Genomic DNA, 56,830 nt, shown 5'->3' with positions numbered 1-56,830 from the left:
GGGGGCCGGGGCGGAGGTGACATTGGCCGTGCGGTTGTGGTGAGGGACGACGACGGCTCCGCCCGACAGCCGCCGGTCCATCAGGCAACCGGCCCGGTGGGTGGGACCGGGCCGACGGGGGCCGGATACCGTTCCCGCCATGAAGATCGTCATCTGGTCGGCTCTCTCGCTGTTCCTCATCGTCTGCGCCATGGGCGGCTTGCTCAGCGCCGCAAACGGTCACAACGCCCCAGACGTTATCCGTGGCCTGGTCGTCAGCGCCTTGTTCTCTTGGGGGGCTTGGGTCAGTTGGAAGAAGGCATCTCGCCCCCGGATGCCAGGAATGACCTCTACCTACGAACCGCGCCAGAGACCGTGGCGCCGACGCTGACTCCGCTGCCGGACACCACTCCGAACCTGCCGACACCCGCCAGACCGACGACACTCGAAAAGTGTCCGTCTCCTCCGGGCCCCGTGCGCCTGGTGGTCGCCGTTGGTCGTCCTAAGGGCTTACGGGAGGCTCGGAGATCCGTCGCGCCCATTCCTCGATGACCTGCGGGACGACACCTTGAGCGTCCTCGTCCCGTAGTGCTTCGACAAGTGCTCGATGCACTACGGCATACGGCTGTCCAGAGTGCGAGGCGCGGGTCCGGTCGACCGCCCGCTCGATCTTCGCGAGGTGGGCCGCCACGAGTGGCATCGCCTTCTCGTACTCGCTGGGATCTGTGGCCACGGGATCAATCGATCAAGGCGGCGCGCCGAGGTCAAGGCCAAAGGTCGGCCATCGGCTCGTGGTTCGTCGGCGTCCCGGGTGACGCGCTGGACGACGCGGAGCAGACCGCTGAAGCGATGGCACACCAGGGCGAACGCATCTTCAGCGTCCTCCTCGGCGGACACGGCCATCTACATCGCTCTGGGCGGCAGTCCCCACCTGGCAGAAGGCAGCCACGAGCGCGTGGGCCGTCAGGGCTTACGGTGACGTCCTCGGCCGGGCCCGAGGCCAGGGTGGGCGGGCCGGCCGTCCGGCTCGTTCTCGGGCGCGGGGGTGGCCAGGTGACCGAGGAACTCTCGGGCGGCATCCGCGTTCGAGGCGACGCCGACGGTCACCCATGCGTGCCCGTCCCATTCGAGCAGGGCACGCGGGGCATCGGGGGCAACGTGCGAGGCGCGGGCTCCGTCGGCGAGGGGAACGGCGCGGCGTGTGCCGGTCATCTCCCGTTCCGCCGCCCGACGTCGGTCTCTTCGGGCAACCCACTCGTGCAGGGACTCCTCTTCCGCCATCGCCCGCGCCCTCCTGGTGCTCGTTGCCGTCAGACCTTGGACCAGGTCACGGTCTGTCCGTCAGGGGTGACGGTCACCTCGAAGCGATCGAGTCCGGGAGCGCCGTCAGCACGCCATTGGGTCACAGTCTCCTCGATGTCGTCCCACAGGCGCACGGGGCCGCCCTGCCGTACGGTCCAACCGGCACCGTCCTGGACGAGAGCGGCCCAGGCGCCCGCGCCGACGTCGACCAGCAGGTGTTCGGTTCGGCCGTCCAGGTCGAGGCTGAGACGCTGCGCGCGGGGTGCCGCGAGTTGAGCGACGAAGCGCGTGTCCCAGTCGTCCAGGCAGTCAGCGGCGAGCGGAGTCGCGCGTTCGTCGTCGCTGTCGTCCAGATCCGGCAGCAGGCCCAGCGGGGGTGGGAGCTGGGGCCGGGCGATCATGAAGGAGATGTGGCCGTCGAGGAGTCGACCGCGGGCGGTGCCGTCCTCATCCACGGTGAGGCGGGCGAGTTCGGAGGAGTGGAGCCAGCCTCCGAGGGTGGCGAGGATGATCCCGCCGGGCCGGGTCTGCTCCACCCACGCATACGGCAGCTCCGTGACGCCGCATGTGGCGATCACCCGGTCGTACGGGGCACCGTCCGGATGACCGGCCAGCCCGTCGCCCACCACCAGAAGCGGTGCGAACCCGGCGTGCCCCAATGGGACACGCGCACGGGCGGAGACCTCCGGGTCGACCTCCATGGACGTCACGAGGTCGTCCCCGATCCGGTGACAGAGAAGGCCGGTGGAGTAGCCGGTGCCGGTTCCGATCTCCAGCACGCTGTGCCCGTCTTCGACCTGGAGGTCTTCAAGCATGCGAACGACGAGGCCGGGCAGGGTGCTGGATGACGTGGGTTCACGCAGGATCTCCCCGTGGATGTCGCGAGGTGCGATGGTTCCGGCGATCTGGGTGACGAGGGAGTCATCGTCGTAGCAGCGACCGAGCCATCGGGAGGCATCGGGAAGAACGGGTCGCCAGGCGGTCCGCCCCGGGCCCTCGACGCGTTCGAAGAAACCGCCGCGCAGGAACTCGTGCCGGGGCACGGCCTCGACGGCGGCTCGCCACAGATCGGTACGCATCTGACCGCTCGCGGCCAAGCGTTCGGCGAGCGCGAGACGGAGCCCCTTGTCGTCGGTCACGTCGTGGTCTTCCTCTCCAGGAGGTCTGCCAGGGCCGCGCACATCGGCAGACCCGTCTCGGCTTCCAGCCAGTACCACTGGCCGGAGGGGTTGCACTCAAGGAACCACCATTGCCCGTCTTCGGCCACACAGAAGTCGAAAGCCCCGAAGACGAGCCCGAAGTGGTCCAAGTAGTGGCGGAGAGCCGGCACGATTCCGCGCGGCGGCTCCGCAGGGCTGTAGGCCAGTCGGTCGTAGTCGGTGCGCCAGTCCAAGAGGTCCGAGTCGATCCGGACGCAGAACACTTGATCACCGATGACGGTCACCCGTACGTCGGCGGTCTTGGGGATACGTCTCTGGAACAGGTGGGCCGTGCCCGCCACACCGTCGTCGACGTCCGCTGCGGACACCTCGGCGACCTTCACGACGTTCGAGACGCCATCGACTCGGTAGACAGGGTTGTGCAGCGGCTTGTAGATGACCGAGCCGTGCCGCGCGATGAAGGCCCGAGTGGCTTCGGGGCTGGAGGTGACGAGCGTGGGCGGCACCAGGAAGCCGGCCTCCACGGCTGCGGCCAGACCGGACGGTTTGAACTCCGCGTCTCCGATGCGGTGGGGATGGTTGACGTAGAGGCAGCCAGGCAGTGATGCCAGCACTCCGCCGAGCCCGTATCGGGCCTGGGTGATGGCGAACCGCGCGTCCTGCTCGTCGAGGTGCAGGAAGGCGAACCCGGTCGGCCGACGGTAGAAGAGGGCACGGATGTTGGCCAGGTCGGCGGTGCGGGACGGGGTGAGGAGACGGCCCTGGATGCCGTGCGGGGTGATCTCCGCCTCCACCGACAGTGATGCGGGAAAGTCCCCCGAGTCGAGCCGCACGACAGGGATGTCCCGGTCGTGCAGCTCGCGGATCACCACGTCGGCGGTGGGGTCGTGCAGGCTGGTGACGACCAGCACCGGACGCGGGTCATTCACTGGTCGCTGTCACTCCCGGTATCGGTGTCCGTGGCGCCCTGGTTCTGCCCGTCGGGGCTGGTGCCGGTGGAGGGGCTGGTGCCGGTGCTGGTGCCGTGGCCCGGCATCTCCATGACCTGGTCGGCCGCGTCGAAGAACACGGCGGTCTGGGTGGCCGGGTCCAGACGGACGGTCGTGTACGCGGGGGCCATGGTGGGGTAGGGCGCCATGCGGCCGACTCCCCATGGCGGCGGGGTGATGGTTCCCTGCGGGACCGCCGTGCTCGTGGGCAGACGGTCGGAGTGGACGAACATGCTTCTCCTCTGTGTCGCGGGTAGCACCCGCCTGGGGTGGTCCTGGACCTTGCTTCTGTCGTCGAGGCCCGAAAGGGCCGGGCCCCAGCGCCATTTCCGCCCGCCCCGTGGTGCTCGGTCGGACGGAGATGGCTGCCTGCCCAACGGCCGGGACCGAACCAGCAACCGGGCCGCCGGGCAAGGGCCTTGGGACAGCACCGCCGAGACCCGACGGCGGGCCGGGGTCGCGATTGATTGCGTCTCGGTCGGATGAGCAGACCGAGAAGGAGGCCGTAGGCGTCATCTCCACGGCGCGAGGACGCCTGCGGCCCCGACGCCCGGAAAGCTAGGCGCGTCCCACGATGTGCGCCATCCCAGGCGAGACCTGAACCGACTGACGGCAGTCCGGTGCGGATGGACGAGGTACCTCGCCGTCCAGGGCTCGACAGAGAGCGGCATGCAGGTGTTCCGCCTCGGCGAGGGTGAGGTTCAGTTCGGCGTCCGTGGCGTGGCCGTCGGTGAGGAACAGACGCAGGGGGACAGCGAGGTGATTGTCGTCGGTGCGGCGTACGGGGCGGCCTGGCGGGCGTTGGATGGTCCAGGTCATGGCGTCGTCCTTCCGGTGCGGGCGAGGCGGTACGTGCCCCACAGTTGGCGTCCGGCCTCGCAGCCGTCCTGGGCCTTGGGGGTGCCCTTGCAGCCGTCGGCGCACTTGCGGGTGTGCTCGAACCACAGCCGGTAGGCGCGCAGCATGGGCATCCCGGAGCGGGAAGCGGTGGGCCGCTCGTTCTGAACGTTGTTCATCGGTATGCCTCCTCGGCGACCCGCGCTGCGGCTCGTGCGCGTTGGCGTACTTCGGGTGGGAGGAGATAGATGCCCACGAGGGTGCTGGTGATCTCGTCGGCTGTGATGGCGGGGAGATGCCTGGGCGACCTTCGGCACGAACCGCGGCGGCGGCGAGCGCTCGCGAGGATCGCGGCCCACATCTCGGGAGATGGCTGGGGCACGGGCGGCCTCTGGACAGGTTCCGAAGCCGCGGCACAGGCAGTGCTGCTGGTTTCCGGTGGGCTGAAGAGCATCGCCCTCACCCAAGCAAGTACTCGTGCCACAAGGTGCATCGTCGGGTCTCCTCGTTGGACGGCCATGCCTCTGGCCATGTAGGCGCTCGCCAGGGAACTTGCTTGCCGGGTGCGGCTCACCGCACCGCCATCCAGGCAATCAGCAGACGAAAGGCGACTGCGATGCCGGAGTGATGCAAGAACGATGAAATTCGACTTGGAGAGGGTGAACTCACGACAAGGGCGGGGCACATTCGACATGTGAGCAGTACTGTCGCCGAATTCGTCATGTTGGACATCGTCCGGAGCCGGTATGGCTGATCGCCACAAGATCCCGAACCCTCAACTGCGCACGGTGCGCGAGGGTGATTTTCAGATGTCCCGCCAGGAGTTCGCACAGATGGTCGTGGCCACTGGCGAGGAGATGGGGGAGGTCGTCGCCTGCAGTTCACGTCTGGTGGCCGCGTGGGAGGACGGCGAGGTCCGACTGCCACGGGGTGTCTACCGACGCATCCTCACTCGGCTCACCGGACGCACCATGCGGGAGTTGGGCTTTGACCTCGACACCTCGGCACAGCGCGTCGCATCCCCTGTAGCCGTCCGAGGGCGCGTACGGATAAATCCGGTCGACCGCCGCGCATTCCTCACCGACAGCGTCGGCGCGGCGCTGACGTTACTCCCTCTCGTCCTGACGGAGAGCACCGAGAAACCGCCGGGAAGGGTCGGGGAAAGTGACGTCCAGCGCCTGCACCGAACAGTCGGCACGATCTACGCGCACGACCACGATCACGGTTCCTCCGCCCTACTGCGCAGCGACGCGGGTGCAGCACTGGACACGGCATACGACTGGTTGCAGAGCGGATCATTCACCGAGACGACCGGGCGGAGGTTGCGCTCGACCACCGGACATTTGTCCATCGCCGCCGGGTGGCTCAGCTACGACTCCGGCCACGCCGCCGACGCCCGCTCGCTCTACAGCGAAGCCCTGGCAGCGGCGAGGTTGGCAGATGACCCTGGGCTGGAAGGACATGCGTTCGGTTGTCTCTCCCTGCTCGCCAAGGCCAGCGGGCGGCCCAGAGAAGCCGTATCCGCCGCTCAAGGGGCACAGAACGCGGTCCACACCTACGGCTCCGCCCGGATGCTCAGCCTGTTCTCGATGCGCGAGGCGGGTGGTTGGGCCTTGCTCGGCGACGCCGAAGCGACGGATCGGGCCATCGTCCGCGCCCACGATCTCTACGCCGAGGGACCTGCCGAGGCGGACCCGGACTGGCTGGAGTTCTACACCCCAGCCGAACTCGCCGGACTGGAGGCACTTGCCCGCGCCGACCTCAATCAGCACGAAAGGGCCGCCGCCGGAGCTGAACAGGCCGTCATGCTGCATGGTGACCGGTTCACCCGGAACAAGGCCTTGTACACAGCAGACATCGCGATCCAACATGCAGTAAGCGACCGCCCAGAACCAGAAGCCGCCGCCGAAGCCGCCCAACGGGTTCTCACCTATGTGCCCCAGGTGCGTTCCGACCGCCTACTCCAGCAGTTGCAGAACGTGGAGAGCGCACTCCAGCGGCACGCGCGGCTCCCTGCGATCGCCGACTGGCTGGAGGAGTACCGAACCATCGTCCGCACTGGCTGAGGAGTACACGGTGACCACCCCGAGCACCCGCGCCGATATCGTCATCCGGGCCTACGGACCCGGCCGCGTCCCGCCGCTCATGGACGTCGTCGCCGACATCTGGGCCGACGCGCACCCGGAGTTGGTCGGCAAGGCAGGGGCCCAGAAGCTCGGCCTGTCCGTGCCCGCGCTTCGGCGTCAGCTCTCCGGGCATCTCAGACGTCCGGGCTTCACCCTGGTCGTCGCGTACGCCGCCGGTACGGCGGTCGGGTTCGGGTACGGCTTCCCGTGCGACGCGGCGTACTGGTTCGGCGACGACCTGGTCGCGCAGGTGCCCGAGGGGGCCCGGACCGAGCGGCTGATGGGTCTGTGTGAACTCGCCGTACGTCCGCCCTGGCAGTCCCGGGGCATCGGATCGCACCTCCACGCCGAACTCCTCAAGGCCATCGCCCCGGTCTGGTCGTCCCTCCTCGCCCTGCCCTCCAACCGACGTGGACAGGACCTGTACGCCCGACTCGGTTACGAGTACGCGGGCGCGTACCGCAACACGCCCGACGGCCCCGAGTTCGACCTGCTGCTCCTGCGGGTGGGGGCGCGGTCCGGGTGATGGCCGGCTGCTCCGCGGGCCGCCGGGGTCAGGGGTTCTCCCAGGCCGCCGGCTCCGCCGCCAGGTTCTTCACCGGCTCGGGAAGGGCGCCGGCCGCGATGTCGGCCACCGTGACGCCCTCCAGGATGCGCCGGACGTTGGCCCGCAGGGCGATCCACAGCGGCAGCAGCGGTTCGGCGGAACCGGTGTAGGTCAGGCCGGTGGGGCGCTCGCCGCGCACCGACACGATCGGGCCGTCGACGGCCCGGATCACGTCGGCGACGGTGATGGCGGCGGGCTCGCGTGCCAGCCGGTACCCGCCGCTGCCGCCCCGTCTGCTGGTGACCAGGCCGCCCCGCCGCAGATCGCCGAGGATGCCCTCCAGGAACTTGTGCGGGATCTCCTGGACGGTCGCGATGACCTCCGCCTTCACCGGCCCGCCGTCCTGCCGTACGGCGACTTCCAGTACCGCGCGTACGGCGTAGTCAGCCCGTGCCGAGATCCTCATGGCCCCATTGTCGGCCACACCGGACCTCCGGCCGACCCGCGCCCGGCAGCGGGCAGCCGCCCCCGGGCTCTCAGCCGAGCCGGATCACGTTCCACGACAGCGGCTCCAGGACCACGCTCAGCACGCCGTCCCGGACCACCGCTCCCTCCGCCCCCCGCGGAGCGACCCGCTCGGGCTCGTCGAGGGTGTTGCGGGCGTCCGGGTCGGCGTCGGCGAGGACGCTGTGCTCGACGACACGCGTCAGGTCCATCCCGTTCAGGGCGACTTCGAGCGGCAGGGACTCCGACCGGCCGCGGTTGACCGCGAACACCGTCACCGAACCGTCCTCGGCCCGCACCGCCGTGGCGTGCAGCAGATCCGCCGCGCCGTACTTCTTCGTGTCGTACGTCGGCGAGTCGACCCGGACGTCGAGGACCTCGCCGCGGCCGTACTTCGATGCCTGGGCGAACGGGAAGAAGGTGGTCTGGCGCCAGGCGGGGCCGCCCGGTTCGGTCAGGATCGGGGCGATCACGTTCACCAGCTGGGCGAGGCAGGCGACGGTGACACGGTCGGCGTGCCGGAGGAGGGCGATGAGGAGGGAGCCGAAGACGACCGCGTCGGTGACGCTGTAGTTGTCCTCCAGGAGGCGGGGGGCCTCCGCCCAGTCCCGTGCGCCGGAGTCCTCGATCTCGTGCCACTTCGAGATGTACCAGACGTTCCACTCGTCGAAGGAGAGGTTGATCTTCTTCTTCGACTTGAGCTTCGCGCCGATGTGGTCGGCGGTGGCGACCACGTTCTCGATGAAGGACTCCATGTCGACGGCGGAGGCCAGGAAGGAGTCGAGGTCGCCGTCCTCGGGCTGGTAGTAGGCGTGCAGGGAGATGTGGTCGACGAGGTCGTACGTCTCCTCCAGGACCGTCGCCTCCCACGCGGCGAACGTCGGCATGGACTGGCTGGAGGAGCCGCAGGCGACGAGTTCGACGTCCGGGTCGATCTGGCGCATCGCGCGGGCCGTCTCGGCGGCGATCCGGCCGTACTCGGTGGCCGTCTTGTGGCCGGTCTGCCAGGGGCCGTCCATCTCGTTGCCCAGGCACCAGAGCCTGATGCCGAAGGGGTCCTTGTCGCCGTGCGCGACGCGGAGGTCGGAGAGGGCGGTGCCGGCCGGGTGGTTGGCGTACTCCTGGAGCTCCAGGGCCTCGGCGACACCGCGGGTGCCGAGGTTGAGGGCCATCATGGGCTCGGCCTGGGGGCCGACCTTCTTCAGGAAGGCGATGTACTCCGAGAGGCCGAAGCGGTTGGTCTCGGTGGAGCGCCAGGCGAGGTCGAGGCGGCGGGGGCGGTCCTCGACGGGACCGACGGAGTCCTCCCACTTGTAGCCGGAGACGAAGTTGCCGCCGGGGTAGCGGATCGTGGTCACACCCAGCTCCCGGACCAGCTCCAGTACGTCGGTGCGCAGGCCCGCCTCGTCCGCGGTGGGGTGGTCCGGTTCGAAGATGCCGGTGTAGACGCAGCGGCCGAGGTGCTCGACGAAGGAGCCGTAGAGCCGGGGGTCGACCTCGCCGACCTTGAACGCGGGGTCGAGGGTGAAGCGGGCGGTGCGGGTCATTCGGGGCGGCCCCTTCGTTGTTCGGTATTGCGGATGCTGATCGTTGAGCCGAACGGGACGCTATGGTCGATGTCGGGGCGAGTCAATGGGGGGGCAGGGCCGGGAGGGGCATCTCGCCGTCCACGGGGTGCCGGCGGCGGGTGGCGGGCGACGGACGGCGGGTGACGGGTGACGGGTGACGGGTGACGCAACCATCGTTGGTCAGAATTCAACGATCGTTGGATTCCCGTGGTCTCGGCGTCCGCGGGCACGTAGGGTCGGCCCGTGCCCGCCCTGCCAGACACCCTTGCCGAGACCCTGACCCTCCTCGACGCCCGTATCGCCGTGGGCGGAGGTGACCGCGACCGGCTGCTCGACGTACCGGCGCTGGCGCGGCGCACCGGCCTCGCCGAGGACGTGGTCAGGGCGTTGCTCGACGGGGACGAGCCCGTGGCCGACCGGGTCGACGACCGGGTGCGCGGGCGGTTGCGCGCCCTGCACGAGGCGTATGCCGCGCGGAGCGGCAAGCGGCCCGGTGAGGTCTGCCGGGAGGTCGCGGAGCGGCTCTCCATCAGCCCCGAGTGGGCCCGGCAGTTGCTGCTCGGCCGCAAGACGCCGAACGTGGCCGACCTGACCGAACTCGCGGAGTTCTTCGGCGCCCGGGAGGGGGTCCGGTTCTTCACCGACCCGGCCCCGTCCGTGCTGAACCGGGAACTCGGCCGTCTGCTCGGGAGACTTGAGGGCGGCAGCGACGGCGACGGGCCGCTGGTCGAGTTCGCCACCCGGCACGGGGTGGTCACGCTCGCGCTGCGCGGCCACCGGCTGACTCCGCGCAAGCAGGAGGCTCTCGCCGTCATGCTCGAAGGGCTGCTCGGCGTCGACGACGAGGAGGCGCGCCGATGAGCCGCGCCGAGGGCCCGGGCCGGGGCGCGCACACGGAGGCCGGCCGGAACGGCGGGGCCGCCGCGACGCACGGGACAGCCGCGACGCGCGGAACAGCCGGGGCGCGGGGGTTCTCCGCTCTGCGCGGGGCCCTCGGCAGGGCGCGGGCCGCGCTGCTGCCCTCGCGGTCCGGCACCGAGATGCGGAAGCTGACCTCGGGGCTCGGCAAGGCGGTCCGGGGGCGGCTCGACGGGCCCGTCGGCGTACAGGAGTTGGGCGCGGCGCTGTGCGCGGAGATGAGCGCGCGGCGGGGCGGGCGGCCGGTGAAGCTGCGGTTCGAACGGTTCCCGGACGGCATAGGGGTGACCGGACTGTGGATGGAGTTCCCCGACTTCGATCTGGTGATCGTCGAGGAGCGCGCCGAGACCGTGCAGCAACTGGTCATCCTGGGACACGAGTTGTGGCACATGCACGCCGGGCACTGTCATCACCCGCTGCCGGGCCCGGACACCGCGCTCGCGCTCTGCGGTGAGACGGGCGGGCCGGACGCGCCGAGCGGGTCCGCGTTGCCGTCGCTCTCCCCCGAGTTGTCGGCGGCACTCGGCCAGGGAGGGACCCCCATCGCCGCGCGCCACGGCTCCCACGAGTCGGAGGAGCAGGAGGCCGAGGACTTCGGGCACCGGCTCGCCACCGCGTTCCGTTCCTGGGTGGACACCGGACAGGACGGCCCGGCCGGAACGGCGGACCGGGGCGGCCCGGCCGACCCCGTCGGGCAGGCCCTCCAGGCGACCCTGGGCTATCGCAGGCACCGCAGGTGAGGGAGACGGGCGTGCCGGCGGCGACCGGGGCACTCGGCTCCACCGGTCCCGCCGACTTCTTCGGTGACCTGTACATCTCGTTCTGGATCCCCACGGCCGTCCTGACCGCCGCGCTGCTGATCAAGCTGCCCGGCATCGTGAAGCTGTGGCGGGACTCCCTGCTGCGGGCGGTGGGCGGGCTGCTGCTGCTCGCCGCCTGCGTCTTCGTGTTCGCGGTGCCGTCGGTCATCGCCTGGACCAACCAGGTGGTGGGGGTGCCGAACATCGCCGCGCCCTGGGTGTACTCGCTGATCACCGCGTTCTGCGCGTGCTGTCTGCTGCTGATCGTCGCCTGGCGCAACGGCCCGGCCGACCGCTCACCGGCGACCCGTCGGCTCATGCGCTGGGTCGCCGCCGTCTACACGGCGGTGATCGTCGTCCTGTGGGTGCTGTTCGCGCTCGCGGACGTCCCCCGCGAGCGGCTGCGCGACCTCGACACGTACTACGCGACCACGCCCTTCATGCGCGAGGAGATCCTGCTCTACCTCGGCGCGCACACGGCGGCCTGTGCGATCACCTACCGGCTGATCCGCAACTGGGTCCGCGCGGACGGCCTCGACCGGTGGCTGCGCGCCGGACTGCGGGCGCTGGGGCTGGGCTGTGCGCTCAACCTGGTGTTCGACGCCGCGAAGTTCACGGCGGTGGTCGCCCGCTGGACCGGGCACGACCTGGACTGGCTGAGCACGCACGTGGCGCCGCCGGTCGCCGCCCTGGCCGCCATCTGCATCGCGGTGGGGTTCATCGTTCCGCACGGCGGCCAGTATCTGCGGGACCGCTGGCGGGTGCGGGCCGTCCACCGGCGGCTGCGGCCGCTGTACCTGCTGACCCGGACGGTCGACGACTCCCGGGTGCCCTTCGCGCTGCGGGCCACCCCGGAGCTGCGCCTGACCCGCCGGGAGACGTTCATCCGGGACGCCCTGCTCCGGCTGACCCGCCACCTCGACGACGACCTGCGGCGCCGGGCGTACGACGCCGCGCTGGACCTCGGGCACGAGCCCGGCCGGGCCAGGGCCCTCGCCGCCGCCGTGACGGTCCAGGACGCGGTGGCCGCACGGAGGCGGTCGCCCGGCGGCACGGCGACGGCCACGCTCACGTCGGGCCCGCTCGTCTTCCCCACCCCCACGGCGGGTGCGGACGGCCCGGCGGGAGCGGGGGACGCCCAGGGTGCGCCCGGCCGGGCGGCCTTCCCGGAGATCACCGTCGCGACGGACTTCACCGATCTGCTGCAGGACATCGAGGCCGTGTCCCGGGTGCTGCGCGAGCCCGCCGAGATCGAGGCGGTACGGTCGCTCGCCGCCACCAAGGCCCCCGCCTCCACCGCCTCCACCACCGACGCGGAGAGCGGTACGCCCGTACGCGAGTGACGGCACGCCCGAGCACGGAGGGCGGGTCGGCCGGACGCGGGGGACGGCGTGGCCGCCCGCCTCACGGCGGGCGGCCACCCGGTGCCGTTTCCTTCGGGATCAGCCCGCGAACGCCGGCTGGGCCAGGCCCTTGCCCGCGCCCGGGACGACCAGCAGGGAGCCGGACAGGGGATGCGGGGTGTCCGTGCCCGTACGGGCCGTCGTGATGTAGAGGTCGGTGAGGTCCGGGCCGCCGAAGGCGCAGGCGGTGGGGCGCGGGGTGGGCAGGGGGACCACGCGGTCCAGGGTGCCGTCCGGGGTGTAGCGGCGGACGGCGCCGCCCTCCCAGAGGGCGACCCAGACGCAGCCCTCGGCGTCGACGGTGAGGCCGTCGGGGAAGCCGCCGCCGTCCTCGATCGTCACGAAGGGGCGCCGGTTCACGGGGAGCCGGCCCTCCGCCGCACCTGTGTCCGCGTAGTCGAAGACGTCGATGCGGCAGGTCGGCGAGTCGATGTAGTACATCAGCCGTCCGTCCGGGCTCCAGCCGGTGCCGTTGCTGACGGCGACGTCGTCGAGGACGGTCGTGGTGAGCCCGTCGGCCGTGAAGCGGGCCAGGGTGCCGCCGCCCGGGGCCTCGTCGTAGCGCATGGTGCCGGCGAAGAGGGAGCCGTCGGGTGCCACGGCGGCGTCGTTGGCGCGACGGCCCGGCACCGGCTCGTGGTGCAGCCAGCGGAACGTGCCGTCGGGGTCGGTGAGGCCGACGCCGTCACGGAGGTTCAGGACGAGGCCGCCGCCGGCGCGGGGCTTCACCGCGCCGACGTGCTGCTCGGTCACGAGGACCGTGCGGCGGCCCGAGGCCGGGTCGTACGTGTACACGCGCGACCCGAGGATGTCGATCCAGATCAGCCGCTGGGCTTCGGCGTCCCAGGTGGGGCCCTCGCCGAGGGCCGCGTACTCCCGTACGGCGATCTCGTAGCCCGTGTGCGCGCTCATGCCACGCTCCGGTGGCCGAGACGCTCGGACAGTTCCGCGGCGCCCTTGGCGGCGAGCTGTTCCAGCTCGATCCGGCGCTCCTCGCTCCAGCGGATCATGGGCACGGAGATGGAGATCGCGGCGACGACCCTGCCGGTGCGGTCGCGGACCGGCGCGGCGACGCAGGAGACGTCCGGGTTGGACTCGCGGTTCTCCACGGCGAGACCCCGCTCACGGATCCGGGCCAGGGTCTCGCGCAGGACGGCCGGGTCGGTGATGCTGTTGGGGGTCATGGCGACCAGGTCGGCGTCGTCCGGGACACGGGCGTTCAGCTCGGCCTCGGGAAGGGAGGCGAGGAGCATCTTGCCGACGGAGGTGCAGTGCGCCGGGAGGCGGCGGCCCGCGGCGGAGACCATGCGGACGGCGTGCGTGGAGTCGACCTTGGCGATGTAGATGACGTCCGTGTACTCCAGGATCGCCACGTGCACCGTCTCGTCGCAGGTCTCGGCGACGGACCTGGCCACCTGCTGGCCCTCGGCGGCGAGGTCCAGCTGCTCGGCGTAACGGCTGCCGAGCTGGTACGGGCGGACTCCGAGGCGGTAGCGTCCCGGCTGCCCCTGGACCTGGACGATGTATCCCCGGGCGGCGAGCGTGGTGACCAGCTCGTGCACGGTGGTGCGGGGCAGCTGGAGCCTGCGCACGATGTCGGGGGCGGAGAGTGTGCCGTCCCCGTCCAGGAAGAGCTCCAATATGTCGAGCGCCCGGGTCACGGCAGGTACGAGGCGTCCCACGGCCGGCCCCCTCCCTCTGTCTGTCGGTTCTGACTGCGGCGGTGTTCGAAATTTCAACGGTCGATCGGCATGACGAACACAGGCTAGTCATAGTGCGTTGACCGGGCAATAACCGCGGACGATCGAGCGGGGGATGACCGTGGGGTGCGTGGTCGGGTGCGTGGTCGGGTGCCGGTGTGTGGGGGCTGGTCGCGCAGTTCCCCGCGCCCCTAAAAGCATCAGGCCCCTGCGGGCCTGAAAGCGACGGCCCTCCGGGCCTGAAAAGCACGGGGCGCAGCCCCTGCTTTTCAGGGGCGCGGGGAACTGCGCGAGAAGCCCCACCGAACCCGCACCCGCCGACGAAACCCGCACCCCCGAGCTACTGGGCGCCCTCGTCACCGCCGCCCGCGCGGATCCCCCAGCTCCCCCCGCAACCGCTGCGCCCGAAGCACCAGCTCCAGCTCGAACCGGCGGTCGGGATCGTCGATCTCGTCACCCCAGAGTTCCCGGATCTGACGCAGGCGATAGCGGACAGTTTGCGGGTGCACACCCAGACGGGCGGCGATCTCGGGGGCGCCACCCCGGGTCTCCAGCCACGCGAGCAGCGTCTCCGCCAGCCGCCGGCCGTGCGTGGGCCCGGAGTGGGCCAGCGGCGCGAGGCAGCGCAGGGCGAGGTCGTCGATCAGTTCCTCGGGCTGGAGGAGCACGAGGGCCTCGGTGTGCTCGGTGCAGTGCAGCACCTCGCCGCCGGGAAGCAGCCGGCGCTCCATGAGGCGTACGGCCGCCTCCGCCCAGCGCAGCGACTTCGCCGCGTCGGCCAGCGGCACCGGCGGTCCGATCGCGCCCGACCAGCCGGTCAGGGCGCGGTGGAGGAGTTCGGGGCGGCCCGCCGCGTCGGGTTCGGGGACGACCATGCGGGGCTGCTCGTACTCCATGTCCAGCAGGACGCCCTGGCCGACGGCCGGGGCCATGGCCTCGCGGGCCGGCCGTAACAGGACTCCGACGGCGACCTTCTCCGGGAGGGTCCAGCCGATCCGGGCCGCGCGTTCGGTGAGCGCGTCCGCGGGGTCGCCCCGGTGGTGCTCGGCGAGCAGGAGTTCCATCAGCCGGCGTTGCAGTCGCAGACGCTCACCGGCCTGCCGGGCCGCCGCCTCCGCGTAGCCGCGCACCGACTGGTCCACCAGACCGTCCAGATACTCGTATCCGGCGTCGACCAGCTCGTACATCGCGGGCGGCGGGATCTCCACGCGCTGGCCGATCTCCGCGAAACGGCGCCAGGCCAGGCGGACGCCGAGGCGGTAGATCGCCTGCAGCGAATCCAGGCTGCGGCCGTTCAGGCCCTCGCCGCGGCCGAACTCCTGGAAGACGCCGGGAGGCACCCGCGGGCGGCCCTCGGCGGTCTCCAGGTGCTGGACGAAGACCTCGATCGCGCGGCGGATGCCGATGAGGGCCATCGGCTCGCCGGACTCGTCGAGGACGACGGGCAGATGGGGGTACTCGCGCCGGATCTCGCGCAGGATCTCCTCGGCGAGGGCGGGGGCCTCGGCCATGGCGATCGCGGCGAACTCGCGCACCTGCAGTCGCGGCACGTCGTGCCAGGCGGAGCGGACGGTGACGGTACCCGGTCCTCCGGTCACCCCTCAGCGCTCCTGACCGGCGTTCTCGTAGGTGATGAGCGGGGTGTTCGGCTGGTCCGGAGTGGCGTCGAGCAGGGCGACGACACCGAACGCGGCCCCCGCGGCGAGAGCGGCGGCGGCCACCATGGTCAGTGCGGCGGCGAGCAGTCTGGACATCGCAGGGGCAGCCTCTCGGTCGACAGGTCGTCCCCACCCAGGGCACCCCGCGGACTCAGTGTCAGCAATGCATTGACACTGCGTCAAGACTCCGCCTACGGTTCCCGGCCCATACACAGCCCCCACACCCAGCCCCCGTCCGCACGCGCACATTCCCCAGGCGTCGCACCTCCCGCACGCCTACCCGAGCCGCACCTCCCAACGCCGACTGGAGTGCCCGGATGCGCCGTACAGCCTCACCACTCTCACTGGTCCTGCTGGGCCTCGGCACGTTCCTGCTGGTCCTCGCGCCCCTGCTCGCGTGGTACGTGGCGCCGAGGGCCGCCGTGAACCCGATCGACATCGACACGACCGCCGTCTACTCCGGCACCGGCAGCGTCTTCGACGTGGAGCAGGTGAAGACCGTGCCGGGCCAGGAGATCACCGTCACCCAGCGGGTACGCGGCGATGTGGCCGAAAGCGAGCGCAGCGGGGCCGCCGTGTGGGACGTGATCACCTCGGTCGACACCGAGAAGACGCTGCCGGCGGCCGACCCGCACGACGCGCTGGACTTCTCCCCGCACCGCTGGGTCAGCGACCGCAGGACCAACCGGCCCGTGCACTGCTGCGACGAGAAGCCGTACATCGAGGGCGAGGCGTACCTGAAGTTCCCCTTCGACGTGCAGAAGCGCTCCTACCGCTGGTGGGACAACACGCTCGGCGCGACGGTGACGCTCCACTACGAGGGCCGCAAGAAGATCCGGGGCTACGAGGGGCTGCGGTTCACGGCGAAGGTTCCGGCCACGAGGACCGGCACCCGGCTGGTGCCCGGCGCCCTGGTCGACGAGCCGGCCCGGCCGCAGGTGCTCGCCGAGGAGTGGTACGCCAACCACGGTCTCGAACTGGTCGTCGATCAGAGCACGGGGCGTGTGCTGTACGCGCAGACCGGGCCGCGGCGGACGCTGCGGGCGCCGGGCGGCACCGAGGACGCGGCGGTGCTGCTCGACAGCCGGAAGCTCGCGTTCACCCCGGCGACGCAGAAGTTCGCGGTGGACCAGGCGGAGAAGGACAGCGGACTGCTGCGGCTGGTGGGGCTGACGGTGCCGATCGGCGCCACTGTGGTCGGTTTCGTCCTCGCCGTGGCCGGTGCCCTACTGGTCGCACGGGGCAGGCGGCGCCCCGAAACGCCCGAGTCGTCCCAGCAGGAGATCACGATGTGACAGGGCGTCAGTTGAATAAACCCCGAAAATTGTCACGCCGGTGAGTAGCAGCTTCGAACCGCTGGGCGAAAACTGTCCACCCCACCTGAGCACAGCCCACCCACACCTCGCCCACAGCGACTCCGGACACCTGCAGGTACTCCCGACCCCCGTACGTCCGAGCACCTCCGAGGCACGCGCACCCCGCACGACCCACCCGGACCCCCCGCCCCACCGGAACATCCCCCACGGCGAACGTCCTTCTCCCCGCTGAGTTCCGCACCCCGAGACGAGTTGGAGCACCCATGCCCCAGCACGTGCCGTTCTCGCTGGTCGAGGTGTTTCCGCACCTCGACCGGCACCGGTCGGCAAGCCCCCCACAGCCGCGCCGGATCGTCTTTCTCGCCCGCCGTGACCTCGGTAATCCGGCGGCGGGGGGCTCCGAGCTCCTCGTCGACCGGCTCGCCGACGGCCTGACCCGGCTCGGTCACCAGGTCACCCTGCTGTGCGGCGGCCCGGCGGCCTACCGCGACTACCGGGTCGTGTCGGCCGGCGGCGACCTGAGCCACCATCTGCGCGCCAGATCGGCGTTCGCCCGCCAGGTCGGCGACTGCGATCTGCTGGTCGAGGTGTGCAACGGCATGCCCTACCTCGCCCCGCTCTGGCACCCCGGCCCGACGATGTGCCTGGTCAACCATGTGCACACGGATCTGTGGCAGTTGCGGTTCGGCGGCCCGCTGGCGCCGGCCGCACGGCTCGGCCGCCGCCTCGAACACTGGTCGCTGACGGCCGCGCAGCGCCGGAACCTGCTGGTCGCCGTCTCCTCGTCGACGGCGACCGCGCTCCGCTCGCTCGGTGTGGAACGGGACCGGATACGGGTCGTGCACAACGGGGTCGAGGAGCCGGGGCCGCGCGCCGAACGGTCGGCCGAGCCGCTGTTCGTGGCGGTGGGCCGGCTGGTCGAGTACAAGCGGATCGATCTGCTGCTGCGGCTGTGGGAACGGGTGCGGCCGGTCACGGGCGGACGGCTCGTGATCGTCGGTGACGGACCCGAACGGGAGCGGCTGCGGGCGATGGCCGGGGCCGGGGTCGAGTTCGCCGGGCACGTGTCCGAGCAGGAGAAGCACCGGCTGCTGTGCGCGGCCTGGCTGCTGCTGCACCCCTCGGCCGTGGAGGGGTGGGGGCTGGTCGTCACGGAGGCGGCCGTACGGGAGACGCCGTCGGTGGCCTTCGACGTGCCCGGGCTGCGGGACTCCGTCGTGGACGGGGAGACGGGCGTGCTGGCCCGGGGGGAGTCCTCCTTCGCCGCGGCGTGGTGCGCGCTGGCGCTGTCGACCGACCGGCGGGTGCTGATGGGGAAGGCCGCGCGGGAGCGCGCCGCGCACTACCGGTGGGATCGCACGGTGCGGCAGTTCAGGGCGGTGGCCTCCGAGGCGGTGAGGGGTTGGACTCCGTGAAGGCGGGGCCGAGCGCCAAATGGGGTGCCGCCAGGGTGCGTTGGCGCGTGCGGGTGCATCGTGGCCTGTCGCGCCCACGCGGCGGAGCCGCCCCTGTCACAGCCCCGCGCCCCTTGAGTGGACCGGCGGCTTTCAAGGACCCCTCGTTTCGGCGGTCGCTCGCCCTCTTCCGGGCCTTCATGCGGGAGCAGGACGATCCCGCATACTGCTACGCGCTGCTGGCCCGTGACGCCGTCGACCAGGTCGAGGCGTACGGGGGCAGGCCGGTGAACGGACTCACCGTCGTCGATGTCGGCGGTGGCAGCGGGTACTTCACCGAGGAATTCCGGCGGCGGGGCGCCCAGGCGTACCTCTTCGAGCCGGATCTGCGGGAGCTGGGGACGAAGCCACCCGACGGGGCCGTGGTCGCCGACGGGTACCTCCTCCCCCTGGCCGACGGGGTCGCGGACGTCACGTTCACCTCCAACGTGCTGGAGCACGTCGCCGATCCGCCGACGTTCCTCAGCGAACTCGCGCGGGTCACCCGGCCCGGCGGGCTGATCTACGTGTCGTTCACGAACTGGCTCTCCCCCTGGGGCGGGCACGAATGGGCGCCCTGGCACTACCTGGGAGCCGGACGGGCGCGGGCCCGCTACCGGCGCCGTACCGGCAGGGACGCCAAGCACACCCTCGGCGAGAACCTCTTCGCCGTGCACATCGGACGCACTCTGCGGCAGGTGCGCGGCCGGGACGACGTGACGGTCGTGTCGGCGCGCTCCCGCTACTGGCCGTTTCTCGCGGAGACCGTCGTGAAGGCGCCGGGACTGCGTGAGTTCGCCACCTGGAACCTCCTCCTCATCCTCCGGCGGTGTCCACCATGACGAGCACGGTCCAGGCTCCACCCCCCGCGCCGGTGCGGCCCGCGGGCACGACCGAGGGACCCCCCGAGGGCCCTCGGTCGCGGCGCTGGCTGCTGGGATTCTGGGCCGTGGTGTTCGTCCTGCTGGTCGCGGCGCAGCCGGGGCGGCAGACCTTCGACACCAAGCTCGGGGTCACCGTCGATCCCTGGCAGTTCGTCTCCGACCTCGGCCAGCTGTGGCACGACCGGGGCGGGTTCGGCGGCATCCAGGACCAGTACGTCGGCTATCTGTGGCCGATGCTGCCGTACTACGGGCTGACCGATCTGGTCGGGCTGCCGGTGTGGCTGGCGGAGCGGCTGTGGCTGTCGCTGATCGTGTCGGTGGCCTTCTGGGGCGCGCTGCGGCTGGCCGAACGGCTGGGGGTCGGAAGCTCCGCGTCGAGGCTGCTCGCCGCCGGCGCCTACGCGCTGTGGCCCGTGTTCACGACGGTCGTGGGGTCGACCTCGGCCGCCGCGCTGCCGGGGGCGTTCCTGCCGTGGGTGCTGCTGCCGCTGACGAACGAGCGGTACAGCGCCCGGGTGGCGGCCCTGCGGTCGGCGCTCGTCATCCCCTTCATGGGCGGGGTCAACGCCTCCGCGACCCTGGCCTCGCTGCTGCCGGTCGGGCTGTATCTGCTCACCCGGACGCCCGGGCCCCGGCAGCGCGGGCTGATCGCCTGGTGGGTCCCGGGAGTGCTGCTGGCGACCGCCTGGTGGGTGGTCCCGCTGCTGCTGCTCGGCTTCTACGGGGAGAACTTCCTTCCCTACGTGGAGAGTTCACAGACCACCACCGCCACGATGTCCGCCACCGAGGCACTGCGCGGTGCCGGGAACTGGGTGGGCTATCTGCACTTCGGTGAGCCCTGGCTGCCGGCCGGCTGGTCCGTCGCCGCGTCGGTCGTCGTGATCCTGTCGTCGGCGCTCGCGGCGGGGCTGGGCCTGGCCGGACTGGCGCGGCGGGACATGCCCGAGCGCCGGTGGCTGGTGCTGACCGTGCTGGTGGTCGCGCTGTTCACCCTGGCCGGGTACGGCGGCGCGTTCGGGGCGCCCTTCCACGGGGTGGTCCAGGACTGGCTGAACGGGGGGCTGGTGCCCTTCCGGAACATCTACAAGTTCCAGACGGGGCTAGCGCTGGCGCTCGTCCTCGGGCTCGCGCACCTGGTGGGCGTGGCCGCGCAGGCGCGGGGTGCCCGGCGGGTGCGGGGGCGGCGGTTCGCCCCGCTGGCCGCGGCCGTCCTCGTCGTACCCGGGCTGCTGTGGCCGTATCTCAACGGGTCGGTGCTGCAGCCGGGTTCGTTCAGGAAGCTGCCCACGTACTGGCAGGCGACGGCGGACTGGCTGGAGAAGTACTCGCCGGACTCCCGCGCCCTGGTCGTGCCGGCCACCGCGCACGGCATGTACACCTGGGGCACCACCGTCGACCAGCCCCTGGACGTCCTCGCCGACTCCCGCTGGGCGCAGCGCGACTACGTCCCCTTCGGGACCCCCGGCAACCGGCGCGCGATGGACGCCGTCGAGCAGGCGCTGCTCACGGGCGGTGAAGTGCCGGGACTCGGCGACTACCTGAGCCGGGCGGGCCTCTACTACGTCGTCGTCCGCAACGACCTCGACCCCGACCAGATCGGCGCGGTGCCGACCACGACCGTGAAGCGGACCCTGGAGCAGTCCGGGTACGAGCGGGTGACCGGGCTCGGTCCGGTGATGACCGGCGGACGGATCGCCGAGAACACCCCGCTGCAGGTCGAAGGGTTGTACGCGCGGCAGCGGGCCGTGGAGATCTACCGCCCGGCCCAGGACGTGCCGCGCCCCGGGCAGGCCGGGCTGAAGGCGATCGCCGACACGGCCGTCGTCTCCGGCGGCCCCGAGTCGCTGCTGCCGCTGGCCGCCGACCCGGAGCTGCGCGACCGGGCCACCGTGCTGACCGGCGACAACCACCCCGGGCTCGGCACCCCGGCCGTGCAGGTGGTCGGTGACGGGCTGCGCCGGGCGGACACCCGCTTCGGCCTGGTCAACGCCAACACGTCGTACACGTACACGGCGGACGAGCGGAACCCGAGCGGGAGCGTGCAGGACCCCGGGGCGAAGCCGAAGCAGATCCTGCCGGTGTCGGGCCTGGACCACCAGACGGTGGCCGAGCTGCGTGGTGCCAAGGCGGTGACCGCCTCGACCAGCGGCAACTGGCTGTTCCACCTGCCGCAGTACGACCCGGTGAACGCCTTCGACGGCGACCGGAACACCGCCTGGGCGGAGGGCGCGCCCGGCTCGGCGGACGGGCAGTGGCTGCGGATCGACTTCGACGGCGGCCAGGACGTCCCGTCGACCTTCGAGGTCACCCCGCTGCCGCAGGACGGCGTACGGTCGGCGCCGACCCGGATCAGGGTGGAGACCGAGCGGGGCTCCCGCTCCACGAACCTCCAGGCCGACGGCTCGACGCAGACCGTCCGTGCCGCCCCCGGCGACACGAAATGGCTGAAGATCACAATCCTCGACTCGGCGGAGCGGCACACCGGCCTCGTCGGCGCCGGCTTCTCCGAGATCGACCTGCCCGGCGTCAAGGTCACCCGGATGCTGCGGCTGCCGACGGACGCCCAGGGCCCCGACACCACGGCCGCCTCGGCCGAGGTGGTCTCGCTGTCCCGCGCGGCCGACCCGACCGGCCTCTCCCCCACGGGCACGGAGCCGGGGCTGCACCGCACCTTCGGCACCGCCACGGCGGGGACGTACGAGGTGAGGGCGACGGCCGTGCCCGTGCCGGGCGACGCGCTCGACAAGCTGCTGTACGAGGTCGCCCCCGAGCAGCAGACCCAGATCCGGGCGAGCGCCGAGTCCACGGCCTCCCTCGGGGCCGGGCTCTCGCCGCGCAACCTGACCGACGGCGACCTGACCACGGCGTGGATCGCGGGCGACGACCCCACGATCCACCTCGCCTGGGCCGACAAGTGGCCGGTCGGCTCGCTGGTCCTGGCCCCGGCGGGCGGCCTGTCGGCCCGGCCCACCCAGGTCGAGATCAGCTCCCCGGACGGTGCCGCCGTCGCCGGTGTCGACGAGAACGGCTGGGTCCGCTTCGACCCGATCACCACCGACCGGCTCGACATCACCGTCACCGAGACGGCCCCGCTGACCCTCCACAACCCGGTCGCCGACGAGGACCTGCAGCTCCCGGTCGGCCTGACGGAGGCGTACATCCCGGCCCTCGACCAGTTCCGCACCCCGCAGCCCGCCCCAACCAGGGACTTCGAGCTGCCGTGCGGCAAGGGCCCCACGGTCGAGGTCGACGGAACGCTGTACGAGACGAGCGCCCGGGGCACGGTCCAGGACCTGACGGAGCGGCGGCCGGTCGATCTGACGCTCTGCCAGAACGGCAAGGCGGGCGGCGCGCTGGAACTCGGCGCGGACGACCGCCACACCTTCGAGTCCGAGGACACGGGCGCCCTGGCGGTCGCCACCGCGACCCTCACCCGCGGCTCGATCGCCGAACCCGCGGTCAGCGGGCGGGAGTTGGGCATACGTGACTGGCTCGGCGACCGCCGGGAGGTCACCGTCGGCGACGGCGCGGCCTCCTATCTGACCACCTACGAGAACTTCAACGAGGGCTGGAAGGCCACCCTGGGCGGCCGTGAGCTGACCCCCGTGCGGCTCGACGGCTGGCAGCAGGGCTGGCGCGTCCCCGGTGGCGCGGGCGGCACGGTCAAGCTGTCCTACGAGCCGTCCGTGACGTACGAGGCCGGACTGATCGGTGCCGGGGTGGGCCTCGCCGCCCTGATCGGGCTGGCCCTGTGGCGCCGCCGGGAGGCCAACCCCGACGCGCCGCAGCCGGCGCCGCCCGGCCCCGGCCTCTGGCTCGGCGTGGTCGCCCTCACCCTCGTCGGCATCGTCGTCGCGGGCTTCCTCGCCCTCCTCGTCCCGCTGCTGGCCATGCTCGCCCGCAGGAGGCACAGCCTGCTCGTGCCGATCGCCTTCCTCGCCCTGGCGGGCGCGGGGGTCGCCGCCGCCCTCGGGGCGGGAGAGCCGGTCGCGGCGGGCGGGGGCGCGTTCGGCCATGTCGCCCAACTCCTCGCCCTGACCGGACTGTTCGCCGCACTGGTGACCCTGGGGGACGCGGTGGAGGGCGCCCCGGACCGGCCCGGCACCACACGGCGGTTCGCGGTCCCGCCGGGGGCGCCCACGGAACCGTTGCCGCAGCGCAGGCGGGTGGACGCGACACCGAACGGCGGGCCGGGCGGGGCCGCGGGCGGCGGGTCCGTGGCCGGTCCGACGATCTCGGCGCGCGGGCCGGGCTCCCCGCAGGAGGACCCGGACACCCCGACCCGGCGGATCGCGTTCACCAAGCGGACGTCCGAGGCGCCGAAGTCCGAGACGCCGAAGTCCGAGACGCCGCCGAGGTCCGAGCCGTCGCCGGAGGGCGGCGGCCCCGCGGGGAGCGGCGGCACCGGCAAGGGAGGGCCCGTATGACGACGCTGGACCACCCCGCGCGGGACGACGCCGCCCCCGGACCCGTCCGCATCCCCTTCCCGGTGGTCGACGAGGTGTCCCGGCACTGCGCCCAGGAGCAGGAGCCCGAGACCGTCCACATCGAGGTCCACCTCCCCGGCCGGCTCGACCCCGGCCGGCTCCGCACCGCCTTCGACACCGCCCTGCGCGCCCACCCCCGCATCCTCATGCGGGAGGCGCCGGGGCGGTGGTGGAGCCGCCGCTACGAGTGGGAGCTGACCGAGGGACCGGACGTCGAGGTGGTGGCCTTCCCGCCCGCCGGCCCGCACGCGCTGCGGGACGCGCGGACGAGATCCCTGGTCGAGGCGCCCCCGCTGACACTGTCGCCGCCGATCCGCCTGGAGGTGGTCCGGGGCGCGGGGCCCGCGGTGGGCAGCGAGGCGACCGACGCCGTCGGCCTCACCGCGGGCCGCCCCGCCGCCGGGGAGGCCGGGCCCGCCCCGGCCGGGGCGGGCCCGACGGCGGCCCTCGGAGAACCGAAGGGCACCGTCCTCTTCCTCACCGTCAACCACACCGCGCTCGACGGCCCGGCCTGTCTGCGGATCCTCGCCACCGCGGCCCAGCTCTACGGCGGCGAGGACAACGCCCCCACGGCCCCGCCCGTCCGCCCCGCCCCCACCCCCGACGAACCGGCCGCGCCCGGCGCGGACACCCCCTCCCCCTGGGCCCGCCCGGCCCGGGTCGCCGCCGGCACCCCCGAGCCCTCGCCCGGCAACGGGCTGCTCGTCACCGAACTGCCCGTGCCCCGCCGCCCGAAGGGCGCCCTCTACACCGTGAACGACCAGCTCATGGTCACCACGGCCCTGACGCTCGCCCACTGGAACCGGGAACACGGCGCCCACCCCCGGCCCCTGCGCATCACCATGCCCGTGGACGACCGCCCGCGGGACACGGACATGGCGATAGGCAACGGCACCCGTCTGGTCGAAGTCCCCTTCTCCCCCGCCGAGTTGCACCCCGAGCACACCCCGCTGCCCCTCCTGCTGCGCCGCACGGCCGAACGCACCCGCGCCCTGAAGTCCCTCCCGAGGCCCCAACTCGGGCACGGCGCCTCCCTGTTGACCGCCCCCGTGGTCCCCGTCGCCTGGCGGGCGGCCCTCACCCGGGGCCTGCGCAGAGCCGCGGGCCCCTGGACCTCGACCACCCTGCTCAGCAACATCGGCCGCATCCCCTACGCCCTCGACTTCGGCGAGGAGGCCGGCCGCGCCCACGCCGTGTGGTTCTCGGCCCCCGCCCGCATGCCCCGCGGCCTCACCGTCACCACCGCCTCCACGGCGGGCCGCCTGCACGTGGCCCTGCGCTGGTCCCGCGCCCTGCTCGGCCACGGCGACGGAGCCCACCTCCGGGACCTCTTCGAGCACTATCTGCACGCGACGCAGGAGGACGCCCGGTGACACCGGCCACCTCGCCCACCACCTCGGCCGAGCCGCCCGTGCGGGGACTGCGGGACTTCTACGAGGACCCGTCCGTGCCCGTCGCCTCCGGCACCCCCCGCAGCCTCGCCCAGGCCCGTATGCTCGCCGCCGCCCTCGGCCCGGCGGCCACGACGGGCCCCCGTACCGTCCTCGACATCGGCTGCGGCGACGGCACGGCCGCCGCCACCGCCGCCCCGCTCCTCACCGGCCACCGCGTCATCGGCGTCGACTGGTCCCAGGACGCCCTCAGACGGGCCCGCACCCGCATCCCCTACGCGATCCGCGGCGAACTCACCGACGGCGGACTGCCGTTGCGGGCGGAGTCCGCCGACGCCGTCCTGTTCAGCGAGGTCATCGAGCACCTGGTCGACCCGGACGCCGCCCTCGACGAGATCCGCCGCGTCCTGCGCCCCGGCGGCCACCTCATGCTGTCGACCCCCAACCTCGCCGCCTGGTACAACCGCGCCCTGCTGCTCGCGGGCGTCCAGCCGGTGTTCTCCGAGGTGAGCCTGCGCGGCATCCACGGCCGCCCGGGAAAGGAGGTCGTGGGCCATCTGCGGCTCTACACCGCCCGCGCGCTGCGGGAGTTCGTGGCCGCGTCCGGCTTCGACGTCGTCCGGCTGCGCGGGGCGCCCTTCCACGGCGTACCGCGCCCGCTGCGGCCACTGGACCGCCTGGCCTGCGCCGCCCCGTCGGTGGCGTCGATCCTGCTGCTGCACGCGCGAAGGACGTAGGCGATGTGGTGGGGAGTGGCCGCGGCCCTGCTGGCGAACGCGCTCTACAGCACCGGGTTCGTCCTGGAGAAACGGGCGCTCACCGCCATGCCGCAGGTGACGGTCCGCGCCCCGGTGCACCTGCTGCGGCAGGTCGTCGGCAGCCCGCTGTGGATCGCCGGTTCGCTGTCGCTGGCCGCCGGGTTCGCCGCCCAGCTGGCCGTGTACCGGACCCTGCCGATCGCCGCCGCCCAGGGCATCTTCGTGTCGGGGCTGGTCCTGCTGGTCCTGCTCTCGGCACGCCTGCTCGGCGAGCGGACCACGGGCCGGGAGCGGTTCGCCCTCGGGGCCATCCTCGCCGCGCTGCTGATGGTGGTGCTGTCGCTGGACGAGAACACCGACACCGTCGGCCACCGGGCGCCGTACGCGCTGGTCCTGACGATCTGCCTGCCCGCGCTCGCGGCCGGGGTCGGGCTGTACCGGTCCGCCGAGCGGCGCGCCCGGCACCGGCACCGGCTGCCGACCACGGGCGTCGAGTACGGCGTGGCCGTGGGCCTGCTGTACGGCGTCAGCTCGCTGGCGATCAAGGGCGTGTCCAGCCGGCTGACCACCGACGGGTTCGGGGAGGCGGTGGCGGGCCTGCTGCGCTCCCCGTACCCCTACCTCCTGCTCGTCACCGGCGCGTTCGGGCTGGTGATGTCGCAGGCGGCGCTGCAGCGCTGCCGGGCCTCGCTGATCGTGCCGGTCTGTACGACGGTGACCTCCCTGTTCACGGCGGTGCTCGGCACGCTGTCGTTCGGCGAGTCGCTGCCCGGCGATCCACTGCGGCTGACCCTGCGGCTGTCCGGCACCGTGCTGGCGGTCGCCGTCCTGCTGAGCATGCCCAAGCACGACACCCCGGCGCCCCCGGCGCCCCACGACCCTTCACCGGCCAAGGAGTTGACTCCTCCATGAATCCCGACGACCCGTTGCTCCAGATCCTGGCGTGCCCGCTGGACAAGGGCCCACTGCACCTGGTGGTCCACGAGGAGGAGAAGGAGGAGCGGACCGGCGCCACCGACGCGCCCGAGTCGCTCTACAACCCGCGCCTGCACCGCCGTTACCCGATCGTCGACGGCATTCCGCAGCTGCTGCCGTCCTCGGGCGAACAGGTGACCGAGGACGAACACGAGAGACTCTCCGCGCTGCTGCTGAGGAGGACGGGTTCATGACCACACTCGCCGCACGGCTGGCGCCGCTCCTCCCGGACCGGCTGGTCGCCGCGGCCGCCCGGTCCGTCTACCCGCGCTTCGAGCCGGAGCTGAAACGGCTCGGCGACCTGTGCCCGCCGGACTGCGGTACGGCGGTGGACGTCGGCGGCTGGTACGGCCCCTGGACCCACCGGCTGGCGGCGCGGGCGGCGCGGGTGGTGACCGTGGAGCCCGCGCCCCGGCTGGCCCGGCTGCTCGCCGCGTCGGCGCCCGCCAACGTCCGGGTGGTCCAGGCCGCCGCCTCGGACGGCCCGCGCACGGCCCGCCTGTGGCTGCCGTCCGGCGACGACGGCGGCCGCGGGGTGTCCTCCCTGGTGCGCCGGGACATCCACGCCCGCGCGCTGGACGTCGACTGCGTCACCCTCGACGGGCTCGGCCTGACGGACGTCGGCTTCGTCAAGATCGACGTCGACGGCAACGAACTGGCCGTCCTGCGCGGCGCGTCGGGCCTGCTGGCCCGGGACCGTCCGGCCCTCTTCGTCGAACTGGAGGCCCGTATCCAGCCGATCGCCCCGGTCGTCGACCTCCTGGCCGGACTCGGCTACGCCGGCTGGGTCCTGCCCGCCGGGACCTGGCTGCCCCTCGTCCCGGCCACCCTGGAGGCCCACCAGGCGCGCACCTCGCACCGGGCGTCCCAGGGGCTGCTCCGGCGTGTCCTGCCGCTCGCCGGGCGGTACGTCAACTCGGTGCTGTTCCTGCCGGACGGGCGCCGCCCGGGTGAGCGGGCCGATGGCCGCCGGGCCGCCTCCGGTGCCGTGGGCCACGATGGACCCCATGTCCTCCGCGAAGCGCCCCGGCCCCGATAGGCCCTCCGGTCCGTTCACCCCGCTGGACTTCCAGCTCGTCCTGCTGCGCCGCATGGCCGACCACAACCCGGGACTCGTCGAGGACGCCCGCCGTGAGCTGGGCGTCTCCGTCGCGGACATGCGGGAGGCGAACCGGCGGTGGCAGGCGATGGTGCGCTCGCCCCGGGCGCGGGGCTCGGCGTCCCGCTACCGGTCGGTCCTGGGCGCGCCGGAGTCCGTCACCGCCCGCAGGATCGGCGACCTGGACTGCGAGGCATGGCGGTGGCCGGTGCCGCTGTGGGCCGACCTCCGCTTCGAGGTGCTGCTCGCGCCGAACGGGGCGGTGTGGAACGAGTGGCTGGTGCGGGCTCCGGGGGCGGCCGGGCCCGAGCCGCGCGCGCTGGAGGATCTGACGCCGTGGTCCTGCACGGTGGACGAGGTCGCGCGGGCGTTCGCGCCGGCACGGCCGCTGGAGGGGACGGCGCCCACGCGGTGGGGCCTGCGGTTCCACGCGCCCGACGGACAGGGGGTGCGGCGGGAGTGTGTCGCGGAGTTCACGTGGGGGTTGTTGCAGCGGACCGCCACCGTCCCGCAGCGGCCTGACAGCACCTGATCGCGTCTCATCAACTCACGTGCACCACCGGTCGAATGTCGCCGCGATCGCTCACCAGGGCATCACGAACGGAAGATTGGTGATCATTCGGCCGTAAGGGGCACCGCTGGGCCTACTGTCCGTACCGAGTGGTGATCTCACGGAAGGGCAGCCCCATGACGACCCGGCACCCCGCGGAGCGAACCGTGCCCGTCGAGCGGCTGCGGCTGGGGGACCACGCCTGCATGGGACCGGGGACGCCGGACGAGGCCGGTCAGTCGCCCTGGAAGGTGTTCACCGCGTACACCCGGACCAGCCTGGCGCGCGGGGAGAAGGTCCTGCTCGTCATGGACCCGGACGACCTGAGCGACGACGAGGTGGTCGCCCTCCTCGACCGGGGCAGCGGACAGGTCGTGGCCGCGCGGGCGGGCGGTCAGCTCTCGCTCAAGCGCAGCACGGAGATCTACGCCCCCGACGGCCGCTTCCGGGAGCGGCGCACGATCGACACCTACGCCTCCGAGGTGGACCGCGCCTGCGAGGAGGGCTGGACGGGGCTGCGGGTCACCGCGGACATGAGCTGGGCGCCCCGCATGAACCTCGGCCACGACCGGCTGCTCGACTACGAGGCGTCCGTGGCACCGCTGTTCGCGGACCCGCTGTTCACCGCGATCTGCTGGTACGACCGGCGACATTTCGACGACGACGTGACGGCCCGCGTCGGCAAGGTCCACCCGCTGCGGGTCATGGAACGCCTCGACTCCCTGGAGGCCGCCGAGACCCCCGACGGCGGGCGGATCGCCGGCAGCGCCGAACTGAGCACGCGCACCGAGTTCGTCGAGGCCCTGCGCGAGGCACTGGAACGCCGTGACGACGCCGGCCCCAGCCACCTCGTCCTCGACCTGCGCGACCTGTGTTTCATGGAGGCGCACTGTGCCTGGCAGCTGATCAGCCTCGCCTCGTCCCTCCCGGCCGGCAGCGAGGTCACCGTGCGCTGCGGCGAGCTGCTGGGGCTGGTGCTGGAGCAGTTGGGTGCCGGCGAGGTGCCCCAGCTGCTGGTCAGCGTGGAGGCGGACGGAGAGGGGGCCGGGGAGGGGGCCGGGGCAGGAACCGGGCTCGGGCTCGGGGGAGGCGCCGGGTGAGAGAGGTTCCGCTGCTGCGGACGGAGTTCGACGCGGCCGGCCTCCCCCTGCTGCGCTCGCTCGTCGAGGAGGCCGGCCTCCGGACCGGCCTCGCCGGCGCCGTCCGGGGCGCCCTCGTCCAGGCCGTGGCGGAGATCGCGGCGGACGCCGTGGAGCACGGGAGCGGCGCCGGAACCGTCGACATCCGTTCGCTGGACGGCGCGTTGTGCTGCGAGGTCACGGAGCACGGGCCCGGCCCCACGGCGGGGCGGAGCGCGGCGCGCGGGCCGCGGCTCGCCGAGGCGCTGATCACGGCCTCGGGTGCCGGAGGCGGCCGGGTCCGGGTGCACGGCACCGCCCGGGGGACGTCGACCACCCTGTCCGTGCCCCTGCCGGCCTCCGCCACGGCCCCGCCCGCTACAGTCCCGCCCGCGCGCTGAACCAGGCCGCGACCTGACTGCGGTTGTGGAAGCCCAGCTTCACCAGGATGCGCTCCACGTGCCCCTCGGCGGTACGGCGGGCGATGACGAGGTGGTCGGCGATCTGTTTGTTGGTACGGCCCTGGGCGACGAGGGCGGCGACCTGGAGTTCACGGCGGGTGAGGGGAACGGGGTCGGCGGGCCCGGCGCCCGGGGCCGGAGACGTGCCGACGGGGCCGGCGGCCGGGGCGGCACCCGCGCCCCCGGTCGAGGCGGCCCGCACGCGGGGGGCCGGGGCGGGCCCCTCCCCCTCGCGCGCGCCGGGCACCCGGCCCTTCCCCGGCCCGCCGAGCGCGTACGCCACCGCCTGCTCGGCGGTCAGCCGGCCGCCCCGGCGGTGGGCCAGGGTGTAGCCCTGGTCGCCGAGGACACGGCGGGCGTGGTGCTCGGCCGCGCGGGGGCGGCCGGGGCGCAGGGCGTCCATGGGGTTGCCGCCGATGTCGTGCCAGATGCGGTCGACGGCGCCGCGCAGCACACCCGCCCGCTCGGCGTCACCCGCCAGGGCCTCGGCGGCGGCGAGCAGGTCGAGGGTGCGGGCGAGGCTCTGGTGCTGACTCACGGTGTAGGGGAGCCGCAGGCAGGCGCGGGCGTGTTCGGCGGCGCGTTCGTACTGTCCGGCCGACCAGTGGGCGAGGGCGAGGGTGCGCAGCGCCCAGGAACGGGCCCACTGTTCCCCGTGCGCCTCGCACAGGGCGACGGCCTCGGCGCACAGCGGGATGGCGTCCGCGGCGCGGCCCCGGCTGACGAGGGAGCAGGCCAGTTCGACGCGGGTGAGGACGACGAAGGCGGTGGAGGCGCGGGCCCGGCACGGGACGAGGGCGCCGGCCGGCACGGGCGGGGGCGCGGGCACCGGGAGTTCCGCGTCGGCGGCGGCAGCGCTGCGTAACGGGTCCAGGCCGGCGAGGACGGCGGCGGAGCGGCTGTGCACCAGTGAGGTCAGGGCACCCGCCCACATGGCGCGGGTCAGGCCGGCGTCGGGCCGGGCCCCGGCCCGCAGGGCACCGTCCATCCAGTGCCGGCCCTCGCCCCAGATGCCGCCCGCGACCCAGTGGAACCACAGGCCGGCGGCGAGCCGCAGCCCGTGCTGGGCCTCGCCCGGGGTGGTGAGGCAGAAGTCCAGCGCGGCACGGAAGTTGTCCTGGTCGATACGGATGCGTTCGGTGATCTCCGCCTGGTCGGGGCCGAACCACGCCTGCTCGTACTCGGCGCCGAGACGCGCGAAGTGGTCGCGGTGCCGGCGGCGGGTGTCGGTGGCCTCGCCCAGGTCGTGCAGCTTCTCCAGTCCGTAGTCGCGCAGGGAGACCAGCAGCCGGTAGCGGACCTGCCCGGCGTGCTCCTCCCGGACCAGCACCGACTTGTCGACGAGCCCGGCGACGGCGTCCAGCACGGCGCACGGGGCGATCCTGTCCCCGGTGCCGTCCTCTCCGGCGCAGACGGCCTCGGCGGCGGCCAGATCGAAGCCGCCGACGAACACGGACAGCCACGCCCACACCAACTGCTCCTGGGGGGTGCACAGTTCGTGGCTCCAGTCGACGGCGGAGCGCAGGGTGCGGTGGCGGGGCGCGGAGGTGGGGCTGCCGCAGGTGAGGAGCTGGTAGCGGTCGTCGAGGCGTTCGACGAGCTGGTCGACGCCGAGGGCGCGCACCCGGACCGCCGCCAGTTCGATGGCGAGCGGCAGTCCGTCGAGGCGCCGGCAGAGCCGGGCCACCGCCTGCTGGTTCGCCTCCCCGACGGTGAAGCCGGGGACCACGGCCGCCGCCCGGTCGGCGAACAGTCTGAGCGCGGGGAAGGACTCGACCGCCGACGGGGTCAGTTCCTCCGGCGCGGGGGCGGGCAGCGGCGGCACCTCGAAGAGCTGTTCCCCGGCCAGACCGAGCCGGTGTCGGCTGGTGGCGAGGATCCGCACCCCCTCGGTGGCCGCCAGCACGGCCTGGGCGAGGACCGCGCAACTGCGCAGCAGGTGCTCGCAGTTGTCGAGCACGATGAGCAGGCGCCGGTCGCGCAGGTGGTCGACGAGGATCTCCAGCGGGGGCCGTACGGTCTCGTTGCGCACGCCGAGCGCGTCGTTCACGGCGTGCGGCACGAACGCCTCGTCGCTCAGGGCGGCCAGGGGCACGAGCCACACGCCGTCCGGGAAGGCCCGCGCGGCCTCTCCCGCCACATGCCCGGCGAGCCGGGTCTTGCCCACCCCGCCCGGCCCCGTCAGGGTCAGCAGTCTGCCCGCCGACAACAACCGTCTGACATCGGCGGCCTCGTCCCGTCGCCCCACGAAGCTCGTCAGCTCCGCCGGGAAACCGGAAGTGCGCCGCGACTCCCATCCGCCCACGATGCTGGTCACGCTCTCAGTTGTGGTTCCCGTACGCGCTGTTGTAACCCCGAAGGGTAGGCAGCGGGCACGGGCGGGACGCGCGCTTCGCCGAATTCCCGCCTCTTCGGGTGAGGCGGGCTCGCGGGTCCGGGGGCGGGTCCGGGTGCGGGGGCGGGTGCGGGTCCGGGTGCGGGGGCGGGTGCGGGGGCGGGTGCGGCGGTTCAGCCGGTGGTCGCCGCCGCGAGGATCGCCTCGACCACGCGGGGCAGCGACCCGGGGTGCAGCCACAGGAAGAGGTTGGGCTCGACGAGTTCCAGCTCCATCACGCACGGCCGCCCGTCCTCGCCGGTGACGAGGTCGACGCGGGCGTACAGCAGCTCGGGCTTCCCCGGTACGGCTGCCAACGCCCGCTCCGCGACGGCGAGTTCGGCCTCGGTCGGGGTCCAGGGCACCAGGTCGGGGTGGGCGATCTTGTCGGCGTCGTAGGCCGTGCCGGGCGCGAGCACCGCGCCCTTGCGGCTGGCGTGCAGCAGCCGGCCGCCGAAGAACTGCAGGGCACGCTCCCCCTCGGTGTCGATGCTGGTCACGAAGGGCTGCACCATCGCGGTGAGCCCTTCGGCACGCATCCGCTCGACATGCCGTACGGCGGTGTCCCGCTGGTCGGGGGTGTACCGGGCGGCGAACCGGGCGCCCGCCCCGGAGGTGGGCTTGACGACGTACGGGTGGGTCTCCGGAAGCTCCACGGGGTCGCCCGGTGCGAGATAGGCGGTCGGCACGACGGGCACCCCGGCGGCGGCGAGGTCGCCGAGGTAGCGCTTGTCGGTGTTCCAGCGCACGACCCCGGCCGGGTTGGCGAGCCGGGTGGCCCCGCCGGTCTTCTCCGCCCAGGCCACGAACTCGGCCGCGCGCCAGCTGTAGTCCCAGGTGGACCGGATGACGACGAGGTCGTACCCGGCCCAGTCGGCCGCCGGGTCGTCCCAGTGCACGGCCGCCGCGTCGGCCCCCGCCTCCCCCAGCGCCCGCACCAGCACCGGCAGGTCCCGGTCGTGGCTCGTCTCCGGCCCGGGGTCGTAGGTGGCGACGGCGATGCGGGGGGCGGCTGTGCGGGCCACGGACGACTCCATCTCTCGGACGGTCACGACGACCCTCCGGGCGGGTTCCCGGGGGCCTTCGGCGCAGGCTAACAACCACGCGGGCCGAGAAGGCAGGGAGTTTCGACGGATGGACGCCGCCCTGTCTCCTGCCGACGGGCGGAGCGCCCCCTGCCGACGACACGGCGATCTCCGGCTGAGCGCCGACGGTCCCCGCGCACGGGGCCCTGCGGGCGCCGAACCGGCGGGTATGAACCCGCCCACGGCACGGCGGACCGCCACCCGCGAGGACACGTCCCCGCTCGGGACACGACCGCCCCACCCAGCTGGGACAGGCCCCCCGGCAGGGAACCCGAACTCGCGCACGACGCAACGCGATCCAGCAGCGCGAGGACGGCCGCAGCGCCGGACCCTCCCACGGCACGGCGGACCGCCACCCGCGAGGGCACGTCCCCGCTCGGGGCACGACCGCCTCACCCGGCGAGGACGAGCCCCCGGCCGGGGGACCCGAACTCACCCACGGCACAGCGCGCTCCCGCATCGCGCGGGATGGCTGCGGCGCGGGGCCCGCTCGGGGGACGGCAGGCTCATCCCCGGCACACGCAGGCCCCGCTCACGGCACGGCGGGGCCCGTCAGGGCTCGGCCCTTGGTGTCGTACGGCCAGACGTTGGGGACGCAGCCGTTCATGCCCTTGATCTGTTGCATCATCGCCGGGGCGGGCTTGCCCTTGCCGGGGCAGCCGACGTGGCCCTGGCCCAGGAAGTGGCCGACCTCGTGGTTGATGATCAGGGCGCGGTAGGCCGGGACGTCCTCCGCGTAGACCGGGGTCGCGAGTTCCCAGCGTTCCAGGTTGACCATGACGTCGTCGTTCACGTTGCAGTTGAACTCGCCGCCGGTGTCCAGCCCGCCCGCGCCGCACACGTCGTCGACGGTGCCCGGGGTCGCGACCTTGACGACGAAGTCGAAGGCACCGCTCGAAACCCGCTGGAAGGCGTGGTCGCCGCCCGCGGTCCAGCCGCGCGGGTCGGCCAGGACGCCTTCCACCTCGTCGGCGACCTTGTCGAGGGAGAGCGAGAGCCCCTTCTCGACCTCGACCCGGTAGCGCAGGGGCGTGCCCTCGCCCACCTTGCGGCTGCCGCCGGACGCCGTGCGGAACGTCCCCGGCCCGGTGGCCGGGATGGTCACCCGCTTGCCGCCGGGGGACGACGACGCCGACCCGTCCGGCGAGGGGCCGGCGGAGGAAGGGGAGGAGGCGGAGGGGGACGAGGAAGGGTTCTGCCGCGCACCGGCGTCGGAGCCGGAGCTCCGGCCGGGGCCGGGTCGGGAACCGGTGGCGGGCTCGGAACCGGGGCCGGGCGAGCGGCGGGACCGCTCGGAGGGGGACTCGGCGGAGGGGGTGGGCTCCGCCTCCGCGGAAACCTCCCGCGCGCCGCCGTTCATCCAGCTCACCGCCGCGAATCCGGCGACACCGAGGACCGTCACGACCCCGAGGCCACCCCACAGGGACCCTCTCCCCCGTGGCGCGGGGGCCTTACGTCTGCGCCCCGGGCCCCCGCTCCTGCCCCTGGCCTTGCCCCTGCCTCGGCCCTTGTCCTTGCCCCGGCCTTCGGCCGCTCCCTTGGCCGAGCCTTGAGCGGTGACACGCGGCGAGCCGCCGCGGCGCGTACGAGCGCCGGAAGGTGTTCCTTTGTGCGCGGTCATGTTCCTTCAGAGTGTGATCAGTATGTGATCGGATGTGGCCGAGTCGGTCACGAAAAGATAACGGATGATCGGCACGGTTCCGCACACCCCGCTTGACCTTGCCCTTCGGTGAAGCCCCAGCATCGATGGCGGAACGAGGAACCGCCGGGCCGGGAGGAGCCATGGAGATGCTGACGATCGGGGCCTTCGCGAAGGTCTGCCGGCTGTCGCCGAAGGCGCTGCGCCTCTACGACGAGCTGGATCTCCTGCGGCCCGCCCGGGTCGACCCGGACACCGGCTACCGCTACTACGCCACCGAGCAGTTGGAACAGGCCCGCCTGGTGGCCTGGCTGCGCCGGCTCGGCATGCCGCTGGCCCGCATCCGTACGGTGTGCGCGCTGGAGCCGGGCCCGGCGGCCCGGGAGATCCGGGCGTACTGGGCCGGGGTCGAGGCCGAGACGGCGACCCGACGCGACCTGGCGGCCTTCCTCGTCCACCACCTCGCCCACCCGTCCGAGGAGGACACCACGATGCAGACACTCCGTTACGCCGCCGTCTCCGACACCGGCCTGGTCCGCGCCGCCAACCAGGACACCGCCTACGCGGGCTCCCGGGTCCTCGCCGTGGCGGACGGCTTCGGCCCGGCCGGAGCCCCCGCGAGCACGGCCGCCGTGGAGGCACTGAAGGTCCTGGAACGCGACACCCTGCCGGCGGGCAGCGTGCTGAACCTGCTGGAGGACGCGGTGCGGGGCGCGAGTGCCGCCGTGCGCGGCATCGCGGGGAACGGCGACGACGGCACGACCCTGACCGCGATGCTCTGGACCGGCTCCCACCTCGCTCTCGTCCACATCGGCGACTCCCGCGCCTATCTGCTGCGCGACGGCGAGCTGTTCCGGATCACCCACGACCACACGGTCGTCCAGTCGATGATCGACGAGGGCCGGCTGACGTGGGAGGAGGCGGCCGCGCACCCCCAACCGGCGTTGCTGCTCAAGGCGTTGACCAACGGCGAGACCGTCTCCGCTCCCGATCTGCGTCTCCACGACGCCCACCCCGGCGACCGCTGGCTGCTGTGCTCCGACGGCCTGTCCGCGGTCGTCCCCGACGCCGGCATCCGACGCGTCCTGTCCACCGCCCCGGACCCGCGGTCCGCGGCACAGGCACTCGTCGCCGAGGCGAACGGCGCGGGCGGCCCCGACAACGTGAGCTGCGTGGTGGCGGACGTGGTGCGGGAGGGGGCCGGGACGTAGCGGCACTAGGCTCCGGCCCGCAGCGGCATCGCCTCCAGCGCCCGGCCCAGGCGCTCGGCCCACTCCCGCGCCGTACCCCGCACCCACGGGTGGGCGGCGCGGAAGTCCGCCCAGTCCGCGGCGTCCAGGACGAAGGCGTCCAGGACGACGGTGTCCGGGACGAAGGTGTCCGGGCGCGGGGTGCCCACGGCCGCCGTGCCGCCGGCACGGCGGCGGAAGACCTCGCGCAACAGCCGCGGCGAGAGGTCGGTGACGTCGGCCTCCGCGAGGAGCACGGCGTCGTAGAGGTCCTTGGCCCGGGCGCGGCCCTCGGTGGCGCAGTCGGTGTGCAGCCACAGGAGCTTCCAGGCGAGGGACAGGCCGGGGCCGGGCGTACGCACGACGGTGCGGCCGGAGCCGTCGCCCCACGGGATCGCCGTCCACACGGGAAGCTCCGGCAGCCTCTCGTCACGGGCGAAGTCCAGCCTCGCCTCGCCGGGCGGGAGGCCCTCCGCCGTCCAGGGGACGGTCAGACGGGTGCCGGGAGTCTCGTACTCCGTGTAGGTCCAGGTGCCGTCGGGCCGGGCGGCGGACACGTCGAGCACCACCCCCGGCGCGGCCACCGGCCGCTCGCGCACCAGGTCGAGCACCGCCAGATGCGGCGGGCGTTCCTCAGGCTCCACCTCCACCACCCAGTGCAGCCCCTCGGGCGGCACCGCCGGCCGCAGACCCCCGGTGTCGAACTCCTCGAAGGTCCAGATCTCGTACCGTCCGGCACCGCCGGCCGCCTCCGGCCACTGCTGGACGACGTCCAGCCCCTCCACATGGGGATAGGGGTGCGCGGCGTCCACCGGGACCAGCAGCGGCTGCGGAACGATCCAGTCGAGGTCGGCGGGTTCCCGTGCCGCCGCCCCCACCCACGCCGGCATCACCATGCTCCCGCGCAGCACCAGGTCGTCCCCCAGGGGCGAGTCGGCGACGAGGCGGAGCAGATGGTCGAGCACGGCCCGGTGGGCGGCACGCCACGGCCCGGAGCCGGTCATGAGGGCTGCGTCCGCACGCCTGCCGGCAGGTCCGCCCGCCCCGGCGGCCCCTCGTCGATCCACCCGGCGTCGAGGCCCGGGCCGTCGTCGTGCACCACGAACTCCTCCTCCACCTCGACGGCCTTGAACCCGGCCGCCGCGAGCGCGTCGAGGAGGGCGTCCAGACGGCGGCGGGCCTCGGGGCGGCCGACGTCACGGCAGCGCTGGGTGACGAACCGCTCGTGCCCGCGCCCGTCACCACCGCCGCCCGCGCGCCGGGCGTTGCGCGAGACATGGGCCGCGTGCCGCTCGGCGAGGGCACGGACGCACGCCACCTCGGTGTCGTCGGCGAGGGCGAGCTTGACATGGTGTTCGAAGTAGCAGCCGGGCGGCAGCGCACGGGCCTGAGCGACGGTCAGCGGCACGTCCTCGTTCCACGGTGCCGCCTCGATCTTCACCCGGACCACCCCGAACCCCTCGGCGCCCAGCCGCCGGACCCACCCCGACGCGGCCGCGCGCAGCGCCGACAGGGAACCCTCGCCGCGCACCGTCAGCATCGGCTGGTCGGGCACCGCTCCCCGGTCGAGCACGATCCGCGTGTACTTGACCCGGTGGCGCTCCGCCCACCGCCGTACGCGCTCCTCGCCGCCCGGCCCGTCCCCGACGACCACCGTCAGATGGGTCTCGAACTCCCCCGTGAACTCCCGCACCCCGGCCTCGCATCCCCCTGCGCGTCCCCGTGCGCATCGCCCGCCCGCTCCCGGTGGCCGACTGTACCGACCACCACCGACAGCGGCCCCTGCCAGCCGCCCCTGCGCGCCGCTCCTCCTCGCCGCCCCGTCGGTCTGCCGCGTCGGTGGAAGGGCGGTGTGGCTGGTACTGGTGGTTCCCAGGGTTCCGGTAGTCAGATGTGCGGTAGCGGTACCTCGGACGGCGACAACCAAGGAGTACACGACGTGTCATCTCTCTTCCCGGCCCTCACCGGCGAGGCCCGCACCCCCGCACGCCCCGCCCTGCGCTTCGGCGACCGGTCCCTGACGTACGCGGAACTCGCGGCCGTCACCGGCGCCCTGGCCGCCCGGCTCGACGGCGTCGGCCGGGTGGCCGTCTGGGCGACCCCCACCCTGGAGACGGCGGTGGCCGTGGTGGCGGCACTGCGGGCCGGCGTCCCCGCCGTACCGCTGAACCCGAAGTCCGGGGAGAAGGAATTGGGGCACATCCTCGGCGACAGCGCCCCCTCCCTCGTCCTCGCCGCGCCGGGCGACGAACTGCCGCCGCCGCTGCGGGAGTTGAATCGCATCGATGTCGATGCCGACGCCGGCGGTGCCGACGCGCGCGGCGGCGGAGACCGGCCGGCCCCCGCCGAGGAGACGGCCGACGGGGAGTCCGCCGCCCTCGTCGTCTACACCTCCGGCACCACCGGCCCGCCCAAGGGCGCCGTCATCCCCCGCCGCGCCGTCACGACCACCCTGGACGCGCTGGCCGACGCCTGGCAGTGGACCGCCGACGACGTCCTGGTCCACGCCCTCCCCCTCTTCCACGTCCACGGCCTGATCCTGGGCGTCCTCGGCCCCCTCCGGCGCGGCGGCGCGGTCCGTCACCTGGGCAGGTTCGACACGGCCGCGGTGGCCCGGGAGCTGTCGGCCGGGGCGACGATGCTGTTCGGCGTCCCCACGATGTACCACCGCATCGCGGAGGCCCTGCCCGGCGACCCGGAGCTGGCGAAGGCGCTCGGCGGGGCCCGCCTGCTCGTCTCCGGCTCGGCCGCGCTGCCCGTGCACGACCACGAACGGATCGCGGCGGCCACCGGACGACGGGTGATCGAGCGGTACGGCATGACGGAGACCCTGATGAACACCAGTGTCCGCGCCGACGGCGAGGCCCGCCCCGGCACGGTCGGACTTCCGCTTCCGGGGGTGGAGTTGAGGCTGGTCGAGGAGGACGGCACCCCGCTCACGGCGTACGACGGCGAGTCGGTCGGCGAGATCCAGGTGCGCGGCGACAACCTCTTCACCGAGTACCTCAACCGCCCCGACGCGACCGCCGCCGCGTTCGCCCCCGACGGTTGGTTCCGTACCGGCGACATGGCCGTGCGCGACCCGGACGGCTCTGTCCGCATCGTCGGCCGCAAGGCCACCGACCTCATCAAGAGCGGCGGTTACAAGATCGGCGCGGGCGAGATCGAGAACGCCCTCCTCGAACACCCGGGGGTCCGGGAGGCAGCCGTCACCGGTGAACCCGACCCCGATCTCGGCGAACGCGTCGTCGCCTGGATCGTCCCGGCGGACCCCCAGTCCCCGCCCCCGGCAGGCGAGTTGGCGGCCCACGTGGCCACCCACCTGTCGCCCCACAAGCGCCCCCGCAGGGTCAACTACCTCTCCGCCCTGCCCCGCAACGACATGGGCAAGATCATGAAGCGAGCGCTGAAGACGGATGAGTGACCGGCGCGTCCCGGCCCGCGAGGCCATCGCCCTGCTGACGGACGACTTCACCGAACTCCCCACGCCCGAGGGCGACCACGCCCCCGACGGCCCCCTCGCCTGGCAGGGCTACGACGCCTCCCGCGCCCGCGCCGCCGAGCGCACCGGGGAGGAGGAGTCGGTGGTGTGGGGGCGGGCGGCGATCGGCGGTACGGCGGCCGTCGTGATCTCCTTCGAGTTCGGCTTCCTCGGTGGTTCGCTCGGCGAACGCACCGGCGACCGTCTGGAGGCGGCGCACGCGTACGCCCGCGCGCACCGCCTTCCGGTCGTCTCGCTGGTCGCGACGGGCGGCAGCCGTATGCAGGAGGGGATGCGCGCCCTCGTCCAACTGCAGCGCGTGGCACGGGAGTCGGCGCTGACGAGCGCGGCGGGGCTGCCCCGGATCGCGGTGCTCCGCGACCCCACGACGGGTGGCGGCTGGGCCACCCTCGGCGCCGGCGCCGACATCGTCCTCGCCCTCCCCGGCGTTCAGGTGGGCTTCGCCGGCTCCCGGGTCCGGCCGCCGGACGCGGACCCGGCGGCGTACACGGCGGAGGCCCAGCTCGCGGCGGGCTCGATCGACGCGGTGGTCCCCCCGGCCGCCCTGCGCGACACGCTGACCCTCTACCTGAGCCTCCTGACCGCCCCCTCCACAGCCCCGGCACCCCCGCCCCGGGCCCTTCCGCCGGACACTCCCCCGCAGCCTGGAGAGCACGGGGCGCGGCCCCCGCTTCTCGGGGGCGCGGGGAACCGCGCGACCAGCCCCCACGCACCCGCAGCCGCCACCCGACCGAACCCCCCACCCCGATCGGCGCCCCTCCCCACCACCGGCTGGGACGCCGTCCGACGCGCCCGCCACCCCCAACGCCCTCATGCCCCGACCTACTTGGACACCTACTTCACCCGCCGGGCCCCCCTGCGAGGGGACCGCGCCGGCGGCACCGACCCCGGCATGCTCTGCGGTTTCGGGGAGCACGAGGGCCGCACCATCGCCTACGCGGCCCAGTGCGGCACCCCCACCCGCCCGGCGGGCTACCGCACCGCCGCCCGTCTGATCCGCCTCGCGGGCCGTCTCGGCATCCCCGTCCTGACCCTGGTCGACACCCCCGGCGCCGCGAACGACGCCGAAGCGGAACGGCAGGGCGCGGGACCCGCCATCGCGGACCTCTTCACGGCCGTGGCCACGGCCCGCACCCCCGTCACGACCCTCCTGATCGGCGAGGGCGGCTCCGGCGGCGCCCTCGCCCTGGCCGCCCCCGACAACACCTGGGCCACCCCGGACGGCTACTTCTCGGTGATCGCGCCGGAACTCGCGGCGGCGATCCTCAAACGCCCCGCGCACCGGGCCCCCGCCACGGCGGACGAACTCCGGCTGCGCCCCCAGGATCTGGTGGAGCTGGGGGTCGTCCGGGGAATCGTCGAACCGGCACGGCACCTCCGCCCACCCGACTGACGGCCGGAGGGCCGCCGCGCCACACGCCACCCCGGCGTCCCGCGTCGAACCACCCGTCCGGCCGCACCCCCACCCGGCCCACCCCAGCGGGCACCCCGCCCCCGCCCCGCGCACGATGCAAGGGAACCGGGGAACCGCCGACCGGCGGCGGGCCCGAAACGGTCCGTGCTCTCGGGAGGATCCGCAATGACCGCGATGACCGCCAGTCTGGAGCAGCTGCGCCGCTGCCACTTCGGCGTCGACCTGGGAGCCGCGCGGACCCGCGTGTACGTGAAGGGCGCGGGTCTGGTGGTGGACCAGCCGAGCGTGGCCGCCGTGAACATCCGGACGGGCGCGCTGATCGCCGTCGGGGAGTTCGCCGAGAAGATGATGGGCCGTACGCCCGACTACATCCGGGTCGTCCGGCCCGTCTCCGGCGGCACGGTGGTCGACATCGAGATGGCCCAGCGGATGCTGCGTCAGCTGCTGGGCGACCGGGTCCGCCGCACCCTGCGCCGCAAGCCCGTCCTGCGCGCGGCCGCCTGCACCCCGCACGGCGCGGACCCGCTCGCCCAGCGCGCCACGATCGAGACCCTGGTGGGCCTCGGCGCCCGCCGGGTGGAGATGGTCGACACGCTCATCGCGGCGGCCGTCGGCTGCGGACTGCCCGTCGAACAGCCCGAGGCCACCATGATCATGGTCTGCGGCGCCGGCGCCACCGAGCTGGCCGTCCTCTCCCTCGGTTCGGTCGTCAGCGCCGTACGGATTCCCGTCGGCGGCGAGGCCATCGACCACGCGATCGTGCAGCACCTGCGGCTGCGTCACGAGCTGACCCTGCCCAGCCAGTCCGTACGGCCCCTCCAGCTCGCCCTCTCCGGCAACGGCCTCACCCCGCACGGTCCCGCCTCCACCGAGATCCACGGCCTCGACGTGGCGACCGGACTCGCCCGCTCCGTGCAGGTGGACACCGCGGCCGTGCGCGACGCCATCCAGACCCCGCTCACCGCCGTGGTCGACGGCATCGGCAAGGTGCTGCGGGACTGCCCGCCCGACCTGGTGGCCGACCTCGCCGACCGGGGCATCATGATGGTCGGCGGCAGCGCCCTGCTCCCCGGCTTCGACCAGATGCTCCGCCACGCCACCGGGATGCCGGTCCACATCGCCGAACGCCCCGACGTCTGCGCCGCCCTGGGTCTCGGCGCCATGCTGGACGGCCGTATCGCCCCCATCAGCCTGGACCCGGTGGGCGACTGACGCGTTCCGCCGCCCTGCCGCCGCCGTCCCACCGGCGTGCCACCGCCCCGTCCGCCCCGCCCACCCGGCGAACACGTCTGCGAGCATCCCGCCGGTATGCCCGTGAGCGGCAGCACCCGGAGCGCGGGGGGCGGCCGGAACCCCGGCCGTCACTCGGCGGTCGCCCCCGTGAGCCCGTGACGCCCCACCGAACACCCGTTTGTGTCGTTCTCGCCGGAGTCGCCCGCCGCTAGGGTTACTCGGAGGAACGCGGGCCACGGAGGTGAGCGCACGGATGCCAGGCCACGTGACCCGGATCGGTGTCACCGGACACCGTCAGATCCCGGAAGCCGCCCTCCCCGCCGTCCGTTCGGGCATCCGGGCGGAGTTACAGGGCCGCCCCGCCACCACCCGGGCCCTCAGCAGCCTCGCCGCCGGCGCCGACCAGCTCTTCGCGGAGATCGCCCTGGAGAGCGGTCTGCAGCTGACCGCGGTGATCCCCGGCATGGACTACGAGGCCCACCTCGGGGACGACGAGGTCAGGGCCGCCTACCGCCGGCTCCTCAAGTGCTGCGGCGAACGCGTGGAACTGGCGCGCGAACGCACCCACGAGGAGGCGTACTACGCGGCGGGCCGCTACATCGTCGACCACGCCGACCGCCTGATCGCCGTCTGGGACGGCGACCCGCCCCGCGGGCTCGGCGGCACGGCCGACATCGTCGACTACGCCCACCTCATGGGTGTGCCGGTGACGGTGCTGTGGAGCCCGGGCGTACGCCGCGCCTGACACGGCGCCGGCACCCTCCACCGCACGGTCAGGTCCCGAACCGCACCAGCCAGTCCGTGTGCTGGGGCGAGACCACCCGTTCCGCCTCCGCCACCGCGTCGGCCCAGCCGTCCTCCGCGACCGTCGTGCCCATGGCGACGCGCAGGGTGTCCAGGTCCTGTTCGACGAGCTTGTGCGCGTACGTCAGCGGCCGGTGCCGGCGGACCTCCTGCCAGGCCACGCCCGCCGCGGCGGCGGCGCTCAGCAGGCCGGTCGGGTCCCAGCGGCCGTCGATCGCCCCCAGGGCCCGCAACACGGCGGTGACCAGCGCCAGCAGCGTCAGGATCGTCGTCATGCCCGACCACCGCACGGACGAGCGGTGCGCGTCCCCGGCCTTGTTGCCGTACCAGGTGAGCTGTTCCGAGACGCGGTCGCGGAGATAGATGTCGCGGCGGGCGGCGAACGGTTTGGCCCGCACCGCGCGCATCATCGGGGTGATCTGGCCGAGTCCGAGTTCGGTGACGCCCTCGCGGGGGTCGTCCCACCCCACCTTGCGCAGCTCGCTGAGCCGTTCCTCCAGCCGCTCGGCGAACATCGCCTCGGGGTTGACGAGCCGTGAGGGGAACGGCCCGCCGTGCACCATGAACTGCCAGGCCAGCGACTTGACCACCTCGGCCGCCGCCCGGTGCGCCTGCCACTGCACCCGGGCGCGGCGCCGGGAGGCGTAGAACCCGATCCCCATGGTCAGGGCGTAGAGCACGGCCGCCACGGCCGACGGCACCCTGCTGCCGACCCGCTCGGCCAGGGAGGCGGTCGCGGTGGCGAGCAGCAGCACGAGCAGCTGCACACGGACCACCTTGAAGGATTCCCCCTGATGGGTCACCGCCTTCTCGTCGCACACCTGGAACAACGGGGACAGATCTCGATCACTCACCGTGGTGCTGGGGCCGGGCGTCGCAGCCATGCACACCTCGTAAGGATGCCGAAGTCGACGGAATGGTCATGCTCTCGTCAATCCTGAATTACCGCCAGAGCGCCACCCCCTCATATCGCGCAGCGAACACCTGCTGACGCATGATAGAAACGCGCAAGTCTGTACTCTGTCGTCCCCCTCTCACGTCCGAGCCTCGACCAAAAGGACCTCGTCGGCAAGGGACCGATGACAGCGTCCCTTTTTTCGAACTGGAGCGACGAGATGAACCTTTCCTTCACCAAGACGACGCGTGGAACGGACACCACCCGGTCGGCCCACAAGAGGCTCGCCCCGCTCGCGACGGTCGCCGCACACGAGCCCCGCACCCAGCGCTCCACGGGACGCGTGACGGACGCCCGTGACCTGCGCCTCGCCAGGCAGGGATTCAGCTCCAGCATCTGATGGGGCCGACCGGGGCCTCAACCCCCTTTTCGATCAAGGAGGTTGGGCCCCGTCGTCATGTCGGCGACCGGGTGGCGCGAGGGCTTACACTGCCGAAGTGAGGGACCCCGCGATCCAGCAACTGGTGCTCAAGATCCACAGTCGGTGCGACCTGGCGTGCGACCACTGTTATGTGTATGAGGCGTCCGACCAGTCGTGGCGCTCACGACCGACCGTCATCGCCGAGGAGACCCTCGACCAGGTCGCCCGCCGTCTCACCGAGTACGTGCTGGCGAGAGAACTGGATTCCGTCACGATCATTCTGCACGGCGGTGAGCCTCTCCTCGTCGGGCCCACCCGGCTCGAACGAATCTGCGCGGAACTCACTCGCGCTCTCGCCCCGGTCACCACACTCGATCTGCGGATTCACACCAATGCCGTGCGGCTCAACAGAGATCACTTGCGAATCTTCGACGAATTCCAGGTGAAGGTGGGCATCTCTCTCGACGGGGACCGTGTCGCCAACGACCGCCACCGTCTGGACCGCCGGGGCCGCAGCAGTTACGACCGGGTCCTGAGGGCCCTGGACCTGCTCCGGCTCCCCGAGCATCAGCATCTGTACCAGGGGCTCCTGTGCACTGTGGACGTCGCCAACGACCCCGTCGCGGTGCACGACGCGCTGGCCTCTCTCGACCCTCCACGCATCGACTATCTTCTCCCGCACTCCACCTGGGACGCCCCTCCGCCCGGCCATGAGCCCGGCGGGCCGGCCACCCCTTACGCCGACTGGCTGCTGAAGGTCTTCGACCGGTGGGAGGAGCAGGGGCGCCCCATGCCGGTGCGCACCTTCGAGTCGGTGCTCAGCACCCTGCGCGGCGGCCCCAGCCTCACCGAGGCACTGGGCCTCGCTCCCTCCGATCTGGCGGTCATCGAGACCGACGGCACCTTCGAGCAGGCCGACTCGCTGAAGACGGCGTACGCGGGCGCCCCCGCCACCGGCTACGACGTCTTCCGGCACGGGTTCGCCGAGTTCGCCGAGCATCCCGGCGTCCGGGCCCGCCAGCTGGGCCTCGCCGGAGTCAGCGAGACCTGCCGGCGCTGCCCGGTCGTGGAGTCCTGCGGCGGCGGCCTCTACGCCCACCGGTACAGCGGCGAGAAGGGCTTCGACAATCCCTCGGTGTTCTGCGCCGACCTGCGGGCCCTGGTGGAGGGGATCGCCGAGCGGATCACCGAGCGCGCACTGCATCCGGCAGTCACCGATGCCGAGGAACTGCGCCTGGCCCAGCTGGACCTGGACAGGCGGTTGCTCGCCCGGGTGAACGTCGCACTGACGGGACACCCCGACTGGGAAGCGGCCTGGCGGGTACTGGTCGAACTGGACCTCGACGACTCCACGGCCGCACATCTCAACACCGTGCTCACCCACCCGTATCTGCGTGCGGTGCTGCGCCGTTCCCTGGACGGCCCCCCCGACCTCCCCCAACTGATGGGTGCGGTCACTGCGGCCGCAGTACTGGCCAAGACGGAGACCACCCTCGCCTGGCACCAGCCCGCCCGGGACCTCCATCTCCCCACCCTCGGCACCCTGCGGCTCTCCGCGCCCGGACAGGTCGAGTGCTCGGTCACGGCGGACGGTCTCCGGGTGAGCGGTACGGACGAGGAGGGCGGCGAACTCTCGATCGAGTGGCGGGCTTTGCGGACCACCGAACTCACCGACGGGGCGACCCTGATCCTCGACGACGCCCACCCGTACCGGGAATGCTTCGGGGCACCGGTCACGGACCCGTTGTCGCCGAGCGACCTGGCCCTGTTCGGCAAGCGGCTGCGCGCGGCCCACGAGGCACTGGACGCCCAGGAGCCCGGTCGGCGCGAGGTCTCCCATCCGTTTCTCGTCACGACGGTCACCCCTCTCGCCCCGGGCTCCGGACTACGCCTCGGCAGGCACGCCTTCGGCGCACTCGGTGTGGCCGTCGATGTCGAACCCGACGAGTTCGCGCGCGAACTGCCGCTGCTGGCTCGTCGGTCCCGGCTCGCCGCCCTGCGTGAGGTGACGGATCTGAACGTGCCCGGCAGCACCGCCGGACGACTGCTCGACGAGGCGAGCGCGTGGGTAGGACGGGCCTGCGCGGCCCCGCACGACGCCGCGGACGCCCTGGGGCGGGCGCGGGACGCCCTCGCCGAACTCGCCTCCACTGGGGGCAGCCAACTCACCCAGAGCGGAACCTACTTGGTTGACGAACTGCACAAGGAATTGGCGGTGATGCATGGCTGATGTCATTCGACTTCCCGGCATGCTGCACCGGATGGGTGTCCGTCCGGGCGGCGTCCTGATGGTGCACGCTTCGCTGAGTGGCACGGGCTGGAGCCCCACCGCGGTGCGCAATGCCCTTCTCGACACGCTCGGCCCCGACGGCACTCTCGTCGTCCCGGCCTTCACACCCGAGAACTCCGACACCTCCCCCGCGTACCACAGGCGTACCGAGGGAATGACCGAGCGGGAGAGGGCCGAGTTCCGCGCATCGATGCTCCCCTTCGAACCGAACGCCACCCCCTGCCCGACCATGGGTGTACTCGCCGAATGCGTGCGGACCACCCCAGGCGCGTTCCGCAGCGCTCATCCACAGACTTCCTTCGCCGCTGTCGGACGCCGTGCCGAGGAGCTTCTCGCCGGTCACGACCCGTACTGCCACTTGGGTGAACGATCCCCGATGGCCGCGCTGTACACGGCCGACGCCCAGGTACTGCTGCTCAGGGTCGGCTTCGAGGTGTGCACCGCCTTCCACCTCGCCGAGTACCGGATGACCCCGTCGCCCCCGGTCCGGACCTACCGCTGCGTCGTGGAGGACAAGGGCAACTGGATCGAGTACGAGGATCTCTCGCTCCGGGACAGCGACTTCGGGGCGATCGGCGCTCTTCTACCGCACGGTTTGGTCACGGAAAGGGAGTTCGCGGGAAAACCGACGTTTCTGTTCGGGATGCGCGATGCTGTCGACACGGCCCGGCCTCTGATGTCCGGATATCGCGCTGAAATGACGTGAAACGAGCCATGTGCCGTGGGAGTTGATCGGGCACATTGTTGGTTCCAGCCGGAGGGCGCCTAGGCGGGGGAAGCAAGGCAGCGAAAGGCGGGGGCGTGTGGGTACAGCCGCGTGGGGGCGGGCTCCGGACATTCGTCCGTACTTCTTTCTCAGTTATGCGCACACACCGCCTTCGGGGCCCGACAGCGGTGATCCCGACCTCTGGGTGCACACGCTCTACAGGGATCTGTGCGAGACCGTCCTGGCCCTCACCGCTCATCCCCGGGGCACGCCCGCGGGATTCCTGGACCGGGAGATGCGGTCCGGTGAGGGCTGGCCTGACCGGCTCAGTGAGAACTTGGCGCACTGCCGGGTGTTCGTCCCGTTGTACTCACCGCGCTATTTCGCCAGCGACAACTGCGGGCGCGAGTGGTTCGCCTTCGACGAGCGCATCCGGGAGGCGCGCAACGCGGGCCTCGGTGACATCCCGGCCATCGTCCCGGTCCTGTGGACGAGCATGGACCTGGAGAACCTCCCCGAGTCCGTCCGGCAGATCCAGGTCGAGCGCTCCAAATACGGTGAGCGGTACTCGTCGTACGGCATCTACGGGCTGATCAAGCTCAAGCGGTTACGGGACGAGTACGAGGAGATCGTGTTCGGTCTCGCCCAGCGGATCGTGCAGGTCGCCGAGAGCACCCCGCTGCCGTCGAGTCGGCCCCGGCCCTACGAGTCGACGCACAGCGCGTTCCGGCCGCACGGCGAGGGACCGCGCCGTATCCACCTCACCGTGGTGGCACCCAGTCGGGGTTCGGTGCCGGAGGGCCGGGACGCCGTCCCGTACGGCGAGGACGCCACCGAGTGGAACCCGTACCACAGCGAGTCCCGGCGCCCCCTGTCCGAACTGGCGGAGGAGCTGATCCGGTCGCTCGACTACCGCATCACCGTCTCCGACTTCGACCTCCCGGATCCCGGCACCGACGGCCTCACCACGACCGAGACGGACGCCGAAGGAGTCGGGCAGCCACCCGAGACTCAACCGGGGATCCTGCTGCTCGACCGCTGGGCCCTGCTCGACCGGGACCGGCGCCACCGGCTCAAGACGTTCGACTCGGCCGCCCATCCCTGGGTCGGCGCGATCGTCCCCTGGAACCGTCTCGACCTCCAGTGCCGCGGCGAACAGAGCGAGCGGCTGCGGGAGCAACTGGAGGACACCCTGCCGGTGATCCTGGAGAGGGGCAGGCGGGCCAAGTGCTGGGCGGCGGTCAACGGTGTACCGACACTCAAGCAGTTCACCGAGATCCTGCCGGTGGTCGTGGCCCAGGCGACCCGGCAGTTCCTCAGACACGCGAAGGCGCACCCGCCACCGGGTCCGGCCACGCCCCGGCCCCGGCTCAGTCTGGCCAACCCGACCGATCCCGATGCGGATTCCGACCACGGAGGACCAGCATGACGGCTCGTCAGGACGGACGCATCATCACCTTCTACTCCTACAAGGGCGGTACGGGCCGCACCATGGCACTCGCCAACGCGGCGTGGATCCTCGCCGCCAACGGCAAGCGGGTCCTTGCCGTCGACTGGGACCTTGAGGCACCGGGCCTCGACCGCTTCTTCCAGCCGTTCCTCGACCAGAGCGTCCTCGCCTCCACCACCGGCGTCCTCGACATGATCACGGACTACTGCTGGGCAGCGACCACCGGCGGCCCGCGCACGGGCCCATGGCACCGGGAGTTCGCCCGCGTGGAGCAGCACGCCGTGTCCCTCGGCCCCGAACGGCACGGACTGTCCTTCCCCGAGGGCGGCTCGCTCGACTTCCTCTCCGCGGGACGGCGCAACCGGGAGTACTCGGCCATGGTGTCGTCGTTCGAGTGGGACAACTTCTACGAGCGGCTGGGCGGCGGCCAGTTCCTGGACGCGCTGCGCGAGGACATGAAGGCGTCGTACGACTACGTCCTCATCGACAGCCGTACGGGGCTCTCCGACACCGCGGACATCTGCACCATCCAGATGCCCGACGTGCTCGTCGACTGCTTCACGCTCAGCGGACAGTCCTTGGACGGCGCCGCTGCGGTGGCCCGCAGCGTCGAGGGCGGCCAGCACAAGCGGCGGATCCGGGTGCTGCCGGTGCTGATGCGGATCGACGAGGGCGAGAAGAGGAAGGTCGACGCGGGCCGGGCCCTGGCCCGGCTGCGGTTCGAGGGGCTGCCGCGAGGCTCGGACGGCGAGGAGCTCGGCTCCGAACAGCAGGACGCCTACTGGGGCGCGATGGAGATCCCGTACGTCCCGTTCTACGCGTACGAGGAGACGCTCGCGACCGTCGGCGACAAGAGCAACATCGCCAACTCCCTGCTGTCCGCCTTCGAGCGGCTGACGAAGACGATCTCCGACGGAGAGGTGACCGCACTGCCGCCGGTGCCCGAACCGGTGCGGCAGCGGTGTCTGGAGGCGTTCACCCGGCGGCAGCCGATGACGGACATCGTCGTGGTGTACGCGGCGGAGAACCAGATGTGGGCGGACTGGGTGGAGGCCGTCCTCAGGCAGACCGGCTGCAACGTCACGCTGCACGACGTGTCCACCGGTCCCCCGGAGCGCCTGGACACGGCCTCGCGCGCCCTTCTGCTGATGTCCCACGCCTTCCAGAAGTCCCGGCACGCCCAGACCGTCTGGCACTCCCTCGCCGACGCCGCTCTGGCGCTGCCACGTACCACGATGGTGCCGCTGCGCGTCGACGAGGCCCGGCTCCCGGACGCCCACATCGACCACGAGCCGGTGGACCTGTACCGGCTCGACGCGGGCCAGTGTGTCGCCGCATTGCTGGGCGCGCTCAAGCTGCCGGTGCGGCCCGACGACCTCGGTGTCGTGGAACCCCGCTTCCCGGGCAGCACCCCCACCGTGTGGAACGCCCCGCAGCGCAACACCACCTTCACCGGCCGTGGACAGATCCTCGACGATCTGCGTGACCAGCTCAGGAGCAGATCCTCGGCCGTGGGAACGGAACCCAGGACCCTGTTCGGCCTGGGCGGCGTCGGCAAGACCCAGGTCGCGTTGGAGTATGTGCACCGGTTCATGGCCGACTACGACCTGGTCTGGTGGATCTCCGCGGAGCATGGAGACGGTGTCGCCTCGGCCCTCGCCGAACTGGGCGCCCGGATCGGCGTCCTGGGCGGTGACGACATGACGCAGGTCAGCCAGAAGACCGTACGGATGCTTTCCGAGGGCGTGCCGACCGAGCGCTGGATCCTCGTCTTCGACAACGCCGACAATCCCGATGAACTCGCCCCGTACTTCCCCCAGGGCGGTGGCGGGCACATCCTCGTCACCTCCCGCAACCAGACCTGGGAGCAGCGGGGCACCTCGCTGCCCGTCGACGTCTTCCCGCGGCCCGACAGCGTCGAACACCTCTCCCGGCGCGCGCCCGGGCTGAGCACCGAGGAGGCCGACCGTGTGGCGGAGGCGGTCGGCGACCTGCCGCTGGCCGTGGAGCAGGCGGGGGCCTGGCTCGCCGAGACCGCCACACCCATCGAGGAGTATCTGCGCCAGCTGAGCGAGCAGACGACCGGCGTACTGGACCTCAACCAGGCATCCGACTATCCGGAGACGGTGGCGGCGACCTGGAACATCTCCATCGCTCGGCTGCGCGAACGCTCCCCCGCCTCGGTGAGACTGCTGCAGTTGTGCGCCTTCATGGCCCCCGAGCCGATCTCCTCCCACCTGCTGTACAGCAGGGAGATGCTCGACGAGCTGAAGAAGGTCGACCCCAGCCTCCAGGAGAGCCTGATGCTGGGGCGGGTCGTCCGGGAGATCGGGCGGTTCGCCCTCGCCAAGGTCGACCAGGCCAGCACCAGCATCCAGGTCCACCGGCTGGTGCAGGCCGTGATCCGCTCCCGGCTCAGCGAGGAGGAGCAACAGCACGCCCGGCACGTCGTCCACACCATGCTCGCCGGCGCCCGTCCCCCCGGGGACGAACCCATCGACGCCGCCGAGACGTGGCCCCGCTTCGCCCTCATCTGGCCACATCTGAACGCGTGCGAGCTGCGCGACTGCCATGAGCCCGAGCCACGCCGCCTGTTCATCGACCGGGTCCGTTACCTGTGGAAGCGCGGCGACTTCCCCGGCGCCCGAAAGCTCGCCGAGGAACTGGTGAAGCACTGGCACGAGACCCTCGGCGAGGACGACCTGCAGTACATGTATCTGCGCGGCCAGCTCGCCAACGTGCTGCGTTCGCAGGGCCGTTACCTAGAGGCACGGGAGGTCGACGCCGATGTGCTCGCCCGGCAGCTGCGGGTACTCGGCCCCACCCACCCGCACACGTACGTCACCACCTCCAGCCTCGCCAGCGACCTGGCAGCCCTGGGTGAGTACACCGAGGCGGTGAAACTCGCCCGCGAGGCCCACCAGGGGTTCCGCCAGATCTTCGAGGAGTCCAACAGTCGTACGCTCAACGCGGCGAACAACCTCGCGCTCGCGCTGCGCATGGTCGGCCACTACACCGAGGCCCGCGACATCGACCAGGACACCTACGCCCGCCGCCGGGAGGTTCTGCGCCCGGACCACCCGTACACCCTGCTGTCGGCCCAGGGGCTCGGCCGCGACCTGCGCGAAGTGGGCCACTACACCGACTCGGTCGCGGTCCTGTCGGAGGCGTACGAGACCCACAAGCGGATTCTCGGCAAGGACTTTCCCGGCACGCTCAACTGCGCCAAGTCGCTCGCCGTGTCCCTGCGGCGCGCCGGCCAGTTCGTGGACGCGCACCGGCTGACCCGGGCGACGCTCACCCAATACCGGACCCAGTACACGAGGGACAAGTATCCGGACCCGATTCCGGACTCCCTCGCCTGCGAGCTGAACCTGGCGGCCGACCTGTACGCCGCCGACGAGCCCGACCGGGCGCGCGAGACGGTCAGGAGCGTGCTGGAGCACTACGTGAAGGTGCCGGGTGAGAAGCACCCCTACACCCAGGCCGCGCGCAACAACCTCGGCATCTATCTCTGGGCGTGCGGGGACGCCGAGGCCGAGGCGGTGTTCCAGCAGGTGACGGAGCGCATGGCGGCGACTTTGGGCGACGAGCACCCGCACACGCTGTTCGCCCGCGCGAACTACGCGAACGTCCTGGCGGAGCAGGGGCGCGCGGAGGAGGCATGGGCCCTGGAGAAACCGACCCGCCACATCCTTAAGGCCGTCCTCGGCCCTCAGCACCCCGAGACCCTCGCCGTCATCAGCAACTCCGCCCTGACGCTGCGTGCCCTCGGCCGCGAGGACGAGGCCCATCGCCTGCGCGAGGCGACCCTCTCCGATCTACGCCGCCTCGGCCGACAACTGGGCGAGGGCAACGGCATCACCCGCCTGGTGGGGCAACGGCGCCGGGTGTACCGGGATCTGGAGCCTCTGACGGTATGAGGGGCGCGACCAGCCCTCACCGGACCCGCGGCCAGAAGAACAACCCCTCCGCTCAAGCCGCCGCCGGCTCCGTGGCGACAAGGAGCCAGCTCAGCACGTCCGGCAGAGCCCGGATCGCGGCGAAGTGGGCGGCGGCCGGTTCGTACACGGTGCGCGCGCCGGGGATGCGGTCGGCGAGCCAGGAGGAGTGGGCGGAGGGGGTGAAGACGTCCTTGCCGGCGTGCCAGAGCAGGACGGGCACCTTGATCTCCGCCGGGTCGAACCCCCAGGGGCCGGTCAGCGCGAGCGCGTCGTCGATCCAGCCGTACGGAGAGGTCCGCAGCGCCTCGTGGTAGTTGCGCAGCAGCATCGACCGGATGCCGTCGTCCGAGACGATGGCCCGGTCCTCGTCCGTGAGGTCGCCGCGCAGTTCGTCGAGCAGGCGGGCGGGGTCGGACCGGATGGCGGCCGACCGGGGGATGAGCTGGGCGACGAAGGCGCGGGGGTCGGTGAGCACGGAGCGGAACTCGCGGACGTTGTGCGGCGCCATTCCCGCGAACCAGTCGAGTCCCTCCGCGTCCTGGGGCGCGAGGGTCACCAGCGCCGCCGCCCTGGTCACCCGGTGCGGCAGCAGGGCGGCGCAGGCCAGGGCGTGCGGTGCCCCGCCGGACCGGCCGACGACCGCGAAGCGGTCCAGTCCCAGGGCGTCGGCGACCACCTCGACGTCCGCCACGGCGTCCGCGACGCGGCGGCCCGGCCGCCGGTCCGATCCGCCGTACCCGGGGCGGTCGTAACTGATCAGCCGGGCGCCGCGGTGGTAGAGGAAGATGGACCGGGGCCGGGGACCCACCCTGCTCCCCGGCATCCCGTGGAGCAGGAACACCGGCCGTCCGTCCGGATCCCCCGCGCACTCGATCCGCAACCGCCGCCCGTCGGCCGTCCGGACATGGTCCGGCGTCCGTACGAGGTCATGCACAGCGTCCCCCTCCCTCGGTCCGGACGGACCGGGACCACGCTGCCGGAAGATTTCCCGCGCGCCTACCCCGCGAAACGAATATGCAGGTCAAATGGGGCCTAAGCAAACGCATCTGATGAGGCGTCAGTAAAACTCTTGACTTCACCACCCCTTCCCGTCAGATTCGAGGCTCCGCACACCGCCCGGGGCGCACGGAACCGTCGCTTCCGGGGCGGCACGGCCACCGTCCCTTCGTGAGGCTGGAGCGTCGGCATGTCCAAGAGCGCGGATCCCGGGAGACGTACGGGGACGGAGGCCGGCCCCAGTCGGCGGCGGGTGCTCGGTACGGCGGCGGGGGCGGGGGTCGCCGTCGCGGCGGGCGGGGTCGTGGGGAGTCCGGCCGTCGCCGCCGCTCCTCCCCTGCTCGGCACCTACGACGTGGTCGTCGTCGGTTCCGGCGCGGCCGGGATGACCGCCGCGCTCACGGCCGCCAAGCAGGGCCTGAGTTGTGTCGTCGTGGAGAAGGCACCGACCTTCGGAGGGTCGGCGGCGCGCTCGGGGGCCGGGATCTGGCTGCCGAACAACAGTGTGATCAAGGCCGCCGGGGTACCGGACACGCCGGCCAAGGCGGCGCAGTACCTCGCGGCCGTGGTCGGGGACGAGGTGCCCGCCGACCGGCAGAAGGCGTTCCTCGACCACGGGCCCGCCATGCTGTCGTTCGTCATGGCCAACAGCCCGCTGCGGTTCCGGTGGATGGAGGGGTACAGCGACTACTACCCGGAGCTGCCGGGCGGGTTGCCGAACGGGCGGTCCATCGAGCCGGACCAGTTCGACGGGAACCTGCTGGGCGAGGAGCTGGCCCGGCTGAATCCCGCGTATCTGGCCACGCCGGCCGGGATGGTGGTGTTCAGCGCCGACTACAAGTGGCTCGCGCTGACCACCGTGAGCGCGAAGGGGCTGGCCGTCGCCACCGAGTGCCTCGCCCGGGGCACGAAGGCCGCGCTGCTCGGCCAGAAGCCGCTCACCATGGGGCAGGCGCTGGCGGGCGGACTGCGGGCCGGGCTGCTCCGCGCCGACGTCCCGGTGTGGCTCAACAGCCCGCTGACCGACCTGCACATGGAGAACGGGGCCGTGACCGGTGTGGTCGTCAGCCGCAACGGCTCCCCCGGACTCGTCCGTGCCCGGCGCGGCGTCGTCGTCGGTTCCGGCGGCTTCGAGCACAATGCGGCCATGCGGGCGCAGTACCAGGAGCAGCCCGTGGGGACGCGGTGGACGGTGGGCGCGAAGGAGAACACCGGGGACGGGATCCGGGCCGGGCAGCGGGCCGGTGCCGACCTGGCGCTCATGGACGACGCCTGGTGGGGGCCCGCGATCGACACCCCGGGCCAGGCATGGTTCTGTCTCGCCGAACGCACCCTGCCCGGTGGGCTGTTGGTCAACGGGGCCGGGGCGCGGTTCGTCAACGAGGCGGGGCCGTACAGCGATGTCGTCCACACCATGTACGAGAAGGACACCTCGTCCGCCGCGCACATCCCGGCCTGGCTGATCGTCGACCAGAACTACCGCAACCGGTACCTGTTCAAGGACATCCTGCCGACCTTCCCGTTCCCGGACGAGTGGTACGACGCCGGGGCCGTCCACAAGGCGTGGACGGTCGACGCGCTGGCCGGCGCGATCGGTGTCCCCGCCGCCGCCCTGCGTTCCACCGTCGACCGCTTCAACTCCCTTGCCCGGCAGGGGGAGGACAAGGACTTCGGGCGGGGCGACAGCGCGTACGACCACTACTACACGGACCCCTCCGTACGCCCGAACTCCTGTCTGGCGCCCCTGTGGCTGCCGCCCTACTACGCCCTGCGCATCGTGCCGGGCGATCTCGGCACCAAGGGCGGCCTCCTCACCGACGCCCGGGCCCGCGTGCTGCGCCCGGACGGCTCGGTGATCGCCGGGCTGTACGCGGCGGGCAACGCCAGCGCCGCCGTGATGGGCCGCAGTTACGCGGGCGCGGGGTCGACGATCGGGCCCGCCATGACGTTCGGGTACGTGGCCGCGCTGGACATCGCGGGGAAGCTCTAGGAGGCCCGCGTCCCGTCGAGGCGGAGGTCGACGTACGGGATCGTGTCCCCGTCGAGCAGATAGCGCTCGGTCTCCACGAAGCCGTGGCCGAGCGCGAACCGCAGACCGTCCTCGTTCGACGCCAGGACGCAGGTCTCGATCACCCGTGCGTCCCGTTCCCGTGCCCGCCTCAGTGCCCGCTCGTACAGCCGCTCGCCGAAGCCGCGCCCGCGGTGTTCGGGGAGTACGCGCGCGATGACCACGGCCGTCGCCGTGTCCCCGTCGGGCGGGCGGACGGTGGAGTTGCCGACGAGGACGCCGTCGGCGTACGCGAGCTCCAGGTCGTTGCGCGCGGCCCGCTGCCGGACGTCGTCGAGCGAGAGCGGGTGCGGGGGGATGATCGTGTTGTGGACGTACCGCCAGGCTTCGAGTTCCTCGTCGCTCGCGGTGGCGTCCACGCGCCTGATGTCGAGATCGGTCACCCGGTCAGCCTAGGGCCCGGTCCGGCCCGCGCGGGGTCCGTGCCGGAGGCGTCAGTCCAGCACCGCGTAGGCGCGTACCGGGAAGGTGCCCATGCCCTCGACGGCCGGGGGCGCCGCGTGGAACCGGAAGCCCCGCGGGGGCAGTTGCTCCAAACCCCGCAGGTGCTCCACGACGGGGATGCCGGCGGCGAGCAGGCCGGTGTGGGCGGGGCGGGTGCCGTCGTCGGTGTCGTCGATGTTGAGGGAGTCGATGCCGACGAGGGCGGCGCCCTGTTCGGTCAGCAGGGCGACGGCGTCGGCGGTGAGGTAGGGGTGGCCGTGCCCGTACCGGTCCGTGCCCCAGTGCCGGTCCCAGCCGGTGTGGATCAGCACGGCCCGCCCGGAGACGTCGTACGGGAGCAGCGCCTCGCGGCCGACGGCCCGGCTCCCGGTGT

51 protein-coding genes (2 of these 51 cut by a window edge) are annotated in these 56,830 nt (G+C 72.7%); 30 read left to right on the top strand and 21 right to left on the bottom strand.

The window, feature by feature from the left end:
- Positions 1 to 43 carry the final stretch of an ATP-binding protein gene (locus PYR72_RS33250; protein ID WP_275458718.1) on the top strand. 464 nt of this gene lie to the left of the window's left edge, so 43 of the gene's 507 nt are visible here — the last part of the coding sequence; its start codon lies off the left edge, out of view; the stop codon is at positions 41 to 43.
- Between the two features lie 96 nt (positions 44 to 139).
- Positions 140 to 370: a hypothetical protein gene (locus PYR72_RS33245; protein ID WP_275458717.1), complete on the top strand. Its 231-nt coding sequence runs from the start codon at positions 140 to 142 to the stop codon at positions 368 to 370.
- A gap of 572 nt (positions 371 to 942) precedes the next feature.
- On the opposite strand, the gene PYR72_RS33240 is transcribed toward PYR72_RS33245, so the two are convergent.
- The 6 genes from PYR72_RS33240 to PYR72_RS33215 form a co-directional block, all read right to left on the bottom strand.
- Positions 943 to 1,260 (bottom strand): DUF6087 family protein, encoded by a 318-nt coding sequence (locus tag PYR72_RS33240; protein WP_275458716.1) that lies wholly within the window; start codon positions 1,258 to 1,260, stop codon positions 943 to 945.
- Positions 1,261 to 1,289: 29 nt separating this feature from the next.
- Positions 1,290 to 2,420 carry an ATP-grasp peptide maturase system methyltransferase gene (gene tgmC / locus PYR72_RS33235; protein ID WP_275458715.1) on the bottom strand — a complete coding sequence of 377 codons (1,131 nt, stop codon included), beginning with the start codon at positions 2,418 to 2,420 and terminating at the stop codon, positions 1,290 to 1,292.
- The gene (tgmB, locus tag PYR72_RS33230; RefSeq protein ID WP_275458714.1) at positions 2,417 to 3,370 is read right to left on the bottom strand and encodes an ATP-grasp ribosomal peptide maturase; all 954 of its coding nucleotides are present in this window, start codon (positions 3,368 to 3,370) and stop codon (positions 2,417 to 2,419) included. Before tgmB ends, tgmC begins: the two co-directional genes overlap by 4 nt.
- Complete coding sequence (tgmA, locus tag PYR72_RS33225) at positions 3,367 to 3,663, bottom strand: putative ATP-grasp-modified RiPP (protein ID WP_275458713.1); 297 nt, start codon at positions 3,661 to 3,663, stop codon at positions 3,367 to 3,369. The genes tgmB and tgmA overlap by 4 nt, the downstream gene beginning before the upstream one ends.
- A gap of 325 nt (positions 3,664 to 3,988) precedes the next feature.
- Complete coding sequence (locus PYR72_RS33220; protein WP_275458712.1) at positions 3,989 to 4,249, bottom strand: hypothetical protein; 261 nt, start codon at positions 4,247 to 4,249, stop codon at positions 3,989 to 3,991.
- Positions 4,246 to 4,446 carry a hypothetical protein gene (locus PYR72_RS33215; RefSeq protein ID WP_275458711.1) on the bottom strand — a complete coding sequence of 67 codons (201 nt, stop codon included), beginning with the start codon at positions 4,444 to 4,446 and terminating at the stop codon, positions 4,246 to 4,248. The genes PYR72_RS33220 and PYR72_RS33215 overlap by 4 nt, the downstream gene beginning before the upstream one ends.
- A gap of 567 nt (positions 4,447 to 5,013) precedes the next feature.
- Between PYR72_RS33215 and PYR72_RS33210 the strand changes: the two genes are divergently transcribed.
- Both PYR72_RS33210 and PYR72_RS33205 read left to right on the top strand, forming a co-directional pair.
- Complete coding sequence (locus PYR72_RS33210; RefSeq protein WP_275458710.1) at positions 5,014 to 6,333, top strand: hypothetical protein; 1,320 nt, start codon at positions 5,014 to 5,016, stop codon at positions 6,331 to 6,333.
- A 10-nt stretch (positions 6,334 to 6,343) separates the two neighbouring features.
- Positions 6,344 to 6,919 carry a GNAT family N-acetyltransferase gene (locus PYR72_RS33205; protein WP_275458709.1) on the top strand — a complete coding sequence of 192 codons (576 nt, stop codon included), beginning with the start codon at positions 6,344 to 6,346 and terminating at the stop codon, positions 6,917 to 6,919.
- Positions 6,920 to 6,947: 28 nt separating this feature from the next.
- Here the strand turns inward: PYR72_RS33205 and PYR72_RS33200 are convergent, their stop codons facing one another.
- Both PYR72_RS33200 and PYR72_RS33195 read right to left on the bottom strand, forming a co-directional pair.
- On the bottom strand, positions 6,948 to 7,406 hold the full coding sequence (locus PYR72_RS33200) for an Rrf2 family transcriptional regulator (protein WP_275458708.1): 459 nt from the start codon (positions 7,404 to 7,406) through the stop codon (positions 6,948 to 6,950).
- Positions 7,407 to 7,476: 70 nt separating this feature from the next.
- Positions 7,477 to 8,991, bottom strand: coding sequence for an alpha-N-arabinofuranosidase (locus PYR72_RS33195; RefSeq protein WP_275458707.1), 1,515 nt, complete (start codon positions 8,989 to 8,991; stop codon positions 7,477 to 7,479).
- Positions 8,992 to 9,255: 264 nt separating this feature from the next.
- Here PYR72_RS33195 and PYR72_RS33190 point away from each other — a divergent pair, with 264 nt between their 5' ends.
- The 3 genes from PYR72_RS33190 to PYR72_RS33180 are packed head-to-tail and all read left to right on the top strand — an operon-like array spanning position 9,256 to position 12,073.
- Positions 9,256 to 9,873, top strand: coding sequence for a transcriptional regulator (locus tag PYR72_RS33190; protein WP_275458706.1), 618 nt, complete (start codon positions 9,256 to 9,258; stop codon positions 9,871 to 9,873).
- On the top strand, positions 9,870 to 10,670 hold the full coding sequence (locus PYR72_RS33185; protein WP_275458705.1) for a toxin-antitoxin system, toxin component: 801 nt from the start codon (positions 9,870 to 9,872) through the stop codon (positions 10,668 to 10,670). Before PYR72_RS33190 ends, PYR72_RS33185 begins: the two co-directional genes overlap by 4 nt.
- 11 nt (positions 10,671 to 10,681) lie before the next feature.
- Positions 10,682 to 12,073, top strand: a complete 1,392-nt coding sequence (locus PYR72_RS33180; protein ID WP_275458704.1) for an MAB_1171c family putative transporter — start codon at positions 10,682 to 10,684, stop codon at positions 12,071 to 12,073.
- Positions 12,074 to 12,172: 99 nt separating this feature from the next.
- Here PYR72_RS33180 and PYR72_RS33175 read toward each other — a convergent pair whose 3' ends face one another.
- The 4 genes from PYR72_RS33175 to PYR72_RS33160 all read right to left on the bottom strand — a co-directional run bounded on the left by PYR72_RS33175 (position 12,173) and on the right by PYR72_RS33160 (position 15,587).
- Positions 12,173 to 13,045, bottom strand: coding sequence for an SMP-30/gluconolactonase/LRE family protein (locus PYR72_RS33175; RefSeq protein WP_275458703.1), 873 nt, complete (start codon positions 13,043 to 13,045; stop codon positions 12,173 to 12,175).
- Entirely contained in the window at positions 13,042 to 13,815 is a 774-nt protein-coding gene (locus PYR72_RS33170; protein ID WP_275458702.1) for an IclR family transcriptional regulator, read from the bottom strand. The genes PYR72_RS33175 and PYR72_RS33170 overlap by 4 nt, the downstream gene beginning before the upstream one ends.
- A gap of 374 nt (positions 13,816 to 14,189) precedes the next feature.
- Positions 14,190 to 15,431 carry a helix-turn-helix domain-containing protein gene (locus PYR72_RS33165; RefSeq protein ID WP_275458701.1) on the bottom strand — a complete coding sequence of 414 codons (1,242 nt, stop codon included), beginning with the start codon at positions 15,429 to 15,431 and terminating at the stop codon, positions 14,190 to 14,192.
- 3 nt (positions 15,432 to 15,434) lie between these two features.
- The gene (locus tag PYR72_RS33160) at positions 15,435 to 15,587 is read right to left on the bottom strand and encodes a hypothetical protein (RefSeq protein ID WP_199845550.1); all 153 of its coding nucleotides are present in this window, start codon (positions 15,585 to 15,587) and stop codon (positions 15,435 to 15,437) included.
- 221 nt (positions 15,588 to 15,808) lie between these two features.
- Between PYR72_RS33160 and PYR72_RS33155 the strand changes: the two genes are divergently transcribed.
- The 12 genes from PYR72_RS33155 (at position 15,809) to PYR72_RS33100 (ending at position 29,903) form a co-directional block, all read left to right on the top strand.
- Entirely contained in the window at positions 15,809 to 16,786 is a 978-nt protein-coding gene (locus PYR72_RS33155; RefSeq protein WP_275458700.1) for a DUF3068 domain-containing protein, read from the top strand.
- 284 nt (positions 16,787 to 17,070) lie between these two features.
- Positions 17,071 to 18,222, top strand: coding sequence for a glycosyltransferase family 4 protein (locus tag PYR72_RS33150; RefSeq protein ID WP_275458699.1), 1,152 nt, complete (start codon positions 17,071 to 17,073; stop codon positions 18,220 to 18,222).
- A gap of 179 nt (positions 18,223 to 18,401) precedes the next feature.
- Positions 18,402 to 19,082: a class I SAM-dependent methyltransferase gene (locus tag PYR72_RS33145; RefSeq protein ID WP_275458698.1), complete on the top strand. Its 681-nt coding sequence runs from the start codon at positions 18,402 to 18,404 to the stop codon at positions 19,080 to 19,082.
- Entirely contained in the window at positions 19,079 to 23,551 is a 4,473-nt protein-coding gene (locus tag PYR72_RS33140) for an alpha-(1->3)-arabinofuranosyltransferase family protein (RefSeq protein WP_275460589.1), read from the top strand. The genes PYR72_RS33145 and PYR72_RS33140 overlap by 4 nt, the downstream gene beginning before the upstream one ends.
- Complete coding sequence (locus PYR72_RS33135) at positions 23,548 to 24,984, top strand: condensation protein (RefSeq protein ID WP_275458697.1); 1,437 nt, start codon at positions 23,548 to 23,550, stop codon at positions 24,982 to 24,984. The genes PYR72_RS33140 and PYR72_RS33135 overlap by 4 nt, the downstream gene beginning before the upstream one ends.
- Positions 24,981 to 25,739: a class I SAM-dependent methyltransferase gene (locus PYR72_RS33130; RefSeq protein ID WP_275458696.1), complete on the top strand. Its 759-nt coding sequence runs from the start codon at positions 24,981 to 24,983 to the stop codon at positions 25,737 to 25,739. Before PYR72_RS33135 ends, PYR72_RS33130 begins: the two co-directional genes overlap by 4 nt.
- 15 nt (positions 25,740 to 25,754) lie before the next feature.
- Positions 25,755 to 26,672: a hypothetical protein gene (locus PYR72_RS33125; protein ID WP_275460588.1), complete on the top strand. Its 918-nt coding sequence runs from the start codon at positions 25,755 to 25,757 to the stop codon at positions 26,670 to 26,672.
- Complete coding sequence (locus PYR72_RS33120) at positions 26,669 to 26,929, top strand: Trm112 family protein (protein WP_275458695.1); 261 nt, start codon at positions 26,669 to 26,671, stop codon at positions 26,927 to 26,929. The genes PYR72_RS33125 and PYR72_RS33120 overlap by 4 nt, the downstream gene beginning before the upstream one ends.
- Positions 26,926 to 27,774, top strand: a complete 849-nt coding sequence (locus tag PYR72_RS33115) for an FkbM family methyltransferase (RefSeq protein WP_275458694.1) — start codon at positions 26,926 to 26,928, stop codon at positions 27,772 to 27,774. The genes PYR72_RS33120 and PYR72_RS33115 overlap by 4 nt, the downstream gene beginning before the upstream one ends.
- A complete protein-coding gene (locus PYR72_RS33110; protein ID WP_275458693.1) occupies positions 27,743 to 28,366 on the top strand; it encodes a hypothetical protein in 624 nt (207 codons plus the stop codon). Before PYR72_RS33115 ends, PYR72_RS33110 begins: the two co-directional genes overlap by 32 nt.
- Before the next feature lie 155 nt (positions 28,367 to 28,521).
- A complete protein-coding gene (locus PYR72_RS33105; RefSeq protein WP_275458692.1) occupies positions 28,522 to 29,484 on the top strand; it encodes an MEDS domain-containing protein in 963 nt (320 codons plus the stop codon).
- On the top strand, positions 29,481 to 29,903 hold the full coding sequence (locus tag PYR72_RS33100) for an ATP-binding protein (protein ID WP_275458691.1): 423 nt from the start codon (positions 29,481 to 29,483) through the stop codon (positions 29,901 to 29,903). The genes PYR72_RS33105 and PYR72_RS33100 overlap by 4 nt, the downstream gene beginning before the upstream one ends.
- Here PYR72_RS33100 and PYR72_RS33095 read toward each other — a convergent pair.
- The 3 genes from PYR72_RS33095 to PYR72_RS33085 all read right to left on the bottom strand — a co-directional run bounded on the left by PYR72_RS33095 (position 29,881) and on the right by PYR72_RS33085 (position 34,824).
- On the bottom strand, positions 29,881 to 32,280 hold the full coding sequence (locus tag PYR72_RS33095) for a LuxR C-terminal-related transcriptional regulator (RefSeq protein WP_275458690.1): 2,400 nt from the start codon (positions 32,278 to 32,280) through the stop codon (positions 29,881 to 29,883). The two genes, PYR72_RS33100 and PYR72_RS33095, sit on opposite strands and share 23 nt — an antisense overlap.
- 191 nt (positions 32,281 to 32,471) lie before the next feature.
- Positions 32,472 to 33,374, bottom strand: a complete 903-nt coding sequence (locus PYR72_RS33090) for a hypothetical protein (protein WP_275460587.1) — start codon at positions 33,372 to 33,374, stop codon at positions 32,472 to 32,474.
- A gap of 580 nt (positions 33,375 to 33,954) precedes the next feature.
- The gene (locus PYR72_RS33085) at positions 33,955 to 34,824 is read right to left on the bottom strand and encodes a DUF3152 domain-containing protein (protein ID WP_275458689.1); all 870 of its coding nucleotides are present in this window, start codon (positions 34,822 to 34,824) and stop codon (positions 33,955 to 33,957) included.
- Between the two features lie 380 nt (positions 34,825 to 35,204).
- Here PYR72_RS33085 and PYR72_RS33080 point away from each other — a divergent pair, with 380 nt between their 5' ends.
- Entirely contained in the window at positions 35,205 to 36,272 is a 1,068-nt protein-coding gene (locus PYR72_RS33080) for a MerR family transcriptional regulator (RefSeq protein WP_275458688.1), read from the top strand.
- Between the two features lie 5 nt (positions 36,273 to 36,277).
- On the opposite strand, the gene PYR72_RS33075 is transcribed toward PYR72_RS33080, so the two are convergent.
- Complete coding sequence (locus tag PYR72_RS33075) at positions 36,278 to 37,294, bottom strand: nucleotidyl transferase AbiEii/AbiGii toxin family protein (RefSeq protein WP_275458687.1); 1,017 nt, start codon at positions 37,292 to 37,294, stop codon at positions 36,278 to 36,280.
- Positions 37,291 to 37,983 (bottom strand): hypothetical protein, encoded by a 693-nt coding sequence (locus tag PYR72_RS33070; protein ID WP_275458686.1) that lies wholly within the window; start codon positions 37,981 to 37,983, stop codon positions 37,291 to 37,293. Before PYR72_RS33070 ends, PYR72_RS33075 begins: the two co-directional genes overlap by 4 nt.
- A 246-nt stretch (positions 37,984 to 38,229) precedes the next feature.
- On the opposite strand from PYR72_RS33070, the gene PYR72_RS33065 reads away from it, so the two are divergent.
- The 4 genes from PYR72_RS33065 (at position 38,230) to PYR72_RS33050 (ending at position 43,184) form a co-directional block, all read left to right on the top strand.
- A complete protein-coding gene (locus PYR72_RS33065; protein WP_275458685.1) occupies positions 38,230 to 39,714 on the top strand; it encodes an acyl-CoA synthetase in 1,485 nt (494 codons plus the stop codon).
- Positions 39,707 to 41,185, top strand: a complete 1,479-nt coding sequence (locus PYR72_RS33060) for a carboxyl transferase domain-containing protein (RefSeq protein ID WP_275458684.1) — start codon at positions 39,707 to 39,709, stop codon at positions 41,183 to 41,185. Before PYR72_RS33065 ends, PYR72_RS33060 begins: the two co-directional genes overlap by 8 nt.
- 195 nt (positions 41,186 to 41,380) lie before the next feature.
- Positions 41,381 to 42,418, top strand: a complete 1,038-nt coding sequence (locus tag PYR72_RS33055; RefSeq protein WP_275460586.1) for a rod shape-determining protein — start codon at positions 41,381 to 41,383, stop codon at positions 42,416 to 42,418.
- Positions 42,419 to 42,692: 274 nt separating this feature from the next.
- The gene (locus tag PYR72_RS33050; RefSeq protein WP_275458683.1) at positions 42,693 to 43,184 is read left to right on the top strand and encodes a hypothetical protein; all 492 of its coding nucleotides are present in this window, start codon (positions 42,693 to 42,695) and stop codon (positions 43,182 to 43,184) included.
- 28 nt (positions 43,185 to 43,212) lie between these two features.
- Here the strand turns inward: PYR72_RS33050 and PYR72_RS33045 are convergent, their stop codons facing one another.
- Positions 43,213 to 44,127, bottom strand: a complete 915-nt coding sequence (locus PYR72_RS33045; protein ID WP_275458682.1) for a DUF4231 domain-containing protein — start codon at positions 44,125 to 44,127, stop codon at positions 43,213 to 43,215.
- Between the two features lie 231 nt (positions 44,128 to 44,358).
- Between PYR72_RS33045 and fxsA the strand changes: the two genes are divergently transcribed.
- From fxsA to fxsT, 5 genes are all read left to right on the top strand, one after another.
- Positions 44,359 to 44,538 (top strand): FxSxx-COOH cyclophane-containing RiPP peptide, encoded by a 180-nt coding sequence (fxsA, locus tag PYR72_RS33040; RefSeq protein ID WP_275458681.1) that lies wholly within the window; start codon positions 44,359 to 44,361, stop codon positions 44,536 to 44,538.
- Between the two features lie 97 nt (positions 44,539 to 44,635).
- On the top strand, positions 44,636 to 46,789 hold the full coding sequence (gene fxsB, locus PYR72_RS33035) for a radical SAM/SPASM protein FxsB, inactivated metallohydrolase extension form (RefSeq protein WP_275458680.1): 2,154 nt from the start codon (positions 44,636 to 44,638) through the stop codon (positions 46,787 to 46,789).
- Positions 46,782 to 47,555 (top strand): AAC(3) family N-acetyltransferase, encoded by a 774-nt coding sequence (locus tag PYR72_RS33030; RefSeq protein ID WP_275458679.1) that lies wholly within the window; start codon positions 46,782 to 46,784, stop codon positions 47,553 to 47,555. The genes fxsB and PYR72_RS33030 overlap by 8 nt, the downstream gene beginning before the upstream one ends.
- Positions 47,556 to 47,652: 97 nt before the next feature.
- A complete protein-coding gene (locus tag PYR72_RS33025; RefSeq protein WP_275458678.1) occupies positions 47,653 to 48,984 on the top strand; it encodes a TIR-like protein FxsC in 1,332 nt (443 codons plus the stop codon).
- On the top strand, positions 48,981 to 52,928 hold the full coding sequence (fxsT, locus tag PYR72_RS33020) for an FxSxx-COOH system tetratricopeptide repeat protein (RefSeq protein ID WP_275458677.1): 3,948 nt from the start codon (positions 48,981 to 48,983) through the stop codon (positions 52,926 to 52,928). Before PYR72_RS33025 ends, fxsT begins: the two co-directional genes overlap by 4 nt.
- A 52-nt stretch (positions 52,929 to 52,980) precedes the next feature.
- On the opposite strand, the gene PYR72_RS33015 is transcribed toward fxsT, so the two are convergent.
- The gene (locus PYR72_RS33015; RefSeq protein ID WP_275458676.1) at positions 52,981 to 53,883 is read right to left on the bottom strand and encodes an alpha/beta fold hydrolase; all 903 of its coding nucleotides are present in this window, start codon (positions 53,881 to 53,883) and stop codon (positions 52,981 to 52,983) included.
- Positions 53,884 to 54,135: 252 nt separating this feature from the next.
- Here PYR72_RS33015 and kstD point away from each other — a divergent pair, with 252 nt between their 5' ends.
- Positions 54,136 to 55,935, top strand: coding sequence for a 3-oxosteroid 1-dehydrogenase (gene kstD / locus PYR72_RS33010; protein ID WP_275458675.1), 1,800 nt, complete (start codon positions 54,136 to 54,138; stop codon positions 55,933 to 55,935).
- Here the strand turns inward: kstD and PYR72_RS33005 are convergent.
- Together PYR72_RS33005 and PYR72_RS33000 are read right to left on the bottom strand one after the other, a co-directional pair.
- Positions 55,932 to 56,396 (bottom strand): GNAT family N-acetyltransferase, encoded by a 465-nt coding sequence (locus tag PYR72_RS33005; RefSeq protein ID WP_275458674.1) that lies wholly within the window; start codon positions 56,394 to 56,396, stop codon positions 55,932 to 55,934. The genes kstD and PYR72_RS33005 overlap by 4 nt on opposite strands.
- Positions 56,397 to 56,447: 51 nt before the next feature.
- Positions 56,448 to 56,830, bottom strand: partial view of a cyclase family protein gene (locus PYR72_RS33000; protein ID WP_275458673.1) — the 3' portion only. 613 nt of this gene lie beyond the right edge of the window; the window shows 383 of its 996 coding nt (coding positions 614-996); its start codon lies beyond the right edge, outside the window; it ends in the stop codon at positions 56,448 to 56,450.

Source organism: Streptomyces sp. VNUA24 (genome assembly GCF_029167005.1).
GTDB lineage: Bacteria > Actinomycetota > Actinomycetes > Streptomycetales > Streptomycetaceae > Streptomyces > Streptomyces scabiei.
The sequence above is the reverse complement of the archived record's forward strand: the minus strand, read 5'-3'. Positions and strand labels throughout refer to the sequence as shown.

What these genes read in the sequence shown, in the direction of transcription:
- tgmA (WP_275458713.1), bottom strand. Translation starts at nt 3,663, where the DNA reads ATGTTCGTCCACTCCGACCGTCTGCCCACGAGCACGGCGGTCCCGCAG.
- PYR72_RS33240 (WP_275458716.1), bottom strand. Translation starts at nt 1,260, where the DNA reads ATGGCGGAAGAGGAGTCCCTGCACGAGTGGGTTGCCCGAAGAGACCGA.
- fxsT (WP_275458677.1), top strand. Translation starts at nt 48,981, where the DNA reads ATGACGGCTCGTCAGGACGGACGCATCATCACCTTCTACTCCTACAAG.
- PYR72_RS33150 (WP_275458699.1), top strand. Translation starts at nt 17,071, where the DNA reads ATGCCCCAGCACGTGCCGTTCTCGCTGGTCGAGGTGTTTCCGCACCTC.
- PYR72_RS33090 (WP_275460587.1), bottom strand. Translation starts at nt 33,374, where the DNA reads ATGGAGTCGTCCGTGGCCCGCACAGCCGCCCCCCGCATCGCCGTCGCC.
- kstD (WP_275458675.1), top strand. Translation starts at nt 54,136, where the DNA reads ATGTCCAAGAGCGCGGATCCCGGGAGACGTACGGGGACGGAGGCCGGC.
- PYR72_RS33185 (WP_275458705.1), top strand. Translation starts at nt 9,870, where the DNA reads ATGAGCCGCGCCGAGGGCCCGGGCCGGGGCGCGCACACGGAGGCCGGC.
- PYR72_RS33215 (WP_275458711.1), bottom strand. Translation starts at nt 4,446, where the DNA reads ATGAACAACGTTCAGAACGAGCGGCCCACCGCTTCCCGCTCCGGGATG.
- PYR72_RS33195 (WP_275458707.1), bottom strand. Translation starts at nt 8,991, where the DNA reads ATGACCCGCACCGCCCGCTTCACCCTCGACCCCGCGTTCAAGGTCGGC.
- PYR72_RS33045 (WP_275458682.1), bottom strand. Translation starts at nt 44,127, where the DNA reads ATGGCTGCGACGCCCGGCCCCAGCACCACGGTGAGTGATCGAGATCTG.
- PYR72_RS33160 (WP_199845550.1), bottom strand. Translation starts at nt 15,587, where the DNA reads ATGTCCAGACTGCTCGCCGCCGCACTGACCATGGTGGCCGCCGCCGCT.
- PYR72_RS33220 (WP_275458712.1), bottom strand. Translation starts at nt 4,249, where the DNA reads ATGACCTGGACCATCCAACGCCCGCCAGGCCGCCCCGTACGCCGCACC.
- PYR72_RS33200 (WP_275458708.1), bottom strand. Translation starts at nt 7,406, where the DNA reads ATGAGGATCTCGGCACGGGCTGACTACGCCGTACGCGCGGTACTGGAA.
- PYR72_RS33060 (WP_275458684.1), top strand. Translation starts at nt 39,707, where the DNA reads ATGAGTGACCGGCGCGTCCCGGCCCGCGAGGCCATCGCCCTGCTGACG.
- PYR72_RS33140 (WP_275460589.1), top strand. Translation starts at nt 19,079, where the DNA reads ATGACGAGCACGGTCCAGGCTCCACCCCCCGCGCCGGTGCGGCCCGCG.
- PYR72_RS33175 (WP_275458703.1), bottom strand. Translation starts at nt 13,045, where the DNA reads ATGAGCGCGCACACGGGCTACGAGATCGCCGTACGGGAGTACGCGGCC.
- PYR72_RS33075 (WP_275458687.1), bottom strand. Translation starts at nt 37,294, where the DNA reads ATGACCGGCTCCGGGCCGTGGCGTGCCGCCCACCGGGCCGTGCTCGAC.
- PYR72_RS33135 (WP_275458697.1), top strand. Translation starts at nt 23,548, where the DNA reads ATGACGACGCTGGACCACCCCGCGCGGGACGACGCCGCCCCCGGACCC.
- PYR72_RS33120 (WP_275458695.1), top strand. Translation starts at nt 26,669, where the DNA reads ATGAATCCCGACGACCCGTTGCTCCAGATCCTGGCGTGCCCGCTGGAC.
- PYR72_RS33145 (WP_275458698.1), top strand. Translation starts at nt 18,402, where the DNA reads ATGCGGGAGCAGGACGATCCCGCATACTGCTACGCGCTGCTGGCCCGT.
- PYR72_RS33050 (WP_275458683.1), top strand. Translation starts at nt 42,693, where the DNA reads ATGCCAGGCCACGTGACCCGGATCGGTGTCACCGGACACCGTCAGATC.
- PYR72_RS33115 (WP_275458694.1), top strand. Translation starts at nt 26,926, where the DNA reads ATGACCACACTCGCCGCACGGCTGGCGCCGCTCCTCCCGGACCGGCTG.
- PYR72_RS33080 (WP_275458688.1), top strand. Translation starts at nt 35,205, where the DNA reads ATGGAGATGCTGACGATCGGGGCCTTCGCGAAGGTCTGCCGGCTGTCG.
- PYR72_RS33105 (WP_275458692.1), top strand. Translation starts at nt 28,522, where the DNA reads ATGACGACCCGGCACCCCGCGGAGCGAACCGTGCCCGTCGAGCGGCTG.
- PYR72_RS33245 (WP_275458717.1), top strand. Translation starts at nt 140, where the DNA reads ATGAAGATCGTCATCTGGTCGGCTCTCTCGCTGTTCCTCATCGTCTGC.
- PYR72_RS33110 (WP_275458693.1), top strand. Translation starts at nt 27,743, where the DNA reads ATGTCCTCCGCGAAGCGCCCCGGCCCCGATAGGCCCTCCGGTCCGTTC.
- PYR72_RS33155 (WP_275458700.1), top strand. Translation starts at nt 15,809, where the DNA reads ATGCGCCGTACAGCCTCACCACTCTCACTGGTCCTGCTGGGCCTCGGC.
- PYR72_RS33030 (WP_275458679.1), top strand. Translation starts at nt 46,782, where the DNA reads ATGGCTGATGTCATTCGACTTCCCGGCATGCTGCACCGGATGGGTGTC.
- fxsA (WP_275458681.1), top strand. Translation starts at nt 44,359, where the DNA reads ATGAACCTTTCCTTCACCAAGACGACGCGTGGAACGGACACCACCCGG.
- PYR72_RS33210 (WP_275458710.1), top strand. Translation starts at nt 5,014, where the DNA reads ATGGCTGATCGCCACAAGATCCCGAACCCTCAACTGCGCACGGTGCGC.
- PYR72_RS33055 (WP_275460586.1), top strand. Translation starts at nt 41,381, where the DNA reads ATGACCGCCAGTCTGGAGCAGCTGCGCCGCTGCCACTTCGGCGTCGAC.